We start from the raw sequence: 56,726 nt of genomic DNA, 5'->3' as shown, positions 1-56,726 counted from the left end.
TTCAGTGACCCACGTTTTGAAGAGAACGGTTTCAGTATCATTAAGATTGAACCTACATACGATTACGCTAAGGAGATTGATATAAAGCCTTCAACCAACATATTAAGGGAAGTTTGGGAGGAATTTGGTTGGATGCCATTCATAACAGGACAAGACAAAGACAGACCTTTCTTCATATTCATAAATTCTGTAGATATTATCTACTCTATAATATCCCAACTTAAACTGTTTGACAAGTCTTCCGTATTCTGCGCCCCCAAGAGCATAGACAAGTTAAAGCAGAATAACTTCAACCGATGTTATGAGAACTGGGATATAGAGAGAATGAGCCAATACAACTTCTTTACCAGTCGCTTCTTTAATGCGGTGGATATTGAACTGGACTTCAAGCCTTATGTCATACTGGTTACTGATGTGTACTTTGCAGAACAGACGATGCTTGACCCATATTCCGATGTAGTCCAGATTATAGGCAGATTCAGGAATGGAATAACAGCTGTCACCCACGTTACCAATACCAAGTACGAACTGCCACAGAGAACCGAGGAAGAACTAGATGAGTTTGTCAGGACAAGCGAGGAAGTATATAATACACTCAAAACATTTTATGATGCGGCAGCCAGTAAAGGGGCAAGGGTAGCATATAAAGCTGCAATGGACAGTTTGCCATTCAATCAGATGTTGGACATCGATGGTAACAAGAACTGGTTTGCTGTTGACAACTATATAAATGATGCACTGGTAACTGGATATTATCGGGATGCGAAGTCACTTCAACGGGCTTATGAACAGCATAATGATATATTAACGCCTTCCGTATTTACATTGTCCGACCGTCCCGCCCTTACAGATGAAGACCTACGATTCAAACGGGGATTGAAGACGCTTAGCACAAAGGATAGGAGAACGCAGATTGTCAAGTTACTGGAATATCTAGGCAATAATGACCTTACAGAACAGGAACGTGAATTTAAAGCTGATTTGAGAAGAACGGATTCATTCATAGTTGAAGCATACGAACTGGTAGGTAAGGAAGTGATTGAAGAACTGGATTACTCCTATCCTGAAATCAAGAAGCGGATGATAGTTGCACAATACCTGTTGGGAGCCAAAGGAACGGAGACTATCCAACTGATAAAGACCTCATTCAAGGTAGGAATGAAGTACAGACTAACCTATATTAAAGAAGAACTGATTCGTATATTCGAGTTATTGGGAGTTACTCCGCCTAATAAGATAACAGCCCAAAGTATCAATTCATACTTTGAAACTAAAGAAGTGTGGATTAAGAAGGATAAAGCCCTGTTGCTTGTAAGAGAGAAAGTGTAATATAGCCATTCAACCTTTTAGGGAAGAATGTTCAATATATATACCCCACCTCATAAAAGGTTGAATATGCTATAATCCTGATAGTCCGGTTATCACTAACTTGGATTATCGGGATTTGTTTTATCCTGTAGTCTGTCATTCCCGATTGTGGTATAATGGTTAGGCAATGCCATTGACATTTATTACCTTTGCAGTACCTCAAATGACATAACATTCAGATTATCTGCAACCTACCGAGATTCATTACTACTAACCTATTCTAATCTTATTAATTACTATGAAAGAACTTACCTATCATGAAATCAGAATTAAAGCCTTGAAGAATAATGTACGGGACAATAAACTTCAAATCGGAATGTGGGCGCAATTTAATGGCTACATGAAACGCAGGGTACACAGGAACGGAAGATATTATACTGTATATATCCCATTACAAAGACTAACCGATTAATTATGATAATCCATTTACCTACAGGAAAGCAGTTTGCCAACAGGAAGGAAGCCAAGATTTACTTTGGTACAGCCTACTATTACAAGTTGGAACGGGAGAAGAGAGATTTGTTATTTACCGATAATGTTCAATCAGCTACTAATGAATATTGCCAAACAACATCTAATAAACAGGACAAACATAAGAACTCATAATGCTACCATTAATAAGTCAATGATTAATGCCTTAAATGAGCCTGACCTGTATAGATTCTTCTGTCTGTCCCTATATAGAAACAGCTATTATAATGTAAGACTACGGATTGAAGATATAGCCAAGATTACAGGTGAGAAGAAAGGTGTATTAAAGAATTTCAATAAGAGTATGGACACGATATTGACAAGAAAGAAATACCCCAGCCCAATCAACCACCCTGTATATGAATTTACAATGAGAAGTCTGTATAAGATACCTGCCATGGATTACAAAGGCTTTATCACATTATCCCATAAGTTTACCCAAGTTAAGCTAAGTGTGAAAGTGAAAGGATATTATATCAAGCTATTACTAATTGCAGAGAACAATACTATTCCTCTTACTAACATAGAAATAGCTAATAAGTTGGGAATAAGCAAGAATACAGTATTCAAATATAATATTGAATTATTTCAGGCGGGATTGTTAAAACTGTTTCCCGACAGGTTGGAACTTACTCCTAATGAATTACTAATAAGCAATGATGAAGCCAAACAAAAGAAAGAATGGCATCCCATTACAGGAGATTTATTACCTAATATAACTCTTAGCTTTAATAAGTAAGTAAAGAGGTCATTTTATACCTGTTATTAATTATATTAAGAGAGGGTATAATTTGACCTCTGACTGTAATATATAGTCTTTATATGCTTATGAAGTCGAATTAATAATGACAGGGATAGCATTTGATAAGAATACTACCACTACCTTTTAATGAGATTCATATTATAAGGTTGGGGCTCTCTACACATATATCCAAATTACATCTTTAGTCTGATTTGAGTGTCAATAAAATACAAGTCCTTGTCAATACCGTACAGCACATTGTTGGGAACGGCATCAAACACTTCATATTGGTCGTTATGGAACTCGTCTATGTAATCCATTTCAAAGCCAAGCGCTTCCATGTATTCAACAATTTCATCTTCTGTTGCTTCCCGTTCTGCCAATATGTAAGGTTGTGTGAGAACTGCACTGAACTCTTGGCGGCTGTTATAAGAGAAGCCAATCATCTGATAGGGTACATTACTAAAGAACTTATTGTGTGCGTTAATGCGAATGAAGAAGTTCTCCAAATCATCCCCTGCATACTCAAAGTTGTTCAGCTTGATAACAGACGATTTACCGTCATGGAATACTTCATTCTCACCGCCCTTATCCATGTAGGTAATGTTGAGGTGTGACAAGTCAATCCATAAGTTGTTGGCGTTGGCAAATACTATCAGTTCTTTAATTTGCCTTCCCTTATAGCCCTCTGTTGGTTCAATTTCTCCTGTTGCTTCCTTACTTCTTCCGGTGATACAGGCTGCTTGCTCCAAGAGATTATTGATTGGCGGGTACGCTCTATCCATTGCTTGTGAAATTCATTAATGTATTCCATAATTCATATAATTATGAGTTTATGCAAATGTAACCAATCTATTTGAATCTGACAATATATAGATATATAAGTGTACTACCTTTTAATGAGATTTATTTATATTATATACCCCAACTCAAATTTGGTAGTATCTAAAATCATACCCCCGCCCCTTTAGATTTAGGTCGTGTTTCTATTTAAACTTTATGCTTTGATAAAGTAAAATTATTAGTCAGGCAGTGAGCATAAGGTATATATTATGCACTCTATAACGGTGTAACTACTCTACACCCCCTCACCCATTATTGGAGAAGTAAATAGTTTAGCGTGAATCGCTTTCCAACTCACAAGCTTTCTGAATCTCTGGAATATCAGCCTCATCTATTATTAATATATGATTCTGTATTGACAGACACAAAGACAGGTGATAAAGGAAGTTCTTCATGTCAAGCCGTCTATTTACTGCTTTATTCACTGATTACTAATCTAAAACAATATGTATGGAAGATTTAAAGATGTTATGTACGATTGGTACAATACTAATTGTGCCGTTAATTCTAATGCCGCAATTCTTTATTGGATTATTAATACTGATTGTGGCTTGCTTAGCTTTCAGATAGGGGAATTTCAAATTAACAGGATTTTATGAGAAGTTTATTCTATCTGTTAGTTGTCATTGCTACAATGATTGTGGCAATGTTATCCTTTCCTTTATTAATAGCGGGCTATATCTTATTGCTAATATATGCCTTGTTCAAAGGATAGCAGTTATTAACAAGACAATCACATTAATAATTGACGTTATGAATTTAGATTATAAAGTTGGAGAAGTAGAGCTTACATATAAGCCAACTACCAGAAACAGAAGCAAGGTTTACAGTGCTGCTGACGCTTTCCAGATTCTGCTGCCTACCTTCAAAGAAGGGACTATAGATTACAAGGAGTACTTTAAAGTATTATTCTTGAATCAAGCCAACCAGGTCTTGGGATATACACAAATATCCGAAGGTGGGATAACAGAGACAAGCGTAGATGTCAGAATGATATTGCAGGCTGCCCTACTAACTAATTCTGTATCTTTAATCTTGGCACACAATCACCCAAGCGGGAATTTAAAGCCAAGCACACTGGATATTGAGTTAACGAGATGTATTAAGGAAGCTGCCAAACTAATGAGAATTAATGTACTAGACCATATCATTATGACAAGTGAAAGCTATTATAGCTTTAGCGATGAAGGTACGCTTTAACTTGTTTGTGTTCAAATTGGGAATGTGTTCAAATTAATCTGCAAAGGTGGTTTGAACACATTCTTTTATGTTATCAATTTAATCAAAGATTATGTTACAAGCATTATTAATCGTTACATTCTGGATTATAGTTTTCTTTATTGCGTGTGCAATCTCACCTATTGTATTCTTCTTGATGATTATTTGGACTATATACAAGATTATTACGATGAAGTAGTACATGAAGTACTAATAAGGGTATCTATATACTATATATAGGTACTCTTTATTAGCTATAGCCAGTAGTATAACATTCACTTCTGTTATTAGTGAATGTTTAGCTAGTAATCAGTAGGTTAGATATTCCAACTCAAAATTAATATTCACTTTTATTAGTTTCACTATAAAACAGAACGTTATGTCACTTAAATATTCAAGTACAACAGCAGATTATCTGCAATGGAGCGAAGCGATGAACTTAATAAGAAAGTTGGCAAGGGACAGTAATTATAAGATGTCACTTCTTATTGCTTTGGGTTGCTTCACAGGTCTAAGAATTTCTGATATTCTTGCTTTGAGGTGGAATCAGATACTAGATGCAGAAGAATTTACAATTATAGAGATTAAAACAGGAAAGCAAAGGACTATTAGGATTAATATGCAGCTACAGCAACATATCAGAGATTGTTATGAGCATATAAATCCAGTTGGCATAAATGCTCCTGTATTGATAAGTCAGAAGGGAACAGTGTACACAGTTCAGAGAATCAATGTCATGTTGAAGGAGATTAAGAAGAAGTACAAGTTGCATATAGGCAATTTCAGTTGCCATTCTCTTAGAAAGACCTTTGGCAGACAGGTTTACAACATGAATAATGATAATTCAGAGCTTGCACTTGTCAAGCTAATGGAGCTATTCAATCATTCCAGTGTATCAATTACTAAGAGATACTTGGGATTAAGGCAAGAGGAATTATTAAATACTTATGACTGTCTTAGCTTCTGATAATTGGGTTGGTATGAAAGTTCAGAATTTCTACTTATATGGGGATTGGGCAAGTTTCATACCAACCTTGAATTATTGAGCAGAGACAGCTCTCAACTTTTAATAAACAATAGTTCTTGCAAATTAAACAGCTTTTAGTAACTTTGTAGCAATTTCAGACTTCTATGGAGATAGTTCTGAAAGGACATAGTTAACGAAGAGCGTTTGATATATTATCCTTAATCTGAAATCTGGACAATGTTATTTTGATATATGATAAAACACTATAAATAAGTGTTTTATATAAGTAACTCTTGAAATAAAGAAACAAAACAGGAACAGAAACATTTTTTTTCGTGATTTCCCGTTTTTTTGGTTGCATTACTTTTCATTCTTTTCACTTGTTCGCACTCGACACCGTTTTTGATGTGTTCTCGCACAATCTTCGTCCTCTTACAATAATCGAAAACTCCAAAGTGTAGGTTTTAGCTTTCTCCCAAAGAAAATCACTTGCACAAAGATACGCTTTTTTATAAAGACATAAATATACAGACAGGCAAATATGCCTGCCTATATTTAGTTTTATTTGGTTTAGCATATATATGACTAATGACCTAAACTAAACTGTTTTTTCGGTTCTTTCAGTGCCGAATATCTTGTATGCAGCCAAAAGAGAGATAATTCCCCATTGATATTTTCTCTTTTCGCTGCAATCCCCTTTTATTCCATAGTCCCATTTGCAGATTACCCATTGCGGGTGTACTCCCACATCCTTGCATATCGACTTTCAGGCTGCCTGATGAGAATTGTATCGCAAAGGTACTTGTCATGTCTTTCTTGTATTCAAGGTCACAGCCTGACGGTTCCCGACAAAATCTCCACGCTCTGCTTGGCAGAGGTCGTATTTGGCCGTGAAACCCTGCATAAAGAGCCATGACACCTTTTGAGGCGACATAATTTTCAATCAAGCCCGAAAGTAGCTGAAATGCTACAAGAGGGAAAATAAAAACTTAAAACTTAGGATTATGGCAAACTATGCAACAAACATTTTTCACGCAAGAACAGAGAACCAAACAGACCTCGATAAGATAGAGGCTTTCTTGGACGATAAATTCAACGGCTTTGTCAATCGACAGGGCAATAGTGTGGATGCGGAATTTTCTTCACGCTGGGTTTACCCGGAAGAAGAAATCAATAAATTAGTAGAATCGTTGGATGCCAAAGACGGAGCCTATATCAAGATTCTGACCTATGAATTGGATGATGAATATGTGAGCTTCCGAATTTTCTCACAGGGGAAATGGAATATCAAGCTGTAACCATAAAATGACATGACTATGTACGAATACGAAGAAGATAGCGAAATTATCGGTGCGCACTGCACCCTGCTCACGCCCTATAAAGGCTACACTGAGGGAACGGTTGTCGGCGATTTCGGCAATAAAATAGTAGTGCGTCTTAGTAGCGGAAAAGAAGTGGTCGAGTACCGTGACGAAGTGATTATTTACGATTAGGCTCAGAATTGAATATACAGTAGAAATGTATTAAAACCAACGGAACATGAAAGTAACGATTGAACATAGCTTTTGCCCTTATTGCGATGAAGTGACAGAACTCTACTTCCGCATCATCAACACGATTCTTTTCTCAACAGACGAGACGGAACTGCGTACCGGCATGGAACACCTACAAGCAAAAACACACCTTGACGATTATTTTGTCTTTGGCTATGGCAAGCATCATTTATGGGTCTGCCAAAGACGCCCCAGCGATAAGGGAAAAATTTTCGAGCATCGCGTCATCATGGCTGAATTTTGATGACGAGCTGAACAGTCTGGGATGGGATAACCACCCAACCCAGACACCCCCATTTCCTTTTTAACAGTTCCATCTCTCTTTTTTGGCTGCGCCATATCCTTTTATATAAACCGGGTACTTGTGAAAAGCGGACGGCCACTTTTCCGACAAGCCGGGTTCTTTCCTTTTCCCCTTCTTTTCCCTCTTCTTTCTGCCGAACGGGAACATGACAGCACCCCGATACCCTGTTTCTGCTCTTTGTCGCCACTTCGTTGCCATTCCCCTCCACGTTACAGCACCCTGTCAGTCCTGCGTCCTGTTTGTTGCCGCCTCAATCCAGTACGAACGGCATCACACGGTAATCCCTGCCGATTCTTGCGAACTTGCTGCCGAAACGCACACTATTTTGCGTCGGTGGACGGACAGCCCTTTCACTTCCCCGGTAACTACGGTTTTCCGCCCTTTTTCGGAATAGTTTTTCTAACGAAGTCATCATCATTTTCCGATGCAAAGATAGTATGCAGACGGGAACGACTTTGGAAGTCTTGACCAATGGCGCAGCCGTACAATCTTCCTTTATCGAGCCTTTCGGTTTTGCCTGCGGACAAAAATAAAGAGTATTGATACGTCCGGCCTTGGTGCATCCCTTTCACTGCATCTACTTTTTGAGGCAGCGTAAAATTGATTTAATAACTTCTAAAAACAATTCGCAATGAAAAAGATTGAAAACAATTTCGTAGTAACCGGTTTCGTAGGGAAAGATGCAGAAATCCGTCAGTTCACCAACGCCAGTGTCGCACGTTTTCCTTTGGCGGTAAGCCGACTGGAGAATAATGGTCAGGAATCCAAACGTGTTTCCGCCTTTATGAATTTTGAGGCGTGGCGCAAAAACGAGAACACCGGGTCATTCGACCAGTTGACCAAGGGTACGATGCTTACCATCGAGGGGTATTTCAAACCCGAAGAATGGTGCGACAAGAGCGGTGTAAAACACAACCGTATCGTGATGGTTGCCGTCAAGTTCTATCCGCCCGTCGAAAAGGAAGAAACTCCTGAGTAACCGGAAAACAATGAAAAAGGCAAGAAACAATCCTTGCCTTGTCACGACAAAAGCGACCCGAAGGTCGCTTTTGTTTTACTCGTTACGGTATCATTGCACCATCCGTACTTTTATAAATGAGTGCAACCTACTTGTTCTCTTTTACCGCATTCATAAATGCTTTAGCCGGTTTGAATGCAGGGATGTTGTGTGCAGGGATTTTAATGGTCGTGTTCTTCGATATGTTCCGGGCTGTCTTTTCAGCTCTCCGCTTTATTACAAAGCTGCCGAACCCACGCAGGAACACCTCGTTTCCTGCAACCATCGAATCCTTCACGTTTTCCATGAACGACTCTACCACTGTCATCACAACAGCTTTTTCTATTCCGCTTTGCCGCGATATTTGGGCGACAATTTCCGCTTTTGTCATATTGTTCTTGATTTTTATGAATACGGTGCAAAATTAACAAATATCTGCCAGTTACAACAATCCGGGGTTATTTGTCATCCCGAAAACTGCTTTTGCTGAATCCCCCGAACACACCCTTCAAGAGCTTGCCGAAAACCCAAAACACCAGTAATACAATTATAATATCTCCCATAGGACTTGTTTTTATATAGTTATATCCAACATAAAGATACGAAAAATCGGCAAATTACACAAATAACCTACTGATTTTCAGTATCTATTTTTGATTTACACAGGTTCTATTTCCGTCTGCCCGGCACACGTCCCGGTGTCCGGTTAAGCCGCACCTTGTATTTGTTGAGTATGCTGTACACCGTACTCTTGCTCTTGACGCCGCTCTCTTTCCAAATGTCCGGGATTGAATAGCCATTGTTATACATATCCACGATTTTTTTATCCCGTTCCGTTTTGCTCAAGCACTTGGAGTTAACCGGTGCGCTGATGCTCTGCTGTAGGCGTATTATCTTATCCGACGACTTCCGCAAAACGGCCACTTCCTCCGGCAGTGCCCCGAACATGGTCAGCACCTCCGCCGGTGTCGTGTCCGGGAACAATTTGTTGCCGGTGTCAATCTTATCGTGGATGGATATGATGCGCACGACCTTGATACGGCATAGCTCGATCAATGCCGATAGTTCCCGTAAACCACGCACGGCATTGCTGAATTTCGACACCACCAATTCGTCGCCTCTTTCAAGATTCGACATCAGTTGCTTCCATCTCGGTCGGAGCGTCTCGTGCCCGACCGATTCTTCAATCACCTGTACACACCCGTACTGGCGCATCCATTCCTTATCCGCATCAAACGCATCGTAGGAATTCGCCTCGAATATATAACCGACTTTTGCCATATCAATATACAATATTCATGATAACAAGTGCAAATATACAAGTTTTATTCGAGTATATGAATCATACTATATTAAAAAACGAAAATCGTACATTTTTTCATGTTTTTATCTTCACTTGTTTTCATTGGTAATCATATCATTAAGTCCGATATTAAAAAATGCACAAAATACGGTTTTCTGGATACGAAGTATCAAAAATAATATATAGTTTTGCACTAAATAGTACGAAACAATATAGTATGAAAACATCAAAATCGAACTTAAAACAGCCGATAATCTTTGCCAAAATAATTGCCGTTTCGATTGCCATATTCCTATGCGCGTCATGCGACAACGGCAATGGCAAACGATTGGCGAAAGCCAAGAATGATCCTGCCGGAACATACAGGGAATACCTGTCCGACATACGCAGGCAGAAAAAACTCTCCATTAAAGAATTGACCGGACACCTCAAGCAATGGCAAACATTGAGGGATTCCGTATTCCTGTATCTCGAATGTGATACGCTTGGCCGACTTCATTCCACTGTAAGAGAAGAGTGTGAACAGGTACATGATTCCATCCGCATGGAATTTTCACGGATGGTGCTGTCTCAGACACGCACTTATAAGGATATACTGTGGGTAAAAGAACAAATCTCGCCGCATCTTGAAGACAAAGAGTTGCACCGTGCGGCTGAAACAATCCGGCCGTTCTTTGCCTCATTGGATAACCAGCCCGTCAGTCAGAGAAACCGACAACACATTCTTGCCACTTATCGAACTACCCTTGCTGAAACGATTGATTACGGTATTCATTGTATGGCAGACCTGACGACCTTTATCGAAAAGGAGGATGCTGTGTACCGGGCATTCCTTTCACGTCTGCCTGATTTCGACGGCGAGAATCTTTCCGACATCACGCATGACACGGAACGATGCTGCGCACAGGTATTCCTTGCCGCCGAACGGAACGACATCACCTATCGCAATGCCATGATTTATTTGGCCATGCGCACCAACCGCAGGCTGATTCAGAATGTCCGAACCTGTATCGACGACATCTGCAATAAAAAAGTCAAGACACCGGCACAGGCACAAGCTTACATCTGGATGCTTCTCCAGCCTTATTCGTCGTTGGACGGTTTCTGCCTGGCGTTGCTTTCAGCCGAAGAAAGAGAGCAACTCGATATGCTTGCCTCGCAGACACCCGACGCTTTCAGGGAGTTGGGCAGGATGCTGCACCCCGGAGACAACCGCTTGGACGAGCTGCCCGGAATGCTGATGGAAGCATTCATACACACGCTGTAAAATATAACAACAGAAAAATATATGAATATGTTACGACATTTTTATAATGACTTCATGGCATTCGTCCCCCTGCAACTTCCGCAGTTGCTCGATGTGACGACGATGGAAGAACCGCAGTTCTACGGCGACTATGTGCTGCTTACGTTTCCGTTGCGCACCCCTTACGAACTGGACGAAGTAATGGATATGTTTGAGGACGACATGGAGTTGATCACGCTTTACCACCATATCCCGATGCGGACGGAAAAATTCGGTCATAGCACTTGTGCATACTCCAATCCCGCTTTCGGACAGATGTTCAAGATGAACGCCAAGACGGATGCCGAGGGCAATGTAAACAGCATCCTTGTTACCATCTATGATTCTTTGGAGCAGATGTACGGGGACCTATGCCTCGATTTGGAACTTCACTCCAAAAGCGGGTTCCTGAAATACAAGAAAGACAAGTCCGACGTGCTGATGAATTTCATATGAGAGAAACTTTATACCGACAGATGGTCTATTGCATCAACACCTACCGGACGTGGATAGAGGTTGCCGATGACAATCTCTACAAGGAGCATATCATCTCAAGAACCGACCGCACCGACTACCTCGTTTCCCGTACATTGGTACTGCGTGCCTTCAAGACGAACGGCATACACGCCGAGGGTATGACATGGACTATTCCCGAACACGAACTGGACAAGGCTTTGGCCATCTACCGAAAGCAAGACAGTACATTCAAGCAGCGCATCAAGAAAGCGGCCATGTACTTTTCGCCCAAGGATGCCGAAACCCTTATCCGGCTGGCAACATACGGCATTATCCAATTGGAACTCATTGTGTGTCCCGCTCCCATACCCGAAAAGCCCTATTACTTATGTTACTGAATATCCTGCTACTCATTTTCTGCGTGATACCTTTCGGGGTATCCATGTCATTGTACAAGAACAACAAGCGGTTCATGGCAACCTTTTACATGGCAATGGCACGAAGCGGCAACGCCCGTAAACTATATGTGCAAGTATGGCTGATATGCCTGCTTCTTTTCCATTATGTATATGCCTGTGGACACATGGGCGAGTTTGGAATCCTACTCTCTACCGGTGTCTGTGCCGCGATGTTCTCGTTCCGACGGACGGACAACTGGTTACGCAGGTTGCTTGACCGCCCCCGTGCATTTGTCACACTCGCGTCGGTCGCACTGGTCATCGGCTTTGTGCCGCATCTGTACACCTTGGCAATAACCATTGCCTATCTTCTTCTGGCAGCCCTGTTCTATCCCTCCGTTCGGGTCATGTCCGAATGCAAGGATACGGGCACACTTTCCGGATGGGCAAAGCATCCCGGAATGTTGTCAGAATCCTATCACGACAATCATCACGCAAATCTGCCGCATGAAGCGTACAGCGGCAACACTGATATATCCGCACAATATGAATCATTAAAACCGAATGAAAATGAAAAATAACCAAAAGATACCTGTTTCCATATTGGCAGACAGGGAGGTATTCGAATATCTCAAGGAGAAAGGGGATGAACGCAAAACACGCACCGAAGCGTACTGTGACCTGTTGGACAAATCACTGGTAGGTTTCGTCTCCCCGTTTTTAAGAAAGAAGGACTACGTGCTGCAACCCAACCAGTGCCACCTGACCGTTTCCGACCTCGCATCGGAGTGGCATTGGCACAGGGCTACTGTCCGTTCTTTTTTGAGTGCAATGGAGGCATTCGGCTTGCTGACCCGCATCCAGCTTCCCAAAAGCGTGGTCATTACCATGACCGTACAATCCGGTCAGGCAGCACAGCCCCGCAATGCACAGGAGCAGCCGGACTTTACCGGACAGCTCCGTGAGGTATTGTCCGATTGGGTAATCGGCAAAACGACCGCTGCCGAAACCGGCACAGCGTGTGGACAACTCGTAAGTCAGGCGATGTCCGAAACTGCCGACCGTGACACCGGACTCTGTTCGGACACCCATTCCAACACGACCTCCGCACATTCCGGCACTTTGGTCACGGAACATCGTGAAACAGCCTTGTGCTGCATTGCCCACGCCGCCCTGCAAAAAATCCTGCACAAGTCGAGATTCGATGACAGTTCGCCGCTTGTGGATTTCTTCCGGTTTGACCTCGGTGAAGAATGGGCTGCTTTCATCGAGTCTGCCAAAGACCTCGCCGGGCTGATTCTCGACACCGAGGCATCAGTGACGGACTTCGACATGGACGAGGACAAAGAACGCTTCAAATCGCTTTGCAAACCCTTTTTATCGCTTCTGGCGAAGGCACAGGCGATGGTGGATTGAACCGGGAGTCGAAAACAGATTGTATAACGCGAACAATCCACCTCCATCCCTTAACGGTTATCCTGCCGGTTATAAGAGGCACACGGGCTTGCCCGTCTGCCACGAAACAAAGGGAAGGGGGAGCCTAATACCCCGACCGTCTATCGACCGTCGGAAGGCTGTCCGTTCAAGCAGCAAGCTGGGACAGGGCGGATTGTCCGAAACAACACGAAAAGAGTATGGCAGATCAAAAACAGGTACTTGATGTGAAGGTGTCGAAAGGCATCACCGCAGCCCAGAGCAACGAACATTTGCGCGATCGCAGTGAAAGGGCGGAAAAGTACGCTATGGATAAGGGGAATTACGACCCCACACGCAAACACCTGAACTTCGAGATTGCACCCGGAGGCAAGGTACGTCCCATCGACACGAGCCGCAACATTCCCGAACGGATGGCGGACATATTGAACAGGCGCGGGATTAAAGACCCCAACGAAGGACTGGCAGAACCGAAGTACCGCACGGTGGTGAACTTCATTTTCGGCGGTTCCCGTAAGCGGATGCACGAACTCGCGTTCGGCACGCAGAACGTGGATTTTGATGAAGGTGCGGACAATACCCGTATCAAAAGAATGAGCGATATTGAACGCTGGGCGAAAGACGTCTATTCATTCGTGAGTGGCAAATATGGCGAGCAGAACATCGCCGCATTCATCGTACACCTTGACGAATTGAACCCTCATGTGCATTGTACTTTGTTGCCAATCAAAGACGGCCGTTTTGCGTACAAGGAAATATTCGCCGGTAAGGACAAGTTTGAATACAGCGCAAGGATGAAACAGCTTCATACCGACTTTTTCACCGAAGTCAATACAAGGTGGGGAATGTCGAGAGGAACAAGCATATCCGAAACAGGCGCACGGCACAGGACTACCGAAGAATACCGCCGTATGCTATCGGAAGAATGTACGACCATCGAGGAAAATATCAGCCGTCATCAAAAAATTTTGGCTGACCTCCAATCGGACATCCGTCTGGCAGAGCGCAGGGTCAAGGGGCTTACGACAATGGTCGATAACCTTGAGAAGTCGAAAGCCGAAAAAGAGGTCCTGCTATCGGCAGCCGAACAGGATTTGAAAGCGAACAAGGGCGATGCGGAACAATTAGCCGCACAAGTGAAAAGTCTGGAAAAAGAACTGGCTGGAATCAACTGGCAACTGGCAGACAAGCAGGAGAAATTGCAGACGGCTGACCGGCAGCTTGCCGAGCTGAAAGAGAACATGTATGCCATTGAGGAACGTACCGGGGAACTCAAGGAGGAAGCCTACAAATACTCCCATGATGTACATTCCAAAGTGGACACGTTGCTCAAGGATGTCCTGCTGGAAAATGTGGTCGGCGAGTATAAGAACGTATCGGCACAGATGGACGTGGCGGAACGGCAACTGTTCGACGGCTCGCTCGTCCAGTCCATAGCGGAACAAGGTACGGACGTGATGCACTGCGCGACGATGCTGTTTCTCGGTATGGTCGATGATGCCACCACTTTTGCCGAAACTCGTGGCGGCGGAGGTGGCGGCAGCGACCTGAAATGGGGGCGCGACGAGGACGAGGACAACCGTGCATGGGCACTCCGCTGCATGAGGATGGCGAGCCGCATGATGCGTCCGGCCATTGGCAAGAAACCTAAACGGTAAGTGGCATACGCCTTACTACAAATCAAAAAGTATAACGAATAATATCATTGGAATATGACGAAACAAATCTTTTTTATATTGGCCGTGCTTTGCACGTTGCAGGCACAGGCAAGTGTACGACCCATACAGGTGGATACTGTACAACATACACCGTACTATGATGTCTCGGAGAAACTGCAACCGATACAGCCCGTCTATCTTGATGGAGTGGTACTTCCGGCATCCCGGACTGGCAACTGGTTTGTCAGCATTGCCGGGGGTACGTCCGCCTTTCTCGGCACACCTCTCGGCTGCGAAGACCTCTTCGGACGCTTGAAACCCTCGTACAGCTTCGCAGTCGGAAAATGGTTCACTCCGTCCGTCGGCGCACGTATCAATTACAGCGGTGTGCAGTTCAAAGATGGCACATTGTCCAATCAGGACTACCACCATATCCATGCGGATCTGCTGTGGAATGTCCTTGGCCGCAGATATGCCCGGCAAGAACAGGTACGCTGGAATCTTGCTCCCTTTGCCGGTGTCGGCCTGCTGCACAACGCCTCTAACGGGAATAATCCCTTTGCCGTTTCGTATGGCGTACAGGGAGAATATCGGATATCCAAACGAGTAAGTGCCATATTGGAACTCTCCGGCACGACCACCTTTCAGGACTTCGATGGTTACGGACGCCCGAACCGCCTCGGCGACCACATGGTATCGCTGACCGCCGGTTTCACGTTTCATCTCGGAAAGGTCGGTTGGAAACGCGCGGTTGATGCGACATCTTACATTCGTCAGAATGAGTGGCTCGTGGATTATGCCAATGTCTTGTCCGGAGAAAACAAGCGTTATAAAGACTGGTACGACCGCAACCGACGGACGCTCGCAGAATTGCAGAAAATTCTGGAAATAGAAGGCTTGCTTGACAAGTACGGTCATCTGGTTAATGACGATGAGACCGACCGCCGTCAAGGTTATCCCAGAAATAATTACAGCGGATTGAACTCACTTCGGGCAAGATTGAAAAACCGGCATTGGGATGGAATATCGCCACTTGATTCTGCAAGTATTGTATATGGCAACAACGGAGATGATTCCGAAAAACGGGGCATAATCGTCTCTGAAAGGACGGAACTCATACAAGCCGGAAATTGCATCGGGTCGCCTGTCTATTTCTTTTTCAATCTCAACACGGCGCACCTGACGGATGCTTCCCAAATGCTTAACCTTGATGAACTGGCTCGCGTGGCCAAGAAATACGGATTATCCGTGAAAGTAACTGGTGCGGCCGACAGTTCGACTGGAACTCCCGTGCTTAATGGTTCATTAAGCACATTGAGAGCGGATCATATCGTTGCAGAATTAGAAAAGCGTGGCATACCAATCGAACGCATCGTCAAGGTAAGCAGGGGGGGCATAGCCGACCATGTGCCGGTCGAAGCCAACAGGCATACGAAAGTAGAGCTGTTCTTTTAGTTCTTACATTCATTGTTATCAAGTCCCTCAATCCATAATTCGGATTGCAGGGACTTTCTGGTAAATAGCTGTCATGACATTATCAATGAGAGTAATAAGATTATAGGTTTACTGAATTCTGATTACGATTCGTATGACTGATAATATTTTTTGTCGAATTATGGAAAAATCCGCTTACGAGTACAAGATATTCCGGTAGAATTCCATTCTTTCCCCAGAGCAGTTCTATCCCGAAAAGTTCCGAGAGAGTACGTGCTATATCGAACCCGAATGCTTCAAGCGAGGGACGTACTTTGTCCGGATGCAGACAAGGACGGTTGCACTTGCGGGCACATTCCGCACCGTGACAATATAAACACTTGCCGACATAGGCGAATGCCCGACCTCCGAATCTGAGTTCCAGTTTCAACAGTTCTTTTTCTACCCTGATTCGTTCAGGCCTGATTAACTCTTGTGATTTGTCTATCGGGATGCCTTTTTCGATAGGAACAATTTTGGTAGCTATAAGATAGGCATACTTGTATTGGCGCAGAAATTCTCCGGTATCGAAATCGAACGGCGGACATCCCCAACTATTACCGTAGTTGGGGCATTGTTTGCAAAATTCGACAAAACGTTTTTCGTCTCGGAAGCGTGAAATGTATTCGTCCACGCTTATATTTGCCGTGAAATTCTCTGTTACATATCCTTTTTTCATTGCTTTACTTTAATGAAACCTGTTATGATATCGAACGTCACGCAATTATTTCGGAAGAGCCGTTCAATGCAGTCGCTCCGACGCATCTCCTCGGTCAACAGAACCGGTTGTCCGGGAAAAGGACTATAAAGGCTATATCGAGTGATGTGCCGGTTTATCGGCTCGAGTCCATTGCAACGGTAAAATATTTGTTTGAGCATGCGCATATAAATCAGATGATTCGAGTGAATAGGTCAAGCTGGTGCAATAACGTGAAAGTAAAGAAGATGCCGATGACCAGGCACAGCGTAATGAGCAACGCATCGAGCACATGGGCCGAGGGTTTCATCGGCCGGTCGGCGTTGCTTCGGACATACTCCCGAAAGAAGATGTAGAGTGCAGGTATGGTGCTGCACGCCAGCAGGTAGTCTTCGGGGATGCCGAAGAAGTAGACTTTCGACAGACCGATGAGTGCCCAGTGGCAGAGGAACATCGCCAGCACGATATTGACCCGCTCCGAGAAGGCGAGCATCAGTCCGATGGTGAAGACCGCCACCGAACAGGGCATGACGGGCGAGGTCATTATGGGGAATTCGTGGCCCAGCGCCAGCGAGCAGAGTGGATATATCAACGGCATGACAAGGAGCAGGATAGCGAATGCGTTGTGCTGGCCGGTGCGTTCGAGCGAGGCGTGCTTCACCAGCAGCTCATAGATCCATATTCCACCCATTATGGCCCAGAAAAGCGCCAGCATGCCGTGATATTCGCGCGGACGGCAATAGATCATGTAATAGACTCCGGCGATCCAGAAGTTGAGAAACGCCATGAAGAGTTTCATGGCGATCCGTACTGCGGGCGTCGGACGGAGGTAGAGTAGCACAAGCAGCATGGCCGCCACGAGCGTGAAACCGATCTGCGCAGGCCAGGTTGCGGCATTGTAGGCCGCGATCGTGTTCCAAAAGATTTCCATAACCTAACTATTTTTTCGTGTGCGTCGGGTCATCGAGAAAGCCCGGCGTTTGAAGATGAATATCGGCAGCGTGGCACCGGCGGCAAGCAGCGCAATGACACTCAGCGATACGGTGGCATTGAGAAAGAACTGTTGCATGTAGCGCATACCCTCGTCGGCCCGATCGAGCGACTGGAGGAACATGATGAGCGAGAAGACCGTCTTGTAGGCGTAGATGCCCGGCACCATCGGCAGCAGAGCCGGAATGTAGAGGCAGGTCATCGGGCAGCGGACGCCGCGGCCGAGCCACAGGCTGCCCATGCCGATTGCAAAGGCCGCGAAAAGCGATGCGGTGGCGATATCCAGTGCGGCACAGTGTATCAGCGTGAAACGCAAGGCGTGGCCTATGGCGGCAAGCAGGGCGATGCGTGGAAAGGCCCGCATCGGCGGGTCGGAGATGGCCCCGAATCCGATGGCGGCGACAGCGGCGAAGAGGCCGTCGAGCAGAATATCCGTCACGATCATAGCAGCGAATCTTTAACCATTAACAAAGTGGCCGACAAACCGACGGCGATGCAGACAATCTGCAGCAGAGCGTTAACCAGCCGGCTGCCCCCCATGAGGACGTGTCCTTCCATGATGTCGATGACCCCGTTGATGAGCGGCACGCCCGGCACGAGGAAGAGCGGACTTGTTGCCAGCGCTATCTCGGCCGTGCAGTCGAACCGCAAGGCTGCCGTGGCGCAGAGCGAGGCGACGAAAGCCGAGCAGGCGAAGACGAGGAAGTGATTGACAGCGTGGGCCTGCATGCGCTGTTTGACGGCGAAGCCCACGAGTGTCGCCGTGAAGACGATGCCCACGGCCGTCCAGTCGCCGCCGAAGAGCTTGCAGAATGAGGCGTTGGCCAGCCCGACGACCACGAGCGTGAAGATTGGGTCCATGCGCGGTTTGTCAACCAGCGTCCGGTAACGGCTGCGGATCTCGTCGAGCGAGAGGCCCTCGTCCAATGCGTCCCAGCTCAGGGCACTCAGATCGGAGTTACGCTCGAAACTGATGGGGAGCGACGGGATTGCCACAACACGGGTTGCGGACTCGCCGCTTACGGTGTCGAGCACCGTCAGTATCGTACTCTTTTGGAAACTCGATAACTGAACGTCCACACCCAGCGCCTCGCCGATCCGTTGCGCATTGCGTATTACCCGAGAGGTGTGCACACCCGAACCGAGTTGATAGGTCGCATATTCGGCGATGAAACCGAGTATATCGCAAAGTTCCTGCTGCGTTTTCATATGCGGATCATTATTTATCGGGCTTTTACCATACCTGTCGCGGTATCGAACGTCACGGAATTATTACGGAACAGCCGTTCGATGCAACCGCTCCGGCGCATCTCTTCGGTCGGCAGGCACGACAGGCAGGGCGGGTCGATAAGGGCTATCGCATCGGTGAGCGACAGGGCGATATCCAGCTCGTGAGTGGAAAAAAGGATGCACTTGTTTTCTTCATGCGCCAGCCGTGCCAGTAGCGTACACAATTCGTAGCGGTTGGGCATATCGAGAAACGAGGTGGGTTCGTCAAGTAGGATAATCGGCGTATCCTGCGCCAATGCCCGTGCAATCATGATGCGCTGGCACTCGCCGTCCGACATCCTGTCCATCGTGCGTTCCGCATAGTCCTCCATGCCTACCGAGGCGAGCGACCGCATAACGATCTCCGTGTCGGCCTTCTGCATCCTTCCTATCCAATTGGTATAGGGTGCGCGGCCGATAGCCACGACGTCCTCGCATTTGAGGTTGGCGATGCGTGTGCGCTCGGTCGTGACGAATGCCAGTGTTCTTGCCCTCTCTGCAACCCGCATATCGGCGGCGTTATGCCCGTCGAGCAGGATTCGACCGGCATAACGGCGGTTCAGTCCGGCGATGGCGCGGAGCAGCGTCGATTTGCCCGTGCCGTTGCGCCCGATAAGGGCTGTCAGTTTGCCTTTTTCTATGGTGGCTTCCACCTCGCAGAGCAAAGTTCGCTCGCCGTAGCCTATGGAAAAATCGTGTAACTCTATCATGCTGTAACGGATTTGTTGCGCAAGACCACCCACACCACAATGGGGATTCCCAGCAATGCGGTGATGGCGTTGATCGGCAGGGTGAACAGTTTGGAAACAAGGTCGCAAAGCAGCAGCACGGAAGCACCCGAAAGAACGGTTCCCGGCACGAGCACCCGATGGTCACTGTTGCGGAACAGCATCCGCGTGACGTGGGGCATGGCCAGCCCGATGAAACCTATCGGACCGCAAAAGGCGGTCACAGTGCCGGCCAGCAACGTCGTGGAGAGGAACAGCAGTCCGCGTGAGCGACGAACGTTCAGCCCCATCGTCACGGCATACTCCTCGCCGAACAGCAACAGGTTGAGCGGCTTGATCGTCACCACCGCCAACAACAGTCCGGTGGCAATCGACGGGATAAGCACTGCAAGCTGGTTGAAGGTCACATCGCCGAGCGACCCCATCGTCCAGACGACGAACATTTTCAAGGATTCATCGTTGGCAACATACTGCAATATTTGGACAATCGCACCGATTCCCGACGAGAACATCATGCCGAGAATCAGAATTACCATGATATCCTTGATGCGGTGTCCGACGGCGGCGATGACGACCAGCACGATTGCCGCTCCGAGCCATGCCGCCCCAGCGATGCCTATCGACGAGCCGACACCGGCGAGTACGACGAGTGCCACGCCGAGGCTCGCGCCCGAACTGATGCCGAGCACGTAGGGGCCGGCAAGCGGATTGCGGAAGAGGGTTTGCATCTGGAGTCCGCTGACCGACAGGGCGGCTCCGGCCAGCAACGCGACCACCGCCTTAATCAGTCGGATATTCAGTATGATTTTCGCCGTCGCTCGCGGACAATCGCCGCCCGTCAGGGCCGCCCAAACATCACCGAGCGGTACGGCGACAGCCCCCACCGCCAAATCCAGCAAAAACAGGAAAAGGGTGAGGGCAGCCAGTGCGGTAAACAATAGGACGGAACGGGAGCGCATCTATTTCAGTTGCTTGTAATAGACGAAATCTTCCTCGACCAGTTCGGGGTGGAATATCTTCACGAGGTCTCGCAGCACGAGGTCGGGATTTACGACTGCAGACTCATAGTAGTCGTTGCCGCCAGCAGCATTGGTGCGGGCGTTGTTGTTATAGACCTGTCCACCACGGAAACAGCGGGTGTCGATGAACTTCGGGCAGGCGGCTCGCAGCTCGTCGAGCGTGTTCGCCATACCCACATGCAGCCACATATCGGCTTGCGAGGCCAGCAGGTAGGCTTCCTCCAGGTCTATGGGCACCGAGGCATTGCCCGTGTTCTTTTTGTAGATGTAATCGCCTCCGGCATCTTTGACCATTCGGGCGACATAGCTTTCGGTCGAGGGCATGAACCAGCTGTCGCCGTAAGGGGTGTTGAGCATCACCGACGGGGCATCGAGAACATTGTCCGCTACTTTCTTTCTCAGGACATTGTATCTGACGGGGATTTCCGCGAATACTTTTTCGCCCTCCGCCCGTTTTCCGATGATCTCCGAAAGTGCCAACAGCCATTCGGCTTTGCCCAGCGGCGATTCTTCGAGGTAATCGCCGACGTACATGAACGGAATATCCAGTTCTTTGAGCTTGCCCTCCATCGAGCTTGCCCCGTTCACGCCGTAGAGCAGCACGAGGTCAGGGTCGAGCGAGAGCAGCAATTCGTAGTTGATATTCCCTTCGTAGCCTACATCTCCAACGCTGTCCCGCCGTGCCTGAATGTCGGGATTGGAGATGTAGTCGATGCCTGACACGCCGACTACGCGTCCCGTTTCACCGATTGCGTCGAGCATGGCGATATGGGTAGAGGACATGCAGATGATGCGCTCGGCATCTTTTCCGAGCACCTGACCGGTGAAATCTTCGGGTACGCTTTCTCCGTCACGGGCGATGAACAGGTATGTGGTAATGCTGTCAGCTCCCTGCCAAGGGTTCGTGACGGTAACCAATACGCTCTTTTTGCCGTCTGCACCTTTTATGTCAAACCCCGAAGCGTATTCGGGTGTATAGACCGCTCGGTTGAAATCGGCAAGTTTGGAACTCTTATCATGGCAGCCTGTGAATGTCAGTACAAGCAGCAATATCAGGCTCAGATTTTTCAATGCTTTCATATCGTTACAAATTTGTGTTTACGGACTTTTTCTTGTTTTTCCCGAACTTCGGGGTGATACCGATGAACAGCTCGAAGTTGATGCCGGGCATGGGGCGCGAGAGTACCGAGAGGTAATCTTCATTGAAAAGGTTGTTGACGGCGAATTTCAACTGCACGTCCACCGGTTTGAAAAAGAGGTTTTTCTCCAAGGAGACGTTGCTCATGAAATATTCGGGCAGGTGTCCTGTCAGCGTATAGTCGTTGCTCGACATGGTGAAACGCTCCGAGTAGAACGCCCACTTGTAAAGGAACGCCCACGACCGCCACGACAACCGTCCTGTCAGCGAGGCGGAATGCTCCGGCACGTAGGGTAACTGTTTGCCCACCGACTGGTCAGCAGGTGACATTTTCTCGCCCTCGTTGATAGAGGGTGTCCACGAATAGGAACCGTTCAGGTCAATGAGCCAATCCTTTGCCGGCTGCACGGCCAGGTTCGCCTTGACCTCGATGCCGTAGGCGTGTACCTTCTTCACGTTGCGGGGCGAAAAGAAGCCTTTGGTGGTGGGCAGCCAGATAATCCAATCGTCGATGTAGGAATCGAACCAGTTCACGCCGCCGCTCAACTTATAGACATTTTCTTTGCCGACCTCGAAACTTACACCTGCATCGTAGCTGAAACCATGCTCGTTTCTCAGATTGGGATTGCCACCGGGCAGAAAATAGAGGTCATTCAGCGTCGGGAAACGGTAATTGCGTGAAACAGAAGCTTTGAGCATCACATTCCCTTTCGGAGAAATGATGCCGTCAATAAAAAAAGCCGGTATAAGCGGAGCCCACTCGGAACCGTACATTTCTTCTCGCAACACAACCGACATGCCAAGCCGGTCTATCGGTTGCCACTTGGCAGATACGGAGCCGGAAAGTTCCACGCGTCCTTTGTCATAGCCCACGATGGCTTTGCCTCCGTCCTGCAAGATGATATTCTTGTCCTCACTGCGTACCAAATGCTGGTGAGCCGATACGTTAGCGGTGAAAAACCAACGTTTTGTCGGACTGTATTCACCTTCAGCCTGCCCGTAGAACGTATTTACCTTGCTACGGGAACGGGTCATCGACGCCCAGTTATCAGGTGCGACCTCACGCTTGTAGTCGTAGGCCATCCATGTGTGTATGTAACCGCCTTTCACGCCGAGTTTCCAGTTGCTTTTGATATGATCCCACGAAAGGACACTGCGGAAAGTCTGTTCCCGCTGGCGGTTCTCGAAGTCGGTTGCATCTCCGTAGTCGGTCGTCAACATCGGAAGTTCCCGGTTGGAGTTGATATACCATGCGTTCAGGCCTAATTTGTCGCCTTTGCGGGTGTTGTAATAGACCTCTTGAAGCAGGTGCAGGTCCTTGAACGCCCCGGAGCGGTTGCGCTCTTTAGGGTGATACTGCCCGATGATGTTCTTGTCCTCGTCGTAGATGTTTATCTTCTTGTCGTGGTTGGTGTACTTGTAATCGTTGGGCGAGGAAGAATAGACCGCACGGGTGGAGATGTGCCACCGCTCGCTTCCGTAGGTGAAGCGGGCGAACTCGTCGAATGTCCGGAACGATCCGATGCCCTGCACGTACTGGGCGTTGAACCCTTCGGCAACGGTGGGGGTGGTACCAAGCTTAACCAGACCGCCCAGTCCACCGCCAGTCTCGTTCACCGATGAAGTACCGTGCAGCAGCGATGCGTTGTCTATGAAGTAGGACGGAATGGTGGAGAAGTCTGTCATGCCGAGCATGGGGTTGTTGATGCGCATGCCGTTCCATGTCACTTGCGTGTGTGAAGGCGACGTTCCTCGGAACGCGACGGTCGAGAGCGTGGCGCGTCCGTAGCTCTTGACGAATACGGACGAGTTGAACGTCAGGATGTCGGCCATCGAGAGGGCGATGTTCTCTTTCAGTGCGAGTGAATCGAACTTCGTCTTCTGCACACCGATTTCTTTCATCGGCCGATGTCCGATGACCGTGACTTCCGGTATGGTAAGATGCCAGTCCGACCGCTTTTTGCTTTCCGTCTGCTGCGCGAAGAGTGTCGTGGGGAGACATGCTGCCAAAGCGAAGAACAGATATAGTCTTTTCATATTGCCTCCTTTCTTATTTCCAACAAAATGCACCGGGGATAATCCCGACATAAAATTCATCTATCAATTTCCCTTCGGGCGAGTAGCGGTAAATCATGCCCTGCTGCTGGTAGTCGATGGCATCGGCGATGTATACTTCCCCGTTGGCGGGGTTTACCGTCAGTCCGTAATAAATCGTGCCGCTGTATTCGAGGAACGGACGCACCGGCACATGGCTGGCTGTCACGTCCATGCTCCAAATGGCCTTGTTGATCCAGTAGAGTTTGTCCCTGTCGCCATTGAGCTGTACCTCCGAGGGCCAGTCGCCCAACTTGAACTTGAACTGCTTCTCCACCGTGAATGTCTCGGCGTCGATGCGGTAGAGCGACGGGGCTTCGTAACCGTAGGGGCTGCCTTCGTAACCGCCGTCGGTCACCGTCCACATCTTGTTGTACTTGTCCATGACCAGCGATGTCGGTTGTATGCCGACCTTCAGTTCATCGACCACTTGGTCGGTTTCGGTGTCGATTTTGATGATGCGGTTCTGATACGACCAGCAGTTGCAATAGACGTATTTGCCGTACTGCACCATCTGCTCCGTCGAGCCGCTTTCCATCGTCATGTCCGGCACTTGAATGTAGCCGGTAATTTCATATTTCTTCGGGTTGATGATGAAGATGCGGTTGTCCCACAGTTGGGTGACGTAGGCTTTTTCGTCGCTTAGGAAATGAATGTAGCGCGGCGAGGTCAGGTTCTCGATGCGTCCCACCTCCTTGAAGGTGTTCAGGTCGATGGCGAAAATCACGTGGGAGTTGTTCACCACGACCCAGCCCTTGTTGTCGTAGATGGTCATCGACTGCGCCACGTCGCCGAGTTTCATGCCGTTGGCACGGAAGAAGATTTCGTTCTGTACCTGTTTGGTCGCAGGGTCGTAATAGGACAAGGTAGCATTGCCGTACTGGAAGTTGCCCTCGTTGGTGATGAACAGTCCGGCTCCCGTGGCATTGAAGTCTTCTACGGCATCGCCGTAGTCCCACTTCATGCAGGATGTCAAGGATAGTGTCACTCCGACAACTACGCTCCATAGCAGATATTTCAATTGGTGATAGGTCATACCGTTATTTTTATAGTTAATCCCCGGTAGTCTTACCTTACGGTAAGCATACCGAGGATTGGCAGAAAACTTATTGTTTGGTTATCTATTCGGCAGGCTTGTACTTCCCGTCTTTCATATCTTGGTATGTGGGGTTATAAGCACATTCTCTGACAGACCATTGAGATTCTCCTGTTAGAACATTGTTTTCAAACAGGTATTTGAAAGAACTGAAATCGCTAACATCTCCTTGCCCGCTTATACTAATCCCTTTTACTGATTTGAGACCTGAAAAATCAATGGACAAAATACCATTAGAACCAAAATCAGAATACGGGCATGTTATTGAAAGATTTTCGGATATTGATTCAACGGTAGGATAAGACACCTCATCAGCCGTCATACCCCATACAACAGTAGATGTTACAATATTAAACAGTCCGTTTATCGTTTTTAATTTGGGACATAAAATATTAGTAACATCAATCTTAAACTCAATTTGTGTATTTGCTCCATCCGTCCCAATGCTTTCCAAACTGGTAAACTCAATATCATTCTTAAGATAATCAGTCGTAACCGAACATGAACCGAGAATTTTTTTCAATGACGGGAAGGTAATATTATTTGCATTCGTATTATTTTCTAATGTTAAAGTACCTCCTATTTCCTGCAATTTAGGAAATTCAATTTCCGCACCCGTATCAACACTTCCCGAATTCAATGCAATAGTCATATTTCCTGCCACACGAATAAATGGCATAACAAATTCTTTTACATAAAAATAATCTTTGCATTGGAAGTCGCCCTCTATATTTGAGATTCCCTCAAGAGTCAATTCGGTCAATCGAGAATTTTTAGGAAGCAGAAGAAGGCTACCGTTAAATGTTTCCGAACCTACGATTTTATTTAGTTGCTTACATTGTAGGGTAAGTGTATTTCCGTTAAAATTTATCTGGGACAAATCCAGTTCTTCTATGAGCAGATTACTTAAAGTCATATCACCGAGTACATCTTTCAAAGAAGATATATTAAACTTATTGACTTTATTCGCATCCACACTGGTCTCTCCGCAGGAAATAAGACCGGGAAGTTCAACAATGGAAATCTCTTTGCAATTTTTTATAGTCAGTCCTCCAACCGAATGTAATTCGGTCATTGCAAGACTTCCGATGGAGGACATATCGGAGAATGAGGCAGTACCGGCCACACTTTCCAATGCCGGTAGATAAATTCCTTGCAGTTTGGGAAAATATTGGACTGTAAGTTCATTCCCGACCCGTTTGAGCGCTGAGAAAACAATGGCTTCGGTTGTCGCTGATTCTTTTTGTGCTACCGAACCTTTGACAATTAAGGAAGCTCCGACAGATTCAACGGCATTTGCATCCAAATCAAGCAAAGCATCGGAGGTTATATACATATCCTCACCAATGAACTCGACTTTGGGTATGGATATTTTTTCAATGACAGAACTGTTAACGACAAAATCGCCGGTCACTCCAAGCAAAGAGGGCAGATTAACCGTTTTGAGCGTTATGTTTTTACTGGTAGAAGTTGTCGATCCTAATTTGAAACTTCCGAGTTGTTCCAGATTATCCAACCCCGTCAAATCCGTTCCTTTGTAAGACGGATTGATGACAAGGGAGTTACTGATTTGTTTCAGGTTGGCAAGTCCGTCCAGATTGGTGATTTCTTCTCCGTCTGCCGTTCCGATGGTCAGGCTGCCTTCGATTTTGTTTATTCCTGTCTTGGCAAAATTATCCACCTCGGATTGCGTGGCAAGTACCACGCTGCCGCTCTGTTCGATGTCTGCATATTGATAAGTATAGGAATATACTTTGCTCTCCTGCATTCTGGAGGTGACTACGAATTTCCATTCATTCTCCCAATCCTCTATGGTCGATGGATTCGGGTTAATAGAGGCTCCCTCGCAAAGGGCATACTCTACGGTAGCCCCTTTCAGACTGGTATTATAAGGTATCTCAACTGTAATCTTGTCCCCGACTATCATGGCTTGATAGGTAATGCCATCTACAGTTAGAGCAAACTCGGAGATGAAGTGATCCTTGCCGTCTATTCCGCTTACTTCAGGGTCGTCATCACTACATGCAGCAAGGCAGAGCGTAGCGAAACAGAATAGGATGAAATGATATATTTTGTTCATAATGAATTTTATTTGTCGTTATTGTTGTTTTCATCACAGAACTTGAAAACTTCCGTGGAATTTTCCCCTAACCATCCGGCTTTTACATTGACTCCGGTCTGCACCTTGATAAAGTCGATATGGGAAAGGTTTGCAGGTGTACCGTCGATATTGAGCGCATCGGAAATCTTAAAATAGTTTCCAAGTGCTCCCGCGTTAGGATTGTCTTTATTGGGCATATCATCACCAATATTATCGGCATATCCCCACCCGAACGGATTATTGGACCACATGCCTGTCGACGGGCTTTGTTCGGTACGTGCTTTCAGGCATGTGCCGTATAACGTATAGGAATCCGCTTCAATCCACAAAGGATAATAAAACTCTTGCGGGTGATAGTTGCCGAGACGGTCAATCGCTCCTTTATTTCCCTTGTTGTCCTGCCATTGAGTATCCATGTTGGGACCGGGACGGAAATAAGTTACGGCATAGTCCTGAATGGTTTCGGGTTTTCCATATTCAGAACCCTTCAGTTCATACCATTCATCGTTGGGCAAGCCGTCTCCATTGACATCTTGCATTACCCATACAATGCCCGGTTCATTTGACGAATCAAAGGCATTTCCTTTGATGGAAAAATCATAACCGCCTTTGTTTTCGATACTGTGGTCGAATCCTACTACGATATATCCTCCCCAACCTCCAAGAGAAACATATTGTTCATTATCAAGACGTTTTTGTGCGTAAGCACAGGCTGCTTCGTGCGTGCTTTCCCCATTGAAACCTGCTGTATTCGTTTCGTTTACGAATTGTCCCGGAGCCGGAACAAATTCATATACTTTATTGCTGTAAATGGAATTTCCGGCAGCAAAAGGTCTTTTTCCGGCCGCTTCACAACATTTCACCGGAATATTGACACTGACTTCATCGACACCGGAAACAGCAATATTACGAGTGAGGGTTGCTTTTGTTATTTGATTATCGTATTTCACGGTAAAAGTAAGCGTGTGTTCTCCGGTTTTAGAGGGTTTGAAACCGTAAACCAAGGAATTGGCTCCCTCAATCGGTTGCCCGTCCAAAATCCATTGATAAGAAGGCTCGGCACTTATTGATACAAAGGGGCGGACAAACAAAGTACGTCCTAATTCTACGTATTTGGTATTATCCTCGGTGAAATATAAAGATGACGGAACTACGATTTCAATTGGAAGTTTATCGACAACCTCAATAGAAACTGTCTTCTCTGATTGTCCGTCTTCATTCGCTACAGTTAAAGTCAGTTCATAAGTTCCCAACTCATCTTGCTTGAATGTATAAGTATTTTCAGTTCCGACTTCGTTCCCGTTAAGAGTCCACAAATAAGTAGCTCCTTCTGCATTTTGAATGTCGGGAGTAAGGATATATTCACGTCCTGCGACAACTTTAAGCCCTATAGAGGGGGTTACCAATGAAATGACGGGCGGAGCCAATTCATTGACATCCACACGAATTTCTTCCTCTGTGCTGGCATCCCTCGTATCCACACGCAGGGTAACGTAATACGAACCGCATTCGTTGAAAATGTATTTCAATTGAGGCTCATCGGAAATGATACGACCGTTGCATTTCCATGAATAAACGGCGTAATCGACATTCTGATAGGTCGGCTCAATAACGACCTCTTTTCCTATCTTTACAACATAGATTCCGTCTTCGCTGTCCAATTCAATGACAGGAGGCACGGTCACGTCCTGCGATATTTCTTCGTCTTTGTTGCATGCAAATAGAAATATCGTCAAGGAAAATAAAAGCAAATACTTCTTCATTATATTTATAATTTTAACGCTGAAATTCCCTTGAAGAAAGTATTTAATTTCAATCTCCATTGGGATATAATAAAAAGGGGCAAATACTTAGCATTTGTCGTTAAAAAGCATTTGCCCCAAATTCATGTTATTCGTTTACGGTTACATCAATATCGTCTATGGCAACGTAAGCAGGAGTGTTCAATCCGTATGCGCTTGAATCGCTTCCTTTAAAATTGATAGCTACAGTACATACGCTGTCACCTAAACCGCTTAAGTCCACTTGGCTCCAACCAGTACGGATTTGATTGGCCAAGCCTGATTCTGCATCCTTACTGGAATCGAAGTTTGCCAAATAGTATTCTACTTCCTTACCTGTAGGTTTACCCGTCGCATCCAACGCAACAAATACCACCTTAAACCATCCTTTTTGTGCCGACAAAGAGCCTTGTGTAAACGAGTTGCCATCCTTCATGACCAAGTAGGTATAAGTTGTATTGCAGACCCATACACTGTTGAATTTGCCATATTTCGGTGTACCCTTAACTGGCTTCTTTGGAATTTCGACTTTATATCCGGTTGCATTGGTCAAGTAAATCTTGGCGCACTTGTCATAGGTTGCTCCCGCATCATTGTATGAATCGCTATAACCGAAAGCAACGGCAAAATTTTTACCGCTATGACCGCCATTCTTATCATAAACGCTACATTGATTCTCATAATCACCCTGTGTCAGATTATGGAAATTAGAGATGGCAAAACCACCATTCCAAAACTCATATTCCCAAGGCTGTCCGCTTACCCATTCTTGTTCCAAATAGTTAATCGGGAACTGAATGTACGTACCGGTTTGCCCGATTTGAGTGATGTAGCCGGTCGTTACCTGCTTGCCGTTGGCCGTGGCAGAATAGAGATTGTTTCCATACTGGTCAGAAGCCATTACGCTGGAAGGTACGTTATCAAAATTGATAAGCGCATTGGTAGAACTTATCGCGCGGGTTTGAATCGCACTCTCCTCATACGGAGCAAGGAAGTCATCATCGGACGAACATCCTGTGAACACTGCGGCGGCCATTGCTACAACAGCCATTGCCAAGAATTTAAGATTCTTTTTCATAACTCAATTATTAAAAGTTAAACAAAAAAGTTTAATTACACATTCGTTTTCCTTGCGATAGATTTGCAACGAATGAGAAATCGGTTATCAAAAAGAATATTAGGTGTCTTTGGACGAGCCTCTGTTCATTTTAATCTAATGCCAATTATCCCGTGGTCACTAAATCATATCTCATCAAGCAGGTCTTCTGGCTCATCCCGCTTATCGCGCCTTCCCAGCTTTCACCAGTGGCAAAGAGTGCGATAAACTTTAATAGGACTTACAGCTGCGAGTACAGCTCCGGATTTTCACCGGGATTCCCTTTTAATTCCATTCGACGCTTCGATTGGAAACTTGACTGGTGCAAAGTTAATGGTTATTTTTTAATCTCGTTTCTTTTTCCCTAATTTTTATTTCAAGAAAAGATTATTTTATAGTGCGAATTGTATTTTCATGCCAACTAAACATTTATAACAACTATGAATAGTCCTTCCCCTTTATGAATAATAACATTTCTCAATTATGGCTTTTTCTCATCTCACGTCAGCAATTCTCTTCGGAGAGGTTTTCTATGCAAAGGTACAGCGTGCGTCCGGTCGTCAAGTACCGCTTTCGCTAACGGTTCCCGGATATTCTTCACGGCAGCCTTCCGCAAATCGAAGATGGGCTTTTAGCCCCCGTCTCGTTGCAGAACAAAGCCGGTCGAGCCGGGTTTTGCCCTTGCACTCGGCGGTTGGGTATTCCGTTCCATCCCGTACACTGTTTACTTGCCTTATCCGTCCTTTTTCCGCTGTCAGTCCTGCATAAAAATCATTCCCCGACGAGAAGCCGAAGAGCTTCAAGAAAAGGGAAACAAGAAAATGTTTGACAATCTAAAATTTACAATTATGCACAGCAGGATTTTTCAAATTTCAACGGAGCCGATAGACAAAGAAAACTATCTGAATGAGGACACACTCCAGCAAGGAGACGGGAGCTTCTATGACTATTGTTCAGAAATAGACGAGGAAAACCGTAAAGAGGATATTGCCAATTTGGTCAATCATGCCTTACCCAACGGAATGTTCGAGCTTATATCCGATGACACCATGCGCTATAATGGTGGAATAGAGCAATGGAAAGAGGAGTATGTCGCCAATATCAAAAAGAGAGCGGATGCTCTTACGGTAGATAATATGTTGGAATGGGGTTCGACCTATTATCTCAAACAGGCAGTAGAAAATCCGTTGGATGTCGCCTATCATTTCTATTTGGATGGCGACGGCTGCCAGTCTTTTGCCGAACAGTCCTTTGCGTTTATGGAGTTTGTTTGTAGGCTTGAACCGGGAACGATACTCTACATCGGAGGAGTTGTTGATTATCACTTCTGATGATTGTCCGAAACATTGGCAATCACCCGCCTCAAAAGCGGGTGGTTGCTCTCTTTTTTGCACAGGCTCCCCGATTACTTTTATAACATACTCTGCCGAGTTTCCGCCATCGGCTTCCCTGCCGGTATATTCCTGTTTTAAGGGTATAATCCCTTCACAGCCCCGACATACGCCGCAGATCTGTTTTCGTGTGCAAAGGTACGGTGGACGAACATGGTTCAAGTACCGCTATCGCTACCTGAAATAAAATTTGACGACAACTTTCCGTAATCGGAGATAACGGTATTTCATAAAATTTCATCGCAGGTTCCTTGTCCGTCGTTCTTGTATCCCCCGTTTGGAACGCACATGAAAACAACCTCTTTGGGCGAAGTCAGAAGACTTCAAGAAAAGGGAAATAAAAAAAATCACTAAATCAAAAGACAATGAACAAGTACGATTTCATCAAGCAAGGCAACCTCCTTTATCGGCACACTGCCGATAACGATGTAGAATGTCGAATTATCTCAACTCCCGAAAAAGTGGATAGCGACAGTATTATTTTAGTCGCAACAGGTTCTTCTGAGATTGAAGTTTTGGCATCGGAGCTATCACCCATTGGCTCATCGAGAAGCCACAAAGAGGAATTTCTGCGCTGGAAGAAAGAGCGTGAAGCCGAGGGCATGGAGTTTTTCAGCCGGTTGTCCGAAGTCATGGAAACAGACAGCGGTTTGGCTGTAGGCGATATGGTGGCGTTTACAAACGACTATGGGGTGGTGTTTGGCCCCAAAGAAGTATTAGCTTTCAGAAAGCCGTGGAATGGCGGTAGATGCGTATATATCGACAGTGATGCCTATTGGTTTCCAGACCGTCCCGGACAGCTTACTATCCTAAGCAAAGGAGGTGCGGAATGACAACAACCGGCATACTCAAACGACTTTGCGGCAATATTGCCGCAGGTCGTTTCAACTGGCAAAAATACTGCACGCCACAACTTTACTTCGGGTGGGAGATTTGTGTTACCCCTCTGCATTGCTCATACGGACAGATAGGCTATACCGTTAATTTCCCTTATACCAATATACCGGAAGTGGAATACGATTGGGAAATGGGCAAACTGACCATTGACGGCGAGAAGTGGAAAAGTTATTTGTGGAACGAATAATAATAAATATCAATATGGCACAGAATTTTTATACCAAATGGCAGAACGCTATCCTTGCAGATGCAGGAGGCTATGTTTCAAAAGAGTATCGCAGTTTCCAGACAGCATTGGTACGTGAGATTTCCAAATATGCAACGGCGGTCGGTGCACAGGTGGCATCCAACTTAAAAGGACATTATGATACCTCATGTTTCATCGAGCGCAACGGCAAGTTCGTTTACATCAGGCACTCTTCCACGTTGGCCCGAATGGGCGGCGGCGTAAGAGTTGAACTTGATTCGTTTCTGATACGGACAGCCCAACACGCAAAAGACTACAGAGGAGGATATAACCAATATTGTGACATGGCAAATTTGCAGTCCATGATGGATGATTTACTGAAAGAATAAAAAAACGAAAACAAGAAAAGATGCGGAGCCAACCGGTTCCGCATCTTTTCTTGTTTTCCTTACCGGCGCATACCGCCACCGTATTCAGCCTCTTGTAGTTCTGCCCGATACTCTTCCAGTTCGTTCAGCTTCTCGTTCACGGCTTGCAAGTTAGCATCCAACCCGATATTGTGGTCGTAAGGGAAACGATGCTGCGCGACCAGCCCGGCATTGGTGGGCTGCCCGACATCAAGCGTATCGGATTCCTTGTTATATTCGACATACAGCACGTCGCCGTTCGGCATCTCGAAGGTCGGAATCTTTTGATGCGCCAAAGCGGAGAACTGTTCCACCGCCATCTCCCTGGCAACCTCTTTTATCGTCTCTCCGGCAATATCGACACCGTAACGCCGGATATGGTCTCGGATTTCCTGCTCCGTGAATTTCAACATCACCTCGTAGGTTCCCCCGACACTCCCGTTGTACACGACAGCAAAATTCCCGTCATCGACAATAAGGCTGTCACCCTTGTTGTTCGTAGCCGACGGATAAGTATATTTCTCGTTGATACCGTTGCCGTCATAATACTCCTTGGCAAGCGTAAGCAACCCCTCATAATCACCTTTGTCCCTAAGTTCGTCAAGCTGCCTCGTATCATCCGAGGACTGGAGATAAACGACAGAGGAATAATAAATCTTCTCCTTTGCCGCCACTCCATTCTCCTGCTTCTCACCGACATTCTGTTCCAACTCCTGCGCTATCTTATCCACCCTTTGGGTAATCATTGAAGTCGCTTTCTTTACATCCAGAAGCGTCGTCTTAATGAACTGCGGCGATTCCTTCAGCTCATCAAGCCAACTTTTGAGATACGCGCAACTGTCCTCCTTGATATGCTTGGTCATGCCATAACGCTGTGCGACCAATGCGCTGCCCAATTCCGCCACCAGTTCCTCACGGGCATACTCCGGGGAACCGAAGGCAGTCGGCTTGAATCGGTCGAGAACACCCTCCGCACCGGTCGAGTGTGTCATTTCGTGGAACAGCGTCCCATAGAACGACTCTCCCGATTTGAATTGTTCCTTTTCCGGCACGATGATTTCATTGTTCGAGATTGAATAGTAGGCTTTATCCTGATATTGCGGTGTAATCGGGCAAATCCACAGATTGTCCCGTATCATCGTATCGACAGGTGCGAAACTGAAATGCTCGCCGTTCTCAATGGCCGGACGCGAGTTTTCCCGCTCCAGCTTTTCCCATAGCTCCGGCCTCGCTTCCTGCAAATTGGTCTGCGCGACATTGAAGACACGGAACACCTGCATCTTCGGATAGACATTGTACTGATTCTTTTCTTCATCGGACAACTTCTTGTAATCGTCATACTTGATTTTCTCCCTGGTTTCCTTATGGATGCAAGTGAACGTGGTGAGCATGACCGGAAAGGACTTCTCGCCACGAAGCACGGAGACACGGGGCAGTTCCTCCCCATCCTTGCCGGGCTTGTTGAGCCGCTGCACACAGTCGAACGTACAGAAACGGGGAATCTTGTACCCCTCTTTCTCACAGTGAAGGAGCAACATAAAGGCATTCATCCCGTTGTACTCGCGCCCGTGAAGGTTGCGGGGCCACTGCAACGCACCCTCCGTAAACCAAGGCTTTTTCCAGTCCTTGTGGATGCCCTCGATTTTCTCGATCATCATTTCGGCGAACAGGTCGAGTGCCTTGTCCTCGCTGTTCGGCCCGTCGGCATTTCTTTTTCTGTAACCGGCCATAACCCTTACTGATTATAGTTAGACGAATCCGCCACATATTGCGCCAGTTCCTCCACCTTGCAGGAGAGGTTGACCTTCCCGTTGTGCGCCGACAGGTTCATTTCACCTCTGGCATCCACCTTTACACCCGGCTGCAGCCACTCATCGCGCTCCTTGCCGAAACAGAAGAAGCGCACCCACTGGTACTCGAAGCCGTCATCGACCTTCTCCGCGCTGAACGCCGAGAATACCGTGTACGGCTGGTCTTTCTTATCCCTTTTTTCTTCGATGTTCTGGCCGGTCTTGCCACGAAACACCAGTTCGCCCTTGACGGAATCCGCATTATCCGTAGCGGCATGGCAGATTTCATCGGCGAACAGGTTGAAATAGAGCTTGTCGCCCCGACGTTTGAGATACATCGTACCCCTCACTTCCACACGGGAGCCGTTCCGATAACCGGCGGCTTCTTCCTGGTTGCCCTCCCTGCGGACATCCACCTCGATAGTGTGCTGGCCACCAGTCGCCGGAATCTGTACCCGGAGTGGAAATGCCAGAAACTCTTTATCTTCTTTGTTCTTGCGAACCGACGCATCGCGGCCGATAACGCCGCATACCGTAACATTACATTTAATCATTTGTTTTTCTGTCTTTAATGATACATGGATCATCCGACAAGTGATACATGGGTTGATTGATGTTGAACTGTTGGAGGGTACAGTCAGTCAGGTGCGCGTATCATCGCCCAGACAATCCATCCGGCGATGACTAATTGCACGCCCACGACAACGAACGTCCCGATCCACCCCAACAGCAGGTAGCAGAACCGGACGTGCAAAGCAAGGATGGAAACTCCCGCCAGACACTTGCATAGCTGTATCATCACGCATTTTATCATATCGCCATGCTTTTATCTTCGCAGGTTTTCCGTCTGTCCCTGTTGCCGGGACATCCCTTGCTCGAAATTCTGAGAGGCCGCTTCCGACAGGATAACCGTATTCAGCATACCGGTTACACGCATCCGCTTGGCCTCTTCCGTGAGTGTGCCGTTGTTCAACGTGGCAGACAACCGGCTCAGCTCGGAAGCGGTCAGCTCCCGTGAGACACGCAGTTCGCCATTGTCCGCATTCAAGACAGCCTTGCCGTTCTCGCCGATAGTCAGGTCGCAGTTCTTCATATTCGGCAACAACGGCTTCAGGTCAATGGCACGAAGATCCATCATAGCAGATATGGCCGCCTTCTGTTCCTCTTCGTTCCGGTTGTCAATCTGTGTGGCCAGCAGCATCAGGGAGGCGAAAGCGGTCATCGCCATCTCCACAATCGGGTCGTTGCAACCCGACATTCCCACACCGCTGTCCTCCGACGAAAGGAGCTTCTTCATCCATCCGTCAGGCGAAAGGTTCTTTTCAGGCACGGTCTCTTCCGCCACCTTGTATTTGGCGAGCAGGTCATTACCGTTGTGCAGCATTTGCAGCTTGATATGTCCTTTCTGTGCGATTTCAGCCAGATACGCCGCAGGGTCTATGTCCCGCATCGTTCCGTCGGCATAGATATTCTTCACACCGAAATGCAGATGCTCCCCGGTCGTCCGTGTCCCCGTATTGCCCGATGTGCCGAGCCGTCCGCCGGCCTGTACCGTATCGCCGGCCTGTACCGTATCGCCGACCTTGACGGAAATCTCCTTGAGGTGCATATAGGTACATTGTACCTTGCTGCCGTCCGTCCGGGCATATTCCACCGTCAGCGACCTGCCGCCGGGCGTGTTCCTGTTTTGGTTTACCGCCACGACCTTGCCGCCGTTTTCCGTAGCCAGTACCGCGTCGCCTTTACAACGGATATCCACCCCCTTGTGCATCTGCTGCTTTGTGCCGTCCATCGGGTCTTGCCGTGTTCCGAACGGCGAGGTGACGAATAGAAATTCCTCCCGTTCCACCGGAAACGAATACCCCGTTCCATGTTCCGCACCCTCGGATGTTTGGAGCGGATTGTGTTCCACCCCGAACTGCCTGCCCTGTGCCGCCATCTCCTGCATCACCTGCCTGTCATACTGCTGCAAGCCGTTCTGTTCGATGATTCTTTGCAGGTTCTCGGCATACTTGCCTCCTGTGGCGTAACCGGCTTTCTCAATACTTTGTGCCCAGCCCTTGTAATCGTCCGGGGAGAGCTTGAAGCAACTGGCATAGCGGCTGTTCTCCTTCAAAAAGCGGGAGTGATGCTCGTATGAATCACCCACGCTGTCATAGCTGCAGAACTTTTCATTCGGCTTGTCGTCCGTATAGGTTCCGTACCTGCCGCCCCCGGCAATCCACGAGGGGGTTGCCTTGATACCGAAATGGTTGTTCTCGTTTCTTGCCAGACGGCTTTGTCCGTTGCTGCTTTCCAGTATGCCTTGCGCCAATGTGACGGAAGCCGGAATGCCATACCTGCGCATCTGTTCCATCGCATACTCCGCGTACTGTTGTGCATATTCCTGATTCTTGCCCATAATCTTCCTCCTTATCTGTGAATACCACTGTGCGTTTCCTGTTCGGCCTGCTGCTTCTCTTGCGCCTCCATGTCACTGATAGCAACCCGCTCACCGGCACGGACAAGTTTCGGCAGGTAGCTGTCAAGCTGATTCATCGGGAACTCCGCATAAGATGTGAAGCCCCGTTCCCGGTTCCCCGCATACTCATTCAGTCCGATACCCAGTATTTTCGCACTCTTTACGGCGTCCTCGTCATAGAGCCGATACACCTCTCCGGTACGGATCAGGTGCAAGGCATCGGGGTACTTTTCCTTGACCTTGTCCCAAAACTGCCGTTGTGGGGAAACATTTTCATCATTTTTCGCTTCCGGCCGGTTCTTTGCCACCGCCTCGTTCTGTTGCCGCACCTGTTCTTCCTGCTTCTGTTCCCCGACGGATTGCCCCTTTTGCAGCACATCGGCAAACAGCGTGGCCGCCAGATGCCGCTTGTAGCCTTCACGGTCTTCCGCCACCCACATCCGTTGCCATTGTTGCGGCGTGACGCTCCGGGGCTGCAATTTTTGCCCGTCGATGGTCGCCACGCACTGAATGCCGTCCTGCCTGGTCTTGAAGACAGACACACGCTGAATACGGTTCAGGTCAATCTCCGGCGTCTCGCTGCTGAACAAATCCACTTTCAGGTCAGGCTTGACTTCCGCCAGTGTATAATATTTGTGCGCCAGCTCCATGCGTACCTTGTCGATGTTGTCCATCGCCTGCTTGAGCGTGGAGAAAAAGCGGTTCACATCCTCCTTGTCGGGATAGACACTGTACCCCTCCTTGTTCTCCGGCTTGATATAGAGTGCCCATCGGTTCTTGTCATCCTGAATCATCTGTACGGCATCGAACCCGACCTCGTTCGCCCGCCTGACCGCATCCGACACGTCCAGTGTGGAAAGCCTTTCCAATGTGTAGTTCCTTAGCCTGGCCAATGTCACCAGTTTCTCGTTGAAATAGCTGTCGTCAGGTCTGTAGCCCAGCGCACCGTCGGTATTATAGAAGCGTACCTGTTCGATGCCCTCCTTATTCAAGGCACGTTCGATACGCCCCTTGTTCATGCCGGGAATCTCGTTGTTCACTTCGGTCGAAGCCCCAGCCGGCAAAATGACATCCGCCGATTTCGCTTCCCGGTCAATAACGAGGACAATACTTTTCGCCGCCTTGTCCGGGTGTTGGCGGATTTCGTTCGCCACGAAGTAATGCTTGGGCATCTGCTCCTGCATGGTCGTGGTCTGCCGCCTGTTGCGCAGGGTGGCGTACTCTATTTTCTCGCCCCGTTCCGCCTTGCGGATAACGTCAAGCGCATTGTTCACGTCGCTTTCGAGTGCATCCATCATGCAAGGATTCTCCTTGAACTCCCGACACCAGTAATCCACCGTCTTCAGACTTTCATCGGACAGACGCGCAGGCAGCCCCAGTTCCAGCATCTTGATTCCCGAAGCCAGTTCCACAATCAGCCGTTCATATTTTACCGCATCCTCCGACGGGGCCACGCCGTTCTTCATGACCATGCCCTCACGGGCAAGCCGCTGTTGGTGTCCTGTGGCACTCACAATCTGCCGCAAGGTTTCCTGCACATAGTCGTGGTAATGCTCAAAGTCCTTTTGACGCGGCATATAGACCGCATCCTTGTCCGTCTCGTAATGGGGTAATCCGCAGCCGTCCGAACGCACGGGGACGAGGTTGTCCCGCATTTTCAGCAGGAAATCGTTGAACCGGGTGCGCAACTTGCGGTTGTCCGCTTCGGTATATCCTTTCTCCTGAACACCGCCGTCCTGTCTTACCGCATCCTCGTAAGCCGGCTTGTCCACGTAGGGCAGCGTCGTCTGGTCGATGTTGAAGATAGTGCGTATCTCCCGGTTGTGGACACCCTTGAACTGTGCCTTCTGCCCTTCGTCCAACTGGAGATAGGCGGTGCGGTCGATGGTTTCATTCGGGTTGTTCCGGTTGACATACTTGTTCCAGTTATAGAACAGGAACGGTACGCCCTGCTCATGCTCCCGTACCGCAGCACCCCGTGCCTTGGTCTCGCTGTAAAGCGTGAACAGGTTGGTCTTGCATCCGTTATTGTCCGAATGCAAGGCCATAAAGAGGGCATTGAACGGACTGGCCGAGACACCCTGCGGATAGAGCCGGGGAAATCCCTTGCCCGATACGTTGAGCCAATGGCCGTCGGCGTTCGATGCCCCGCCCAGTGCGGCAGACAGCAGCTCCGCCTGCCTTGCTTCGGCTTTCTTTTCGATTTGCGACTTTTCTTTCATATCATCATGCTTTTATTGTTCATGGAATTATTGGATGCCCCGTGTGCGCACGACCGTCTCCCGCTGTCCGTCGTCGTAATTCTGCGAGGCGATATGGCGCAACTGGTCGCTTTTGGCAAGCACGGCGTTCGCCAGCGTGTTCAGCGGCAATGCCCCTGCACGGTAAGCCTCTCCGACAGTCGGCGTGAGCTGGATAGTACAGGGAACACGGTCTATCGTGGCGATGAGCGTGCTGCCTTGCAGTACCGGGTTCACGATACGGGGATTGAGCGGCTCGTCGGGATAACGGCGGTACTGTTTCTCCGTCTGTTCGGCAGCGGACGGCATGGGTCGCCCCAAAGCCTCGTGTCCAGCCTTGTTCAGCAGGTTCGCGCCGCCCAGACCGACAAGGAGCATCTTCAGCAACGGGTTACGCACGAACAGACCGGCCACGATACTCGCTATCGGCAGCAGGTTGTCCCCCAGGCGCAACGATTGTGTCTTGCCGGTAAACGCCCCCAGCAGGATGTCGGGCAGCATGGCCATGACATATCCGAGGTTGCCCGTGACGTCTCCCATACCGTCCAGCCCCAGCATACCGAGCAATCCGTTCCAACCGTTCGTGTTGTTCTGTACGGCCTGTTCCTCTTGCATTTCTTCCTTGTGGGGAACAACCGCCTGCCGTTCCTCTTTTTCTTCTTTTTCCCTCTGTTCCGTCTCCGGCTGCGCTGACTCCTTTTTGGCAGTTACAGCCGTTGCATTCTTATATTTCTCCAAATGCTTCAGATAGGCTTCTTCCTGTCCGGGAGCGACGACCAGCGGCACATCCTTGTACCGTTCGGCACGTTCATTCTTCTTTTCAGGGTGTCCGGGCAGTTCGGGCATTTGGAAAGGGGTAAACTTCGGCGTCTGCATCCACTTCAAAAAATTAAAGTCCATCACCGGTATTTTCTTTTTCAATCGCTCGTTGGCCGCCATGATAAGCGGACTCTCGCCGGTCTGTACCGTTGCAGCCTCTTTGCGGAAGTCCGCAAACACGTTCCGTTCGCTGCCGAACACCCCTTTGCTGATGCACTGTTCCACAGAAAGCGTATCAGGCTTTTTCGGCTCGAAACGGGAGGCGACTGCCGAGATAGCCACATCTGCCCCGACAAACTTCGCCAGTGTTGCCCACGAACCCACGCCGCCCATCATCACGGTATCTGCCGTTGCGCCCAGTACCCGACCCGCGCCTTTTTCCCATCCTTTCGGACGGTAGGCCGCTTCGCCCCGTGCCTCGATTTCCTCGGCAAGCGGCGAGCGGTTCAAGGTCTGCGAGAGTCCGAGCAGGCTCGATTCGGCGGCCTTGCGGATGATGTAGTCGGCTGACGATTTCGGCATACGCTCCTTGACCAGCCGGTCAATCATCAGTTCCTCCACCCGGTAGTCCATATAGGCATAGGCAAGGTCACCGCCTAATTGTTCCGACAGTTCATCGTAACGCTTGCGTCCGATTTCCTGCACGACGGTATCACGCCACTGCCCGGCCATGTATGCGAGGTCTTGCTGTATCTCCTTGGAGCCGGTAATCTCCGCCTTGCACATTCCGATATAGTCCTCCGTTGTCTTCGAGTTCCATTCGCCCGTGACCTTGAGTACCTGGTATGGGTCGCCCATCGGTTGTGCCGCAGACGCCATCGCGCTGAGTATGCCGCCCAAGGAGGTGGAATATTCCCTCATTTCCTCGCCCTGTTTCTTCGTGAGGTAAGCCTGCGTTTTTGACATGACGGGCGCAAGGTGGCAATGGAAATAGTCGCTCACGAGGCGTTCCATTTCCGCGAATTGCCGGCTATGTTTGATTCCATCCATATTGTGTACTATATATTTATCTGTTTCAATAACTGTTCTTTCGTCTGCTCGATGGCGTTGTGGTAAACCTCCATCTGCCGGGGAAAGAACTCTTCCAGCCATGCGTCCTTCTCGATGTTGTCCTGCATGAACCGTATCGCCTGCTCCCGTTCGATTTCGACGGATGTCTCGCCCTCTTCCCGGTTGTTGAACCATGCCTTCGTCCACCAGCGCACACCCGCCCGGTCGGGATAGACCGTGACAAGCCTCGGTATGTCGAAGCTCTGGATGTCGATGTCCAGTTCCGCCAACGGGTCGATGACACCGTTATATGTCAGGGCTTCGTCATGGAGTTTTTTTTTACGTCGCCGTCCGCTGTGGAGAGGTACACGTCATGCCGCAGGGCGAGGTAATGCAGGAAATCCGCAATCAGGAGGTTCTGTACCTTGCAGGCCAGCGGCAGGGCTTTGTGTCCCAGTCCGAGCGGATTGGCCATGCTCGGCATATTCTCGTAGAAATACTCCTTCATCGCGCCCACCGTGAAGATGTGGCGTAGCGACTGCTCCGTATTTCGGGGCAAGGTGTATGTCCCATGCCGCAAATCCTCCATGTAATGCGGCAGGAAGCGCAGCATCAGTTCCTCTATCTCCCTCTTGTCGTGTTCGTAATCGGTTTTCAGTTCCAGACCGGAGAAATAGTCAGTCTCGTGTCCGCCAGCCTGACGCATCGCCTGAATATTCCCGTACAGCATCGTCAGGAACTCCAGCGGGTTCAGTTCCTCTCCCTTGAAGCGGACGGCGATATGCAGCTTGTCGCCGCTCAGGGCTACCGTCTGCCCGGCCTTGACACGCTGGCCGAATTGGGCGAACACATTGGACAGGTTTCCGTAGGTCACCTCATACTCCCCGTAGCGGATGGTCTGGCAGATGCCGTGTCCGCTATCGTTGCCCACGCCCGACACGATGCCGCTGGCAAGGGCGGAAAGCGTATAGCACCGCACGTTGAAGTCGATGCCGTGATGAAAGAATTTCTCGCCCGTCGCCGGGTCGGTCTGTTCGCCGTAGCCGAGCGACAGCTCCACATCCTTGCCCTGCTGTTCCTCGAAAGGCATACAATAGCCGCTCTCGGATTGCAGGATCATTTCTTCTGTATATTTCATGCTGTTTCCATTTTGATTCATATTCCTATCTTCTCATCCCTCCGCTGTGCGTCTGTTTCTCGGCCGGAAGGTCAGGTGTCCGGCTACGCTGCACGTTTCCCGTTTCCTGCGTTCGGAGGACACCCGCGTTATTACCGATAAGCATCATGCCGAGGAACGCCCCCGCGATTTTTCCTAACCAGCCGAAGCGTCCGAATATGAGGAACGCCGCCGCGACCAGTCCGGCGATGCCCAACCCCGACACGTTGCCGCTGCCGAGGTTGCGGAAAAAGTTGCCGAACATATCCATGACACCGCCACCAGAGGCTTGGCGCAGAAAGTTCGACACGCCGTTCAGCTTGTTGTCGATACCGGTCACCGCACCGCTGACCGAGCCGATGGCTTCCCCGGCCTTGCCCGTCAGTTCACGCACACCGTCAGCCGTCTCCGCGAGGGTATTCGTCGCCAGTTCGCCGATGACCGCATCGCTCACGATGCGCACCACGCTTTTGTCGGTGGTCAGCTTCTCCCAGCCCACATAACCGACTGCGCCGCCGACAGTCGCCGTCTTGACGGCCTGACCCGCACCACGCAAGGTTTGCGAGGGGTGCAAAGCCGCATTGCCCATTTTCTTGCCGGTAGCCGCCGTAGCCGTCCCGACACCTTTCATGGCCTTGCCGCCATATTTCAATATTGAATCCCAAACTCCCATACGTTATCTGTTTTTAAGGTCTTACATTTTTTCCTATCTGCCGCCAGCGTCGCTTGGCAGCTTCCACGATGTCCCGCTTGTCGGCCGCCGGACGTGCCCCTTCGTCGATTTCACGCCAGATGTCGCCCATTGTCGTGTACTTCACCGCCTTGGTCAGCCGTTGCAGCTTCTTGTTCATCAGCTTGAGCTTCGGACGGATGCCGAAGACGATTTCCATGCGCTCCTTTTCCGTCATCTTGTTCTCCGAAAGACACGCCATGCGGATGTCGTTCACAATCTCCACGCTGTTCATGATCAGTTCCCGGTAAATCCGGTTCCGTTGCGTGGAGAGGGCGATGGCCAGTGCATTGGGACTGTTACGGCTTACCTGTCTGGTAAAGTCCCCCATGTTGTCCGTCAGTTTCGATATTTCGTGGTAGAAACCGTATATCTGCGCCGCATAGCATACAATCGACCGGAAAGAGTCCAGATAGTTGTTGAACTCCCGTTGCAGGTCGGTCGTGGCTTTCACTTCCTCTTTCGTCCACAGGTGTCCGGTGGTCTGCAGCAGCATGACCTTCTCCTGGTTCTTCAGCTCCTTTTCCGCCTTGTCGGTATAGAGCAGGATCATCCCGGCAAGCACGGGGTCGTTCTGCGCCCGTACCTTGCCGATACCGATGCACAGCAAAAAGATTCCTATCCAAATCGTCCGTTTCATCGTTCTCCTAATTTTATCGCGCAAGGACGGCAGCCCTGCGCCAACGGGACATGGCCATCCGTGCCGCCTCCCCGTTGTTGCGGTCGAGCATCCCGGCCGTCACGTTGTTCCACACATCATTGAGGGTATAGTACCGTATGCTCAGGTAGAGCAGGTGCAGCTTCCGGCTGAAAGCCGAAAGTTTGTCGTTCAAGGCCCACAGGGTCTTGCTGCGTTCCGCTCCCGTGAGCATATTCTCATGGCCGCCTTTCGCCACCGCGTCATTCAGGAGCGTGAAGACCGATACCAGTTCCGTTGCCGTCTCGATATACAGGTTGTTCATGCTCATGGAGGCGACGATGCCCTGCGGATTGTTCTTGATGGCCTTGCCCAATTTTCCCAACGTGAGAAAGATTCTCACCCCGTCGTTATAGAGGTGGGTGCAGGCTTTCAGTGATGAAGCGTAACCGCTTGCCGTCTTGAGATAACTGTTATATTGCTTCTCCCATTTATGGATGCGGTTAAACTCGGCGGCAATGCTGTTTTGCAACATCGCTGTCTTCGTCTGACCGTTTATCTGTTTCTCTATCTGGTCATTGATGACCTCGTTGCCTTCGGCTAACGCCATCCATTCCAACGGGTTGGATGCCGTGATTTGGGCTTTCGTCCATTGCGGCAGCAGACAGGTGGCCAGCATAATCAGACTAATGATTCGTAATTTCATATATTCCCTTTTTTCGTTTGTTATACTCGACCCGTTCCCGGAGAAGCGTTACCACATCAAAGTTGTGTCTGATACCTACCAAGTCAAGCCGGGGCGTATTCCTGTCCGTTGAGAAGATGCGTACCGTCTTCAATCCGCAAAGCTGCTGCATGAGGCTTTGGTGTTCCACAAAGTCCACGATGCGGTATTGCTCCATGTAGTCCGTCTTCCGGGACAACACCCCATGTTGGCTGATAAGTTGCTCGCTGCCGATATGGTAGCGTGTCCGGCGCAGATAGATGAAGCGGTACAGCAATGCCAAAGAAAGCATGGTGGCGACCGGTACGGCAAGAGCCGTCAGAGGCAGCCCCTCCATGCCACCGTACACCCATGCAGCACAGCACAGCATGATTGCGGGCAGCTCGTCGATAACGAACTGTCCGGCGTGCGGTCGCAGCTCAATACGCTGGAAATCTCCTGTGGGCCGGGCGGTCATCATCGGTGAAAGCGTGTTTGTTGTTCCTCTTCCGGTGACTGTTCTCTCTCCTGTGTCTCATCGGCCGTCTCTTCCCGTTTCAGCTCGGCTAACAGTTCCTCGTTCCAGTCCTTGCTGGGATAGGTCGGCTGTTCACGGACAAAAGAGGTGTCGTTTTCCCTGTCCAAGCCGAGGAACTCCCGCAATCCTTCACGAAACTCCTTGTAATGCCCGTTCATAATCTCCGTCTGCTCCCGTATGTCGTCCGGGTGGCACAAACCGCTCGACCGCATCGACATGGCTTCTTCCCACGCGGATTCATATTTTCCGTAACTTGACCGCAAAACATCGGGCAACAGTTCTATGTCGCCTTCATCGAGATTCTTGCCGTCAGCAACGGAATCCAGATAAGCCTTCCGTTCCGGCGTCTGCTCGATGGTGGAGCGGACAGCCCGGTACATCTCCTGTTGCAGGTTCTTGGCAAATTCGATTCCCGCAAGGTCGGTATCGAAACAGATATGCTGCCGGGCAGGAAGCGTGAGCTTGAGGACACCCCGCATCTGTTCCACCGTCGGGTTGCCGCCGGTAGATACGAAGACCGCTTTCCGCAAATCCTTGTTCTGTCCCTGATGAAGCTGGTAATAGGCCATCGCATCGTAGGCACTCTCGAACCAGTAGATATGCCTGGCATTAGCAAGAGGCGTTTGGGCAGGGCTGGCAATCCATAGCCCTTGGCTCGAATTGCTCCCTTCCGCCTTTCCTTTATAACTGCCGCTGCCGTCCATACGGGGGCGGCCACGTTCCTCCAGACCGACAACCTGCCCCGTATCTTTCGGAACGGTCAGCGGAAAGGCAAGATTGGTGTACTTCGCACCGTCCTCACGGTGTTTCGTCGCCAGACAGAAATCCCGGTGGAATGCGTATTGCGTGTAAAGGTCGATACCCCGATGCTTGAAGAACGGATAGAACTTCTTTTGTGTCGCCCGATCCTGCGGATTGAACTTGTGAATGTCGTAATCCGCCATGTCAAACGGCTTCACATCCCGTTTGGGCTGGATAATCCGGGTCTCACGGTCGGCGATGGGATGGTTCAGCAACCGGTTACATACAAGGTTTACCAGCCGGTCGGGAGAAATACCGCCCCGATACTCCGCGAAAAAGTGCGGATGTTCCTTGATAAAGGAAATGATGTTATAGACCTTCTGCTGTTGCGGTTTGAAACAGCATTTCCCTTGCTGCGTGACAATGAACTTGTCGTTGCGGATGCGCCGCCCCTCGCTGTCCAAACGGACATACGAGGGATAGCGCAGGCCGTCACGCCGGTTCAGATGGTAGCCCGCATCGAGAAGCACATCCTGAATGTTCAGCCTGCGCAGAAAATCGTCGTAAGTCAGCTCGCCCTCTCTCATCGTTTACCTCCCTCTTCTCATGTCATTGATTTCACGGTTCATCTCCGCCTCGAAACAGCGGATGGCCACATCCCTCGGTGTATCTACACCCGGCTTGAAGTACGGGCGTGGCGGACCACCGAAACGCTCGCCGTAGAACTCCGGGGCATGGCAGTGATGGTGGATGCCGTGTGCGACACCCGCAGCGACCACCCCTCCGGCGGTCAGGGCGGCAAGGATTTTCGTTCCAAGACCCCGTTGCGCCTCCGGGCGGGTCTTCATGTCCACCTCGTTGAAAATCTTGGAAAAGAGTTTCATACGGTGGAAATCGTCCACCGCAAGGAATTTGTCGTAGTCCCGTTGGGTTATCTCATGGCTGATAATCTGACCGTCGATAACGGCGGTCATCCTGTATTTCCCCTCTGCCTGTGCCGGTTGTACGGCTATCTGGCTCACTTCGACCTCCCGCCCGTGCTTCTCTTCCCGATACCAGCCCTTGCTTTCGTTCAGAAATTGCAGGTCGCGCCCATCGACGGCCGCACCGATGCTGCCTTGTATGGATTCCTCTTGCTGTTGCAGTGAGGCTTCCAACGGCATGAAAACCTCCTGTTCCTGCCTTTGCCGTTGCTCCAAGTCCTGCCGCACTTCGGGATGCAGGCCGATGGAGATACGTCGCTCGCTGTTGAGAGCCTCCATCGTCACTTTGTCGGAAAAGTCAGCCCCGATAATGCCGTTCAGCAGTTCCAGACGTTTCTCTACGGGGTGTTCTTCGACAGGAGCGGCGACCAGTGCTTTCACTTCCTCTTCCGTCAGGTCATAGACCATATCGGCCTGGACGCTTTCCGACTGCACGGTCAGCGTCCGCCTTTCCGCATCCACGACAAGACCGTGCGAGGCAAGGCACTCCGCCCATTTCTCGTTGGAGAAATAGACCGGAGAGGCTATCAGCTCCTTGTACGGCCGTGCCGGTTCCTCGCTGCGCGGATGGCTGACCATCGGCGTGATGACCGCCTGCAAGTCCTGCAGCACATCCCGTTGCTGTACAGGCTGCGTCGGTTGATGCCCTTTGTAGTAGAATCCGTAACCGCCCGATTGCAGCTCGCCGGGCTTCATGCGCCCGTCGGGGCGTTCGGGGACGATGGACGGCCCCGGAAAGAACAGTTGGCCGCCGACCCTGCGCAGGTGGAAGCCCCACTGGTTGCGAGGTGTCCAGCCGAGGAACGGCGGGGGCATTCCCATACGCCCCATGAGCCCGTACTCGCCGATGCCGATGCGGTAGCCGTGCAGTCCCATAGCCACACGACCGTTGGCATTGCGGGCATGGACGAAGTTCTTGGGCATATAGAAATCCTTGCCCACGATGCTCGTAAGCACGTTGTAGGCTTTCTTGTTGGCAGTGTTCGTTCCCCAGTCCGTCAGTGCCAACATCTGACGTTCGGTTATCGGGTAAACCAGCAGGGGCGAATCATGCCCTTGCACGATCAGCCGATACCCTGCGCCGTCAAGCGCAATGTGGGCCTGAAGCCCGTTGCGCATCAGCATATCACGCATTTCGGGCTGCAAGTCCATCTGCCGGGGATTGGTATTCGTTCGTATCGCCATAGTCTGATTGTTTTCGTTATGCGTCGCCGCTTTCCATTGCCGCCTCTAACTGTTCGTCCTTGAAGCGGACAAACTCGGCGGCGGATTCATTGCCGGCTGCAAGCCCTTTTTCCTCGCAGTAACGGGCGTATTCCTCCTGCCAGTCGGCGGAGAAATGATTGACGTAATCGAGCCAGCCGTATTCGCCGCTCTGCATCTTCCCGACAAGTACCTCTTCGGGATAATATTCGTTTTGTGCCATAATGTACGGATTGATGTTTTACTTGTGGAGGGCTGCCGCACGGTTGCGCTCGCCGCTCTTTTTCTGTTCGTTCCACAGCTCTTCGGTGTAGTCTTCCTCCGAAACGTAGTCGAGGTTACCGTCATCGTCCATGATCCAGCAGCCGTAGCACCCGAAGGTGTATTTGTCCCACTCACGCTTGGGCTGGTTGCGCCATTGCTGCGCGTCGCCCGAACAGATGCGGATGCCGGTCTTGGCATGAAGGTCGATGCCCACTGTGGCAGGCTCGCCGTCCACGACTACCGTCAGCGGTTCGCCGTGCTGCATCCCGTTTACCTCTACCGCACCGAGGCGCATGACCTCGGCCAGCACCTTCAGGTTGCGTGCGATGATGGGCGTGGGGACATACATCACCTGTTTCGTCCCGGCGTCAATCTGCACGAATGCCTTGCTGCTCCGTCCGTCCGCCATTTCCACGTCGGCGACAATCGCCTTGCCGTCGAGCAACTGTTTCTGCTGCGCTTCGTCATACCGTTCCAGCGGAGAGGATTTCAGTGCCGGATAGAAGACCACATCCACCTGACCGTCGTCCATGCGGATAAAGGCAAAGCGGCTGCGGCTCTCGATTTGCCCGCCATGCTCGTCAGTGACACGCACGGGAAGCACAGGAGAATGCCGGCCGTTGCAGATGTCGTCCAACACACGCATCGGCAAGTCCTCGATCATCTCCCGTGTAAGACCGAATCGTTCCAGTGTCGAGAAGGGTAATTCATCAAATTCAATCTGATTCTTTTTCATACGATATTTATATTATAAAATTGTACTCCACAAAGATAAAACCGTATGATTGTAACAAACAAAAATAACAATCACATAAGCGGTTAGAATGCCTTATTTTTACTATATTAGTACGATTTTAAGCAAATAATCGGACTAATAAGCACGAATTTCCAAACCAATAAGAGAAAGTACGGCTGTTTGTTTCCGGCATGAAAGGCCCGGTATTAACTTTGCCGCATGAGAAAGATTTTACTACTAATAATATCGGGTGTATCGTTCTGTACGATGCCCGTTCAGGCGCAGTTCAACACGATTGCCAAGACGCCCGAAAGGTACAAGGTGGAAGCCTTGCAGGAGGGCATGAAAAAACAGGAGCCGACACCTGAAAGTGCGGCTCCCGTACAGGAAACATCGGTGAAATCCGCCGATAAACGTAAACAGTCATGGATTGACCGGTATCTCAGCGTGTCCTATCCATTGCAGCGTATCAGGATTACATCGCCATACGGCTACCGGAAAGACCCGCTTACCGGGAAGAGGAAGTTTCACGGCGGTATCGACCTGCACGCACGGGGCGAGCAGGTATTGGCCATGATGGAGGGGGTGGTCATCAAAGTGGGACAGGACAAGACTTCCGGCAAGTATGTGACCCTGCGGCACGGAAATTACACCGTCAGCTATTGCCACCTTTCACGGGTGCTGGCCGCCAAGGGTACGGTAGTCCGTCCCCGTGATGCCGTCGGTATAACCGGCTCGACTGGACGAAGTACAGGCGAACACCTGCACATAACCTGCAAGCTAAATGGCAAGAGTGTCGATCCGTCGGTCGTTTTCGATTACATCAAATCCATGCAGCAGGAGTGTGTGTCGGCTTTGGCAAGATTGTAATATGCACGCCTCCTGAATCGTACAAATCACGATTCGAGACAACGGACGAAATGGCTTCCCTATACCCCCACCTTGACAAGCAGCCGATAATGTACCACAGCACACTCATGAGGTAAAGCCGCAGGATGAACACAAGCCTTTCGTTCATATTGAGATTTTCTATATACAATTTTATTTATAATTCCAATGAATTATCCTTCAATAAGAAATCGTAAATGCTTATAGTCGTAATACCAGCTTCGTCTCTGATAACAGGGCTTTCTTCTCCAATGATGATAATCTTCTTGAATGAATCATCAACTTTAAGCAAGGATGCACGTTCCTGTTCTCTTTTTTCTTCCGATTCCATGCGGTAGGCAGATTGTATGTAATAACGTCTGCTTCCAAGATTACAGATGAAATCGACTTCGAGATTGGAGCGTTGTTGTTTGCCGTCTTTATCTTTCGTGACAACCGGGACAACTCCTACATCCACATTGAATCCTCGCACACGCAGTTCATTGTAAATCAGATTCTCCATCAGATGACTTTTTTCCGACTGCCGGAAATTAATACGCGCATTGCGCAATCCCAAGTCCATAAAATAATACTTGTACGGAGAATTGATATACCGCTTTCCTTTAATGTCGTAACGGGTGGACTTTTCAATCAGGAACGAATCACAGAGATAGTCGATATAGTCCTTTACCGTATCGTAGGATATGACTGATTTCTTCTCGCTTCGGAACGTGTTTGCCAGTTTGTTCGGATTGGTCAAAGCACCGATACCGGAGGCCATGATGTTGATGAGTTCTTCCAAGTCATCATCTTTCCGTATGTCATGTCGGTCTTTGATGTCCTTGATATAGGTTTCATCAAACAGGGTCTTTAGGAAGCGTACTTTTTGCTCCTCCGAAGTATATGACAATATTTGCGGAAGTCCGCCATATAGCATATATTCATTGAATCCGGCTTGTACAGACCCGGAGTAGGCAGACATAAATTCGCTGAAGCTCAACGGGTACATTTTTACTTCAAAGCCACGTCCGCGAAACTCCGTAATGATGTCTTTGGACAGGAACTTTGCATTGCTGCCGGTTACATAGACATCCACATTGCGCATTTTCAAAAAGCCGTTCAATACATCCTCAAAATTATCAAGCATCTGTACTTCGTCCAACAGGATATAGTACATTCCCCCGTCAATGATGCGACTTTCCACATAGGCATACAGATTGTCGGGATTTCTCATTGCCCGATTCTTATAGTTTTCCAAATCCACCTTTATGATATGATCCGGGGCTACGCCGTTCTTTTCAAGATATGAAGTGAATATCTCGAAAAGCAGGAAGGACTTGCCGCATCTGCGCATTCCTGTTATAGCCTTAATCATGCCGTTGTTTTGCAACGAAACAAGCTCCTCCAGATATTTTTTCCTTTCAATATTTTCCATCGCTAATCGAATTTGGCGTCACCAAGTGACGGAGTTTTCGATTACAAAGGTAGTCGCTTTTCGTCGTACAACCAAACATTAATCGAAAAAGATGTCATTAGGTGATATGATTTTCGATTAGGATATGGAGTTGACCTAATTTTCTGCAAATTATCGGCACTAAATCAAAATAGTGCCGATAATTAGTAGTCATTGTAATGCCGTTCGATAGCTACTTATTCCTGTTATATAACCCTTGTTTTATTGTCACCACCTATCTTTTGGCGGCAGGTCATTCTTTCTTTTTTCATCGGCGAATGTAGGACGAAGCGCATAATCGCCAAGCCGCATTGCATTCGGACAACGAAAACAGACCGTTGCACGGTCTGTTTTCTATCCGGGTTTGGCTTATGATGCCGCAGCTTCATCCTCTGGTTGCCTTAAAAAGTCGAAAGACAACCTGCTGAAAAAAACAGCAGGGAAAAAAGAAAAATCAGCATGAATGTTTAATCGCTAAAAAAATCAAATCAGTATGGTAGAAGAAATTAGACAAGACGGCAAAGTGATATTGTCGAGTGAAGACGGGTTCTCCGTCCCTATGATTTTCAACAACCTTTGCGGCAGGAATTTTACAGGCAAAGAGTACAAGGACTATATCAAGCATATAGCCTTCGGAGAAATGGGACTTAAACCGGGCATAGTGTCCCATTATCGGGGTGGAGTTTTATGCAAGAACGGTACAATCCCGGCATTGTGAACAGTCCCCAATAGAAACATAAAAATCAAAATTTATATAGATATGGAAACAACAACAATTCATCCGGCAGAAGCCTATCTCCGCAACGAGCAGAACCCAACATCCTTGTATGTCAGGATTGCAGGAAAACGCCGCCGGCTTTTTATTAACCGCAACGAAAACGTCATCGGCATTATCGCACTCGGAAAACGCAAAAGAGGCTATCTATTCTCGAACTGGGCAAGCATTGAGAAGATATACTATCCGTCATCCTCTCCCGAAGATGCAGCGGACATGGAAAAGAAACTGGTCTTGAAATACCAGAAACTTGCCCGGCTTGCCACGCATACGAATAGTTGGCTTCGCAAAATCGCTTCCGCAGACCCCGAAAAGTCCCTTTACGAAAACCGCATCACGACCGGCACACGCATCGACGGCAAGTGTATCGGGCTTGCCACTATCGAAAAATACTGTGGCAGTTGGATTATGGCTCGTTTCAGAACGGCACTGAAACAAGAAGAAAAGTTTTCCACCGGACGTTTCGACTTTTGCGGCTATGACGGTACGTTGTGGTGTGAGCCACGCGAAAATGGCGATATGGCGGCGGGATTCAGCAAAGAGTACCGGAATTGCGGTAACGGCTACTATTATCTGCTTATCAACGATGAATATATGATAGGTTATGATATAGACTGAGTTATATGCAGGGCAAGGACATGACCGTATCGGGCAAAGGCTCGGTACGGTCTGATGTTCCCGTCCGCCAATGACCTTTTATAAAATTCCTTTCTCCCTCTTATAGCCTTACATCCTGCGGACAGTTTGCCTCAAGCGACCTCACGCATTTTACATAAAGTGCGTGAAGCCCCTTTTGCAAAAGGACGGACACGGACAGACTTGGCATTACAGGGGGCGGGATGAATCCTGCCCTCTGTAGTCCCAAGACAGTCCGTCGGGAAGTCCGTCCCGGCTGACCGCCTCACTCTTTTACCCATAATCTTTCCTTTTCTAACGGATTTCCATTAAACCCAAGTCCGCTGCCGTGCGACCTACGGGATAGAATTTTCCGCAAAGGTAACCGGCCGTTCCAATCTTGCCAATGCCGGCATACTGCCGCGAGTGACACGCAAAAATCTTCCTCTCCGTTGTCGAGCGTATTTTTCCGGGTCAGCCTTGTCCGATTGTCCCTCGCCACCTTCTGAAAGCAGAAAAATCTTCCCGGCGGTCGCAAACAGACCGAACAGAGGGAAATAAAAAGAAAGGTTAAATATGAGTTACAACAAATTGAAATCATTGGTGGCAAACGTGGAAGCGATAAAGACAGCGTTACAAATCCACATTCAAGGCAGACAAGCCACAGCAGAGGAAAAAGAAACCTTATCCCTGTATTCAGGGTTTGGCGGTATCAAGGAAGTGCTGAACATCGGCACAGACAAGCCTGTAGGCGGCGACATGGAAGAACCGATAAGGCAGTTGCAGGAACTTATCGAAACCTATCCCTATTTCACGCAAGCCATAAAAGCCTCTGTCCTGACAGCGTTCTACACCCCGAAATTCCTGATAGATACAGTTGCAAGACAGATACACGCCACATTCAAGGACAACGGTCTGCAAATGCGCTCGTTCCTCGAACCGAGTGCAGGCATTGGCGGTTTCCTCCCGGTAGCCATGCCGGACACCTGCGGATATGCCATTGAGAAAGACCCGGTTTCGGGGCTGATACTCTCCCTGCTGAATGACAACACGGTTACACGGACGGCAGGCTTTGAAACAATCAACGAACAAGGCTTAGAACATACGAAATTCGATGTCATAGCCTCCAACATCCCTTTCGGCAATTTCCGTGTGTTCGATGCGGAGCTGTGGAAGAGAGGCGGCATATACGAACAAGCCACCAAGACCATACACAATTACTTTTTCGTCAAGGCTATGGAGCTGTTGAACGAGGGCGGCCTGCTGGCTTTCGTCACATCAAGGGGCGTGGCTGACACACCAAGCAACAAGTTCGTGCGTGAATACCTCGTGAACCATGCCGACTTGATAAGCGCAATCCGTCTGCCCGACACCCTTTTCATGCACACAAGCGGCATCGAGGTAGGCAGCGACTTACTGGTATTCCAAAAGCACACGCACAAAGCGGCACTCTCGCAGAGGGAACAGCTCTTTTTGCAGGTCGGCAGGGAAAAAGCTGACACGACAGGCACAATGACCGAATACGCCAACAAACTTTTCACATTGCCGAAAACCACCCTCGCCACAGGCAGCCGAATTGCGATGAACCAGTACGGCAAGTATGTACGCAAATACCAGTGGCAACAGGGCGATGAAAACGCCATGTCGCAGTACCTCGCCGCATTGCTGAAACTCGACTTTGGCCGCTATTTCCGCAAAAGCCTTTTCACAAGTGACGGACAGGACGGCATACACACGCAAATGTTCCTTTTCGGCAGTGTGGCCGTCAAGCAGCAACCCAAAGGCAGACGAGCCTATACGGACGAGCCGGAAGCGTGGATGAAAGAGGGTGCAATGGTGCTGTTCGAGGGGCAGGTGGGCGTTCTCCAATACCGTAAATCCGACTTATACCAAGAGACGGTCACCGATTTTGTCCCGGTGGACGAGGGCAAGGTGAACATGGAGAGGGCTAATGACTATTTCCCCATACGCAAGGCATATTTTGAACTTTCCACCAAAGAGCAGGAGGAACAGACGGAACAGCCGCATTTGCGTGAACGGCTGAACGCTTGCTATAACGCTTTTGTCGCCAAATGGGGCTTTTTCCACTCCAACGACAACAAGGAGTTTATCATGCTTGACAGTCTCGGCGTGGAAGTGTTTACGATAGAAATGCAGGTCAAGGGCGACATATTCAAAGCCGACATCATGCGTGAGCCTGTAGCGTTCAAGAAGATAGACACGACCGTACAACTGACACCGGGCGAAGCGTTGGCAAGCAGCTTGAACTTCTACGGCTGTGTGGATATGGACTATCTGACACAGACCACCGGCAAGGACGAGGACGAAGTTATAGGCGACCTCAAAGGCAAGATATTTTACAATCCCACCACTGGGGAATGGGAACACAAAGGCAAGTTTGTAGCCGGCAACATCATAGCCAAGCTCAAGGAAACAGCCTCTTGTCTGCCCGAACTCACAGGCAGGGAAAAGGACTGGGTGGAAACCGCTGTAAAGGCATTGGAGGAAGCCATACCCGAAGCGATACCCTACGAGGAACTCGACATCAACATGGGCGAGCGGTGGATCGACACGAAACTCTATGCCGATTTTGCCACAGAACTTTTCGGAACGGAAACCGATGTGATGTATTTTGACGTGAACGACACCTATCTGGTACGAGTGCAAGGTTATTCCCCGGTCATTTACAACACCTATTCCGTGAAGAACTACAACGGAGAGGACTTGTTTGTACACGCACTGCAGGACACTGTACCCGAAATAACCAAAGAGATAGATCGGAACGGCGAAACGGTGCGAGTGCCGGACGAGGAAGCCATACAGGAGGCGGCCACCAAGATACAGGAGATAAGAAACCGTTTTAACCAGTGGCTCGACAACCAACCGATAGAGGTGAGGGATGAACTGGTAAGGGCTTATAATGAACGCTTTAATTGCTATTCCAAACCGCAGTATGACGGCTCGGCGCAGACCTTTCCGCAGCTCTCTTTCGAGAATTTTCCGTATGACAGCCTCTATCCCTCACAGAAAGATGCCATTTGGATGATTAAGCAGAATGGCGGCGGTATCTGTTGGCACGAGGTCGGCACAGGCAAGACGATGATAATGTGCGTTTCCGCTTACGAAATGAAACGCCTCGGACTGGTGCAGAAGCCCATGATTATAGGCTTGAAAGCCAATGTTCACGAAATAGCCGACACGTTCCGCAAGGCTTACCCCTCGGCAAAGGTGCTTTATCCGGGCAAGGAAGATTTCACCCCTGCCAACCGCAAAGAGGTATTCTCGAAAATCAAGAACAATAACTGGGACTGTATCATTCTGACACACGACCAGTTCGCCAAGATACCGCAGTCGGAACAGACCATGATAGATATATTCACGGAAGAACTGGCCGATGTGGAGCGCAACCTTGAGGTGTTGGAACAGTCCACCATGCGCTACCGCAGCGGAAAGATGCAGGACGGTCTGGAGAAGCGCAAACAGAACCTTGCGGCCAAACTTAAGGAGTTACGGATGAAAATCAACGAACGGAAAGACGATGCGGTGGACTTTCACACTATGGGAATAGACCATATTTTCGTTGATGAATGCCATTATCAGAACTTTTATGAATTTCCTAAATTTCGCATCAAGTTGCTGATTCTTATTTTGTTGCATTTTAATA

At 48.8% G+C, this 56,726-nt stretch carries 61 protein-coding genes, 1 pseudogene and 1 riboswitch (1 of these 63 running past the window's edge); of the genes and pseudogenes, 25 read left to right on the top strand and 37 right to left on the bottom strand.

All coding sequences use genetic code 11. The annotated features are described in order from the left end of the window. The 4 genes from I2I04_RS20730 to I2I04_RS20715 all read left to right on the top strand — a co-directional run. On the top strand, positions 1-1,329 hold the 3' portion of the coding sequence (locus tag I2I04_RS20730) for a DEAD/DEAH box helicase family protein (protein ID WP_195655795.1). 495 nt of this gene lie to the left of the window's left edge; 1,329 of the gene's 1,824 nt are visible here — the last part of the coding sequence; its start codon lies off the left edge, out of view; its stop codon occupies positions 1,327-1,329. 277 nt (positions 1,330-1,606) lie between these two features. Beyond that, a complete protein-coding gene (locus I2I04_RS20725) occupies positions 1,607-1,780 on the top strand; it encodes a hypothetical protein (RefSeq protein ID WP_005679021.1) in 174 nt (57 codons plus the stop codon). Between the two features lie 2 nt (positions 1,781-1,782). Beyond that, positions 1,783-1,974 (top strand): hypothetical protein, encoded by a 192-nt coding sequence (locus I2I04_RS20720; protein WP_008649611.1) that lies wholly within the window; start codon positions 1,783-1,785, stop codon positions 1,972-1,974. Continuing rightward, on the top strand, positions 1,904-2,578 hold the full coding sequence (locus I2I04_RS20715) for a hypothetical protein (RefSeq protein ID WP_410489791.1): 675 nt from the start codon (positions 1,904-1,906) through the stop codon (positions 2,576-2,578). Before I2I04_RS20720 ends, I2I04_RS20715 begins: the two co-directional genes overlap by 71 nt. Positions 2,579-2,775: 197 nt before the next feature. On the opposite strand, the gene I2I04_RS20710 is transcribed toward I2I04_RS20715, so the two are convergent. After that, a complete protein-coding gene (locus I2I04_RS20710) occupies positions 2,776-3,366 on the bottom strand; it encodes a hypothetical protein (RefSeq protein ID WP_008649615.1) in 591 nt (196 codons plus the stop codon). An 811-nt stretch (positions 3,367-4,177) separates the two neighbouring features. Here I2I04_RS20710 and I2I04_RS20705 point away from each other — a divergent pair. Together I2I04_RS20705 and I2I04_RS20700 are read left to right on the top strand one after the other, a co-directional pair. Next, positions 4,178-4,624: a JAB domain-containing protein gene (locus tag I2I04_RS20705; RefSeq protein ID WP_008649616.1), complete on the top strand. Its 447-nt coding sequence runs from the start codon at positions 4,178-4,180 to the stop codon at positions 4,622-4,624. Positions 4,625-5,021: 397 nt separating this feature from the next. Further along, positions 5,022-5,609: a tyrosine-type recombinase/integrase gene (locus I2I04_RS20700; RefSeq protein WP_120081157.1), complete on the top strand. Its 588-nt coding sequence runs from the start codon at positions 5,022-5,024 to the stop codon at positions 5,607-5,609. Between the two features lie 620 nt (positions 5,610-6,229). Here I2I04_RS20700 and I2I04_RS20695 read toward each other — a convergent pair. After that, a complete protein-coding gene (locus I2I04_RS20695) occupies positions 6,230-6,418 on the bottom strand; it encodes a hypothetical protein (RefSeq protein WP_195366463.1) in 189 nt (62 codons plus the stop codon). Then, positions 6,415-6,543, bottom strand: a complete 129-nt coding sequence (locus I2I04_RS23440; RefSeq protein ID WP_255553107.1) for a hypothetical protein — start codon at positions 6,541-6,543, stop codon at positions 6,415-6,417. The genes I2I04_RS20695 and I2I04_RS23440 overlap by 4 nt, the downstream gene beginning before the upstream one ends. A gap of 70 nt (positions 6,544-6,613) precedes the next feature. On the opposite strand from I2I04_RS23440, the gene I2I04_RS20690 reads away from it, so the two are divergent. The 3 genes from I2I04_RS20690 to I2I04_RS20680 are packed head-to-tail and all read left to right on the top strand — an operon-like array spanning position 6,614 to position 7,406. Beyond that, entirely contained in the window at positions 6,614-6,907 is a 294-nt protein-coding gene (locus tag I2I04_RS20690; protein ID WP_195366462.1) for a hypothetical protein, read from the top strand. A gap of 18 nt (positions 6,908-6,925) precedes the next feature. Next, on the top strand, positions 6,926-7,102 hold the full coding sequence (locus tag I2I04_RS20685) for a ribonuclease P (protein WP_107031495.1): 177 nt from the start codon (positions 6,926-6,928) through the stop codon (positions 7,100-7,102). A 46-nt stretch (positions 7,103-7,148) separates the two neighbouring features. Then, the gene (locus I2I04_RS20680) at positions 7,149-7,406 is read left to right on the top strand and encodes a hypothetical protein (protein WP_195366461.1); all 258 of its coding nucleotides are present in this window, start codon (positions 7,149-7,151) and stop codon (positions 7,404-7,406) included. Positions 7,407-7,466: 60 nt separating this feature from the next. Here the strand turns inward: I2I04_RS20680 and I2I04_RS20675 are convergent, their stop codons facing one another. Continuing rightward, on the bottom strand, positions 7,467-7,664 hold the full coding sequence (locus I2I04_RS20675) for an RNA helicase (RefSeq protein WP_195366460.1): 198 nt from the start codon (positions 7,662-7,664) through the stop codon (positions 7,467-7,469). 433 nt (positions 7,665-8,097) lie between these two features. Here I2I04_RS20675 and I2I04_RS20670 point away from each other — a divergent pair, with 433 nt between their 5' ends. Then, the gene (locus I2I04_RS20670; RefSeq protein WP_195366459.1) at positions 8,098-8,445 is read left to right on the top strand and encodes a single-stranded DNA-binding protein; all 348 of its coding nucleotides are present in this window, start codon (positions 8,098-8,100) and stop codon (positions 8,443-8,445) included. A 127-nt stretch (positions 8,446-8,572) separates the two neighbouring features. Here the strand turns inward: I2I04_RS20670 and I2I04_RS20665 are convergent, their stop codons facing one another. Then, positions 8,573-8,866, bottom strand: a complete 294-nt coding sequence (locus I2I04_RS20665) for an HU family DNA-binding protein (RefSeq protein ID WP_272204886.1) — start codon at positions 8,864-8,866, stop codon at positions 8,573-8,575. A 266-nt stretch (positions 8,867-9,132) separates the two neighbouring features. Continuing rightward, positions 9,133-9,744, bottom strand: a complete 612-nt coding sequence (locus I2I04_RS20660) for a recombinase family protein (RefSeq protein ID WP_195457670.1) — start codon at positions 9,742-9,744, stop codon at positions 9,133-9,135. Positions 9,745-9,983: 239 nt separating this feature from the next. Between I2I04_RS20660 and I2I04_RS20655 the strand changes: the two genes are divergently transcribed. The 7 genes from I2I04_RS20655 (at position 9,984) to I2I04_RS20625 (ending at position 16,452) form a co-directional block, all read left to right on the top strand. Then, positions 9,984-11,033: a hypothetical protein gene (locus I2I04_RS20655; RefSeq protein ID WP_032939452.1), complete on the top strand. Its 1,050-nt coding sequence runs from the start codon at positions 9,984-9,986 to the stop codon at positions 11,031-11,033. Between the two features lie 27 nt (positions 11,034-11,060). Beyond that, a complete protein-coding gene (locus tag I2I04_RS20650; RefSeq protein ID WP_008669455.1) occupies positions 11,061-11,507 on the top strand; it encodes a hypothetical protein in 447 nt (148 codons plus the stop codon). Then, positions 11,504-11,905: a hypothetical protein gene (locus I2I04_RS20645; protein ID WP_008669454.1), complete on the top strand. Its 402-nt coding sequence runs from the start codon at positions 11,504-11,506 to the stop codon at positions 11,903-11,905. Before I2I04_RS20650 ends, I2I04_RS20645 begins: the two co-directional genes overlap by 4 nt. After that, positions 11,896-12,486, top strand: a complete 591-nt coding sequence (locus tag I2I04_RS20640; protein ID WP_008669452.1) for a hypothetical protein — start codon at positions 11,896-11,898, stop codon at positions 12,484-12,486. Before I2I04_RS20645 ends, I2I04_RS20640 begins: the two co-directional genes overlap by 10 nt. After that, positions 12,476-13,321, top strand: a complete 846-nt coding sequence (locus I2I04_RS20635; protein WP_016278628.1) for a hypothetical protein — start codon at positions 12,476-12,478, stop codon at positions 13,319-13,321. Before I2I04_RS20640 ends, I2I04_RS20635 begins: the two co-directional genes overlap by 11 nt. Before the next feature lie 218 nt (positions 13,322-13,539). Further along, positions 13,540-14,997, top strand: a complete 1,458-nt coding sequence (gene mobV, locus I2I04_RS20630; protein WP_016278627.1) for a MobV family relaxase — start codon at positions 13,540-13,542, stop codon at positions 14,995-14,997. A 54-nt stretch (positions 14,998-15,051) separates the two neighbouring features. Beyond that, positions 15,052-16,452 carry an OmpA family protein gene (locus I2I04_RS20625; protein WP_016278626.1) on the top strand — a complete coding sequence of 467 codons (1,401 nt, stop codon included), beginning with the start codon at positions 15,052-15,054 and terminating at the stop codon, positions 16,450-16,452. Positions 16,453-16,552: 100 nt separating this feature from the next. Here I2I04_RS20625 and I2I04_RS20620 read toward each other — a convergent pair whose 3' ends face one another. The 14 genes and pseudogenes from I2I04_RS20620 to I2I04_RS20560 all read right to left on the bottom strand — a co-directional run bounded on the left by I2I04_RS20620 (position 16,553) and on the right by I2I04_RS20560 (position 31,282). Further along, positions 16,553-17,149, bottom strand: a complete 597-nt coding sequence (locus I2I04_RS20620) for a DUF2284 domain-containing protein (RefSeq protein WP_016278625.1) — start codon at positions 17,147-17,149, stop codon at positions 16,553-16,555. Beyond that, positions 17,146-17,244 (bottom strand): annotated as a pseudogene (locus I2I04_RS23700) (ABC transporter ATP-binding protein); the annotation flags it as partial. The pseudogene I2I04_RS23700 and the gene I2I04_RS20620, both read right to left, overlap by 4 nt. Positions 17,245-17,360: 116 nt before the next feature. Continuing rightward, positions 17,361-18,098, bottom strand: coding sequence for a DUF6064 family protein (locus I2I04_RS20615; RefSeq protein WP_016278624.1), 738 nt, complete (start codon positions 18,096-18,098; stop codon positions 17,361-17,363). 3 nt (positions 18,099-18,101) lie between these two features. After that, positions 18,102-18,602 carry a threonine/serine exporter family protein gene (locus tag I2I04_RS20610; protein WP_008782454.1) on the bottom strand — a complete coding sequence of 167 codons (501 nt, stop codon included), beginning with the start codon at positions 18,600-18,602 and terminating at the stop codon, positions 18,102-18,104. Beyond that, on the bottom strand, positions 18,599-19,366 hold the full coding sequence (locus tag I2I04_RS20605) for a threonine/serine exporter family protein (RefSeq protein WP_016278623.1): 768 nt from the start codon (positions 19,364-19,366) through the stop codon (positions 18,599-18,601). The genes I2I04_RS20610 and I2I04_RS20605 overlap by 4 nt, the downstream gene beginning before the upstream one ends. Before the next feature lie 14 nt (positions 19,367-19,380). Further along, on the bottom strand, positions 19,381-20,136 hold the full coding sequence (locus I2I04_RS20600) for an ABC transporter ATP-binding protein (protein ID WP_008782458.1): 756 nt from the start codon (positions 20,134-20,136) through the stop codon (positions 19,381-19,383). After that, positions 20,133-21,113 (bottom strand): FecCD family ABC transporter permease, encoded by a 981-nt coding sequence (locus I2I04_RS20595; RefSeq protein ID WP_008782459.1) that lies wholly within the window; start codon positions 21,111-21,113, stop codon positions 20,133-20,135. The genes I2I04_RS20600 and I2I04_RS20595 overlap by 4 nt, the downstream gene beginning before the upstream one ends. Then, positions 21,114-22,253 carry an ABC transporter substrate-binding protein gene (locus tag I2I04_RS20590; protein WP_008782460.1) on the bottom strand — a complete coding sequence of 380 codons (1,140 nt, stop codon included), beginning with the start codon at positions 22,251-22,253 and terminating at the stop codon, positions 21,114-21,116. Positions 22,254-22,257: 4 nt separating this feature from the next. Continuing rightward, a complete protein-coding gene (locus tag I2I04_RS20585; protein WP_016278621.1) occupies positions 22,258-24,348 on the bottom strand; it encodes a TonB-dependent receptor in 2,091 nt (696 codons plus the stop codon). A gap of 13 nt (positions 24,349-24,361) precedes the next feature. Beyond that, positions 24,362-25,441 carry a glutaminyl-peptide cyclotransferase gene (locus tag I2I04_RS20580; protein ID WP_004320571.1) on the bottom strand — a complete coding sequence of 360 codons (1,080 nt, stop codon included), beginning with the start codon at positions 25,439-25,441 and terminating at the stop codon, positions 24,362-24,364. A gap of 85 nt (positions 25,442-25,526) precedes the next feature. Next, positions 25,527-27,581, bottom strand: coding sequence for a DUF4971 domain-containing protein (locus I2I04_RS20575; RefSeq protein WP_195655793.1), 2,055 nt, complete (start codon positions 27,579-27,581; stop codon positions 25,527-25,529). An 8-nt stretch (positions 27,582-27,589) separates the two neighbouring features. Next, positions 27,590-29,365 (bottom strand): PKD-like domain-containing protein, encoded by a 1,776-nt coding sequence (locus I2I04_RS20570; RefSeq protein ID WP_195310121.1) that lies wholly within the window; start codon positions 29,363-29,365, stop codon positions 27,590-27,592. Between the two features lie 127 nt (positions 29,366-29,492). Beyond that, the gene (locus tag I2I04_RS20565; protein WP_008782464.1) at positions 29,493-30,461 is read right to left on the bottom strand and encodes a DUF4465 domain-containing protein; all 969 of its coding nucleotides are present in this window, start codon (positions 30,459-30,461) and stop codon (positions 29,493-29,495) included. Between the two features lie 159 nt (positions 30,462-30,620). Next, a riboswitch (cobalamin riboswitch) is annotated at positions 30,621-30,813 on the bottom strand. Positions 30,814-31,039: 226 nt separating this feature from the next. Then, positions 31,040-31,282, bottom strand: coding sequence for a hypothetical protein (locus I2I04_RS20560; RefSeq protein ID WP_229096044.1), 243 nt, complete (start codon positions 31,280-31,282; stop codon positions 31,040-31,042). 45 nt (positions 31,283-31,327) lie between these two features. Between I2I04_RS20560 and I2I04_RS20555 the strand changes: the two genes are divergently transcribed. From I2I04_RS20555 to I2I04_RS20540, 4 genes are all read left to right on the top strand, one after another. Next, a complete protein-coding gene (locus tag I2I04_RS20555; protein WP_016278616.1) occupies positions 31,328-31,810 on the top strand; it encodes a hypothetical protein in 483 nt (160 codons plus the stop codon). Between the two features lie 425 nt (positions 31,811-32,235). After that, complete coding sequence (locus I2I04_RS20550; protein WP_008782466.1) at positions 32,236-32,703, top strand: hypothetical protein; 468 nt, start codon at positions 32,236-32,238, stop codon at positions 32,701-32,703. Beyond that, positions 32,700-32,954, top strand: a complete 255-nt coding sequence (locus tag I2I04_RS20545) for a hypothetical protein (protein ID WP_008782467.1) — start codon at positions 32,700-32,702, stop codon at positions 32,952-32,954. The genes I2I04_RS20550 and I2I04_RS20545 overlap by 4 nt, the downstream gene beginning before the upstream one ends. Positions 32,955-32,968: 14 nt before the next feature. Then, entirely contained in the window at positions 32,969-33,343 is a 375-nt protein-coding gene (locus I2I04_RS20540) for a hypothetical protein (protein WP_008782468.1), read from the top strand. Positions 33,344-33,402: 59 nt separating this feature from the next. On the opposite strand, the gene I2I04_RS20535 is transcribed toward I2I04_RS20540, so the two are convergent. The 15 genes from I2I04_RS20535 to I2I04_RS20465 form a co-directional block, all read right to left on the bottom strand. Beyond that, complete coding sequence (locus I2I04_RS20535) at positions 33,403-35,091, bottom strand: zincin-like metallopeptidase domain-containing protein (protein ID WP_008782469.1); 1,689 nt, start codon at positions 35,089-35,091, stop codon at positions 33,403-33,405. Between the two features lie 5 nt (positions 35,092-35,096). After that, positions 35,097-35,705, bottom strand: coding sequence for a hypothetical protein (locus tag I2I04_RS20530; protein WP_016278615.1), 609 nt, complete (start codon positions 35,703-35,705; stop codon positions 35,097-35,099). A gap of 272 nt (positions 35,706-35,977) precedes the next feature. After that, positions 35,978-37,552 carry a glucosaminidase domain-containing protein gene (locus tag I2I04_RS20525; RefSeq protein WP_195457668.1) on the bottom strand — a complete coding sequence of 525 codons (1,575 nt, stop codon included), beginning with the start codon at positions 37,550-37,552 and terminating at the stop codon, positions 35,978-35,980. A gap of 11 nt (positions 37,553-37,563) precedes the next feature. Beyond that, positions 37,564-39,834 carry a zincin-like metallopeptidase domain-containing protein gene (locus tag I2I04_RS20520; RefSeq protein WP_195457667.1) on the bottom strand — a complete coding sequence of 757 codons (2,271 nt, stop codon included), beginning with the start codon at positions 39,832-39,834 and terminating at the stop codon, positions 37,564-37,566. A gap of 27 nt (positions 39,835-39,861) precedes the next feature. Further along, complete coding sequence (locus I2I04_RS20515; protein WP_008782473.1) at positions 39,862-41,661, bottom strand: hypothetical protein; 1,800 nt, start codon at positions 41,659-41,661, stop codon at positions 39,862-39,864. Positions 41,662-41,669: 8 nt separating this feature from the next. After that, positions 41,670-41,951 carry a hypothetical protein gene (locus I2I04_RS20510; RefSeq protein ID WP_004301295.1) on the bottom strand — a complete coding sequence of 94 codons (282 nt, stop codon included), beginning with the start codon at positions 41,949-41,951 and terminating at the stop codon, positions 41,670-41,672. Between the two features lie 23 nt (positions 41,952-41,974). Next, on the bottom strand, positions 41,975-42,799 hold the full coding sequence (locus I2I04_RS20505; protein WP_016278613.1) for a M23 family metallopeptidase: 825 nt from the start codon (positions 42,797-42,799) through the stop codon (positions 41,975-41,977). 25 nt (positions 42,800-42,824) lie between these two features. Continuing rightward, positions 42,825-43,490: a hypothetical protein gene (locus tag I2I04_RS20500; protein WP_008782475.1), complete on the bottom strand. Its 666-nt coding sequence runs from the start codon at positions 43,488-43,490 to the stop codon at positions 42,825-42,827. Positions 43,491-43,503: 13 nt separating this feature from the next. Next, positions 43,504-44,187, bottom strand: coding sequence for a hypothetical protein (locus tag I2I04_RS20495; RefSeq protein ID WP_195457666.1), 684 nt, complete (start codon positions 44,185-44,187; stop codon positions 43,504-43,506). Positions 44,188-44,200: 13 nt separating this feature from the next. Further along, positions 44,201-44,890 (bottom strand): hypothetical protein, encoded by a 690-nt coding sequence (locus I2I04_RS20490; protein WP_195366432.1) that lies wholly within the window; start codon positions 44,888-44,890, stop codon positions 44,201-44,203. Continuing rightward, complete coding sequence (locus I2I04_RS20485; RefSeq protein WP_195366431.1) at positions 44,871-45,368, bottom strand: PH domain-containing protein; 498 nt, start codon at positions 45,366-45,368, stop codon at positions 44,871-44,873. Before I2I04_RS20485 ends, I2I04_RS20490 begins: the two co-directional genes overlap by 20 nt. After that, positions 45,365-46,753: a toprim domain-containing protein gene (locus I2I04_RS20480; RefSeq protein WP_195457665.1), complete on the bottom strand. Its 1,389-nt coding sequence runs from the start codon at positions 46,751-46,753 to the stop codon at positions 45,365-45,367. Before I2I04_RS20480 ends, I2I04_RS20485 begins: the two co-directional genes overlap by 4 nt. Before the next feature lie 3 nt (positions 46,754-46,756). Next, positions 46,757-48,334 carry a hypothetical protein gene (locus I2I04_RS20475; RefSeq protein WP_195366429.1) on the bottom strand — a complete coding sequence of 526 codons (1,578 nt, stop codon included), beginning with the start codon at positions 48,332-48,334 and terminating at the stop codon, positions 46,757-46,759. A gap of 16 nt (positions 48,335-48,350) precedes the next feature. Continuing rightward, positions 48,351-48,575: a hypothetical protein gene (locus I2I04_RS20470; protein ID WP_195366428.1), complete on the bottom strand. Its 225-nt coding sequence runs from the start codon at positions 48,573-48,575 to the stop codon at positions 48,351-48,353. Between the two features lie 18 nt (positions 48,576-48,593). Further along, complete coding sequence (locus I2I04_RS20465) at positions 48,594-49,352, bottom strand: DUF4099 domain-containing protein (protein WP_195366427.1); 759 nt, start codon at positions 49,350-49,352, stop codon at positions 48,594-48,596. A gap of 219 nt (positions 49,353-49,571) precedes the next feature. Here I2I04_RS20465 and I2I04_RS20460 point away from each other — a divergent pair, with 219 nt between their 5' ends. Further along, positions 49,572-50,222 carry a M23 family metallopeptidase gene (locus I2I04_RS20460; protein WP_195457664.1) on the top strand — a complete coding sequence of 217 codons (651 nt, stop codon included), beginning with the start codon at positions 49,572-49,574 and terminating at the stop codon, positions 50,220-50,222. 175 nt (positions 50,223-50,397) lie between these two features. Here I2I04_RS20460 and I2I04_RS20455 read toward each other — a convergent pair whose 3' ends face one another. Next, positions 50,398-51,654 carry an ATP-binding protein gene (locus tag I2I04_RS20455; RefSeq protein WP_195366425.1) on the bottom strand — a complete coding sequence of 419 codons (1,257 nt, stop codon included), beginning with the start codon at positions 51,652-51,654 and terminating at the stop codon, positions 50,398-50,400. Positions 51,655-52,165: 511 nt separating this feature from the next. Between I2I04_RS20455 and I2I04_RS20450 the strand changes: the two genes are divergently transcribed. Both I2I04_RS20450 and I2I04_RS20445 read left to right on the top strand, forming a co-directional pair. Next, complete coding sequence (locus I2I04_RS20450; protein WP_195366424.1) at positions 52,166-52,390, top strand: hypothetical protein; 225 nt, start codon at positions 52,166-52,168, stop codon at positions 52,388-52,390. Positions 52,391-52,432: 42 nt separating this feature from the next. After that, a complete protein-coding gene (locus I2I04_RS20445; RefSeq protein ID WP_195366423.1) occupies positions 52,433-53,065 on the top strand; it encodes a hypothetical protein in 633 nt (210 codons plus the stop codon). Positions 53,066-53,196: 131 nt separating this feature from the next. Here the strand turns inward: I2I04_RS20445 and I2I04_RS20440 are convergent, their stop codons facing one another. Continuing rightward, on the bottom strand, positions 53,197-53,364 hold the full coding sequence (locus tag I2I04_RS20440) for a hypothetical protein (RefSeq protein ID WP_195366422.1): 168 nt from the start codon (positions 53,362-53,364) through the stop codon (positions 53,197-53,199). A gap of 274 nt (positions 53,365-53,638) precedes the next feature. On the opposite strand from I2I04_RS20440, the gene I2I04_RS20435 reads away from it, so the two are divergent. Beyond that, positions 53,639-56,726 (top strand): N-6 DNA methylase (locus I2I04_RS20435; protein ID WP_195655792.1); only part of this gene is annotated, 3,088 nt, incomplete at its 3' end.

This window comes from Bacteroides sp. 1001136B_160425_E2, from assembly GCF_015559655.1.
GTDB classification, from domain to species: Bacteria; Bacteroidota; Bacteroidia; order Bacteroidales; family Bacteroidaceae; genus Bacteroides; species Bacteroides luhongzhouii.
Note: the sequence above shows the minus strand (reverse complement) of the source record. Positions and strands in the feature narration are given on the sequence as shown.

Excerpts from the sequence above, each read along its gene's own strand:
- I2I04_RS20725 (WP_005679021.1), top strand. The coding sequence starts at position 1,607 with ATGAAAGAACTTACCTATCATGAAATCAGAATTAAAGCCTTGAAGAAT.
- I2I04_RS20720 (WP_008649611.1), top strand. The coding sequence starts at position 1,783 with ATGATAATCCATTTACCTACAGGAAAGCAGTTTGCCAACAGGAAGGAA.
- I2I04_RS20715 (WP_410489791.1), top strand. The coding sequence starts at position 1,904 with ATGTTCAATCAGCTACTAATGAATATTGCCAAACAACATCTAATAAAC.
- I2I04_RS20710 (WP_008649615.1), bottom strand. The coding sequence starts at position 3,366 with ATGGATAGAGCGTACCCGCCAATCAATAATCTCTTGGAGCAAGCAGCC.
- I2I04_RS20705 (WP_008649616.1), top strand. The coding sequence starts at position 4,178 with ATGAATTTAGATTATAAAGTTGGAGAAGTAGAGCTTACATATAAGCCA.
- I2I04_RS20700 (WP_120081157.1), top strand. The coding sequence starts at position 5,022 with ATGTCACTTAAATATTCAAGTACAACAGCAGATTATCTGCAATGGAGC.
- I2I04_RS20695 (WP_195366463.1), bottom strand. The coding sequence starts at position 6,418 with ATGACAAGTACCTTTGCGATACAATTCTCATCAGGCAGCCTGAAAGTC.
- I2I04_RS23440 (WP_255553107.1), bottom strand. The coding sequence starts at position 6,543 with ATGTCGCCTCAAAAGGTGTCATGGCTCTTTATGCAGGGTTTCACGGCC.
- I2I04_RS20690 (WP_195366462.1), top strand. The coding sequence starts at position 6,614 with ATGGCAAACTATGCAACAAACATTTTTCACGCAAGAACAGAGAACCAA.
- I2I04_RS20685 (WP_107031495.1), top strand. The coding sequence starts at position 6,926 with ATGTACGAATACGAAGAAGATAGCGAAATTATCGGTGCGCACTGCACC.
- I2I04_RS20680 (WP_195366461.1), top strand. The coding sequence starts at position 7,149 with ATGAAAGTAACGATTGAACATAGCTTTTGCCCTTATTGCGATGAAGTG.
- I2I04_RS20675 (WP_195366460.1), bottom strand. The coding sequence starts at position 7,664 with ATGGCAACGAAGTGGCGACAAAGAGCAGAAACAGGGTATCGGGGTGCT.
- I2I04_RS20670 (WP_195366459.1), top strand. The coding sequence starts at position 8,098 with ATGAAAAAGATTGAAAACAATTTCGTAGTAACCGGTTTCGTAGGGAAA.
- I2I04_RS20660 (WP_195457670.1), bottom strand. The coding sequence starts at position 9,744 with ATGGCAAAAGTCGGTTATATATTCGAGGCGAATTCCTACGATGCGTTT.
- I2I04_RS20655 (WP_032939452.1), top strand. The coding sequence starts at position 9,984 with ATGAAAACATCAAAATCGAACTTAAAACAGCCGATAATCTTTGCCAAA.
- I2I04_RS20650 (WP_008669455.1), top strand. The coding sequence starts at position 11,061 with ATGTTACGACATTTTTATAATGACTTCATGGCATTCGTCCCCCTGCAA.
- I2I04_RS20645 (WP_008669454.1), top strand. The coding sequence starts at position 11,504 with ATGAGAGAAACTTTATACCGACAGATGGTCTATTGCATCAACACCTAC.
- I2I04_RS20640 (WP_008669452.1), top strand. The coding sequence starts at position 11,896 with ATGTTACTGAATATCCTGCTACTCATTTTCTGCGTGATACCTTTCGGG.
- I2I04_RS20635 (WP_016278628.1), top strand. The coding sequence starts at position 12,476 with ATGAAAAATAACCAAAAGATACCTGTTTCCATATTGGCAGACAGGGAG.
- mobV (WP_016278627.1), top strand. The coding sequence starts at position 13,540 with ATGGCAGATCAAAAACAGGTACTTGATGTGAAGGTGTCGAAAGGCATC.
- I2I04_RS20625 (WP_016278626.1), top strand. The coding sequence starts at position 15,052 with ATGACGAAACAAATCTTTTTTATATTGGCCGTGCTTTGCACGTTGCAG.
- I2I04_RS20620 (WP_016278625.1), bottom strand. The coding sequence starts at position 17,149 with ATGAAAAAAGGATATGTAACAGAGAATTTCACGGCAAATATAAGCGTG.
- I2I04_RS20615 (WP_016278624.1), bottom strand. The coding sequence starts at position 18,098 with ATGGAAATCTTTTGGAACACGATCGCGGCCTACAATGCCGCAACCTGG.
- I2I04_RS20610 (WP_008782454.1), bottom strand. The coding sequence starts at position 18,602 with ATGATCGTGACGGATATTCTGCTCGACGGCCTCTTCGCCGCTGTCGCC.
- I2I04_RS20605 (WP_016278623.1), bottom strand. The coding sequence starts at position 19,366 with ATGAAAACGCAGCAGGAACTTTGCGATATACTCGGTTTCATCGCCGAA.
- I2I04_RS20600 (WP_008782458.1), bottom strand. The coding sequence starts at position 20,136 with ATGATAGAGTTACACGATTTTTCCATAGGCTACGGCGAGCGAACTTTG.
- I2I04_RS20595 (WP_008782459.1), bottom strand. The coding sequence starts at position 21,113 with ATGCGCTCCCGTTCCGTCCTATTGTTTACCGCACTGGCTGCCCTCACC.
- I2I04_RS20590 (WP_008782460.1), bottom strand. The coding sequence starts at position 22,253 with ATGAAAGCATTGAAAAATCTGAGCCTGATATTGCTGCTTGTACTGACA.
- I2I04_RS20585 (WP_016278621.1), bottom strand. The coding sequence starts at position 24,348 with ATGAAAAGACTATATCTGTTCTTCGCTTTGGCAGCATGTCTCCCCACG.
- I2I04_RS20580 (WP_004320571.1), bottom strand. The coding sequence starts at position 25,441 with ATGACCTATCACCAATTGAAATATCTGCTATGGAGCGTAGTTGTCGGA.
- I2I04_RS20575 (WP_195655793.1), bottom strand. The coding sequence starts at position 27,581 with ATGAACAAAATATATCATTTCATCCTATTCTGTTTCGCTACGCTCTGC.
- I2I04_RS20570 (WP_195310121.1), bottom strand. The coding sequence starts at position 29,365 with ATGAAGAAGTATTTGCTTTTATTTTCCTTGACGATATTTCTATTTGCA.
- I2I04_RS20565 (WP_008782464.1), bottom strand. The coding sequence starts at position 30,461 with ATGAAAAAGAATCTTAAATTCTTGGCAATGGCTGTTGTAGCAATGGCC.
- I2I04_RS20555 (WP_016278616.1), top strand. The coding sequence starts at position 31,328 with ATGCACAGCAGGATTTTTCAAATTTCAACGGAGCCGATAGACAAAGAA.
- I2I04_RS20550 (WP_008782466.1), top strand. The coding sequence starts at position 32,236 with ATGAACAAGTACGATTTCATCAAGCAAGGCAACCTCCTTTATCGGCAC.
- I2I04_RS20545 (WP_008782467.1), top strand. The coding sequence starts at position 32,700 with ATGACAACAACCGGCATACTCAAACGACTTTGCGGCAATATTGCCGCA.
- I2I04_RS20540 (WP_008782468.1), top strand. The coding sequence starts at position 32,969 with ATGGCACAGAATTTTTATACCAAATGGCAGAACGCTATCCTTGCAGAT.
- I2I04_RS20535 (WP_008782469.1), bottom strand. The coding sequence starts at position 35,091 with ATGGCCGGTTACAGAAAAAGAAATGCCGACGGGCCGAACAGCGAGGAC.
- I2I04_RS20530 (WP_016278615.1), bottom strand. The coding sequence starts at position 35,705 with ATGATTAAATGTAATGTTACGGTATGCGGCGTTATCGGCCGCGATGCG.
- I2I04_RS20525 (WP_195457668.1), bottom strand. The coding sequence starts at position 37,552 with ATGGGCAAGAATCAGGAATATGCACAACAGTACGCGGAGTATGCGATG.
- I2I04_RS20520 (WP_195457667.1), bottom strand. The coding sequence starts at position 39,834 with ATGAAAGAAAAGTCGCAAATCGAAAAGAAAGCCGAAGCAAGGCAGGCG.
- I2I04_RS20515 (WP_008782473.1), bottom strand. The coding sequence starts at position 41,661 with ATGGATGGAATCAAACATAGCCGGCAATTCGCGGAAATGGAACGCCTC.
- I2I04_RS20505 (WP_016278613.1), bottom strand. The coding sequence starts at position 42,799 with ATGAAATATACAGAAGAAATGATCCTGCAATCCGAGAGCGGCTATTGT.
- I2I04_RS20500 (WP_008782475.1), bottom strand. The coding sequence starts at position 43,490 with ATGGGAGTTTGGGATTCAATATTGAAATATGGCGGCAAGGCCATGAAA.
- I2I04_RS20495 (WP_195457666.1), bottom strand. The coding sequence starts at position 44,187 with ATGAAACGGACGATTTGGATAGGAATCTTTTTGCTGTGCATCGGTATC.
- I2I04_RS20490 (WP_195366432.1), bottom strand. The coding sequence starts at position 44,890 with ATGAAATTACGAATCATTAGTCTGATTATGCTGGCCACCTGTCTGCTG.
- I2I04_RS20485 (WP_195366431.1), bottom strand. The coding sequence starts at position 45,368 with ATGATGACCGCCCGGCCCACAGGAGATTTCCAGCGTATTGAGCTGCGA.
- I2I04_RS20480 (WP_195457665.1), bottom strand. The coding sequence starts at position 46,753 with ATGAGAGAGGGCGAGCTGACTTACGACGATTTTCTGCGCAGGCTGAAC.
- I2I04_RS20475 (WP_195366429.1), bottom strand. The coding sequence starts at position 48,334 with ATGGCGATACGAACGAATACCAATCCCCGGCAGATGGACTTGCAGCCC.
- I2I04_RS20470 (WP_195366428.1), bottom strand. The coding sequence starts at position 48,575 with ATGGCACAAAACGAATATTATCCCGAAGAGGTACTTGTCGGGAAGATG.
- I2I04_RS20465 (WP_195366427.1), bottom strand. The coding sequence starts at position 49,352 with ATGAAAAAGAATCAGATTGAATTTGATGAATTACCCTTCTCGACACTG.
- I2I04_RS20460 (WP_195457664.1), top strand. The coding sequence starts at position 49,572 with ATGAGAAAGATTTTACTACTAATAATATCGGGTGTATCGTTCTGTACG.
- I2I04_RS20455 (WP_195366425.1), bottom strand. The coding sequence starts at position 51,654 with ATGGAAAATATTGAAAGGAAAAAATATCTGGAGGAGCTTGTTTCGTTG.
- I2I04_RS20450 (WP_195366424.1), top strand. The coding sequence starts at position 52,166 with ATGGTAGAAGAAATTAGACAAGACGGCAAAGTGATATTGTCGAGTGAA.
- I2I04_RS20445 (WP_195366423.1), top strand. The coding sequence starts at position 52,433 with ATGGAAACAACAACAATTCATCCGGCAGAAGCCTATCTCCGCAACGAG.
- I2I04_RS20440 (WP_195366422.1), bottom strand. The coding sequence starts at position 53,364 with ATGGGTAAAAGAGTGAGGCGGTCAGCCGGGACGGACTTCCCGACGGAC.